Below are 41,814 nucleotides of genomic sequence, written 5' to 3'. Positions count from 1 at the left end.
GTGTGCTTTTAGAATTTGAATGCACAGTAACAGGAGAATGTTATTCTAAAAAAATAGATATAGAAAAAAATGTTATTGTACTAATTAACACAACGAATAATGAACAACAAAAAGTAAAAGAGCTTATAAAAGAATTCAATAAAGAAATTGAAAAACAAGCCATATTTTATATTCCAAGTTATATTTCTTTTATTGATATGATGTACGATTGTGAATGGGACTCGAAACTTAGTCTTGAAAAAATGCTTGAACAAGGACGACTTCTTTCAGAAGAAAGAAAAAAAACAGGAATCAGGCGTTTTGTACAAAGAAAAAAAGGTTTTTCAGATGGCTATTATGATGTAAAGTTTTGGGAAATACACAATACAGGGTTAGAAATAGAAACTCAATACGGAAGTATATATACAAGCTCACCAAGAAAGAATACAAAAATCCATATAAATAAACCAGCAGCAGAAAAAGACTTTGAGAAAAAAATAAAAGTAAAACTTAAAAATGGCTATGAAGAAGAAATTTAGAAAAATGTCAGAACATATTAGTCGCAGAAAGCCATTAATATCATAAAAAATCCAGAGAAACATAAGCTTCTCTGGATTAATTAGTATTTAAAAGTTATCAGGTTATATTTACCTTTACTTTTTTTAAGATTTATTATAAACCAGCTTCTCTCCAAGTCCAAGTTGAAATATCTAAAGGAGTAGCATCTTTACTTGAGTTAAGTGTATACTTTTTAGTTTCACCATCAATTAATGTAGCATCTGCATCAGCTCCTTCGATTTGAACATTAGATAAAGCTCCATTATCTTTCATATCTAAATCAACAGCATAACCATCTAAGTGAAGTCCTGTAATTTGACCTCCAGATGTTTTCTTAAACTGTAAAGCTGTTCCTCCAACTGTAGATATAGCTGTTATATTAGTGAAAGTAGGGTTTCCATTTTCTTTATCACCTTCAAAGACTGTTGAAAAACCTTCAACTGTATTAGATATATATGCATTTTCAACTGATCCATTCCATCCTTCAGTCCAATCGATAGAATCATCTTCGTTGTTTTCTAAGTAAATATTTTTAACATTAGCAGAACCTCCAAAGAATTCTATTCCATCATCAGCACCGTTAATTATAGCAATGTTTTCTAATTTAGTTCCAGAACCTACAGCATATAAAGATACTCCATTGTATTGAGATTCAGAATTAATAGAAGCTCCTGTACCTTTAATAACTAAATTTTTGATTGATCCAGAATTATCTGTATCTTCAGTACCTCCATAAATAAATCCACCAACTTCAGCTTTAGCGTTAATTCCTGCTGTAGTAGTAGCTTTACCACATATAGTTAATCCACCCCAATCACCAGATTTGTTTTGTTCAGAAGCAATAACAACAGGGTTTTCTACAGTACCTTGAATATCAATTTTACCCCCCATTAAAACAGCAATATAAACACCTGTTCCACCATCTCTAGCAGTAATCTTAGTTCCTGCAGGTATTACTAATTCTCCTCCATCTTGAATAAGGTATGAAGAATTTAATACATACTCTTTACTTGCATCTAAAGTTACTTTTGTAGTAACAACACCTTGTAATAAGTTTTCATTTGCATCGACAGATGAGTTAACCCAATCAAAATCATTAACATCAACTGTAGGGGCTATAGTATAATTTAAATTAGCATCAGCATCAGCTCCTTCGATTTGAACATTAGTTAATGCACCACCATCTTTCATATCAATAGAAGTATCAAAACCTGTTAAAGATAATCCTGTAATCGTAGCACCTGACTCTTTTTTAAATTGTAAAGCAGTACCACCAACAGTTGATATAGCAGTTACATTTTTAAAAGTAGGGTTTTTATTTTCTTTATCACCTTCAAAAACAGTTGAAAAATCAGGGACAGAATGAGTTATATATGCATTTTCAACAGTACCATTCCAACCTTCAGTCCAGTCAATTGAATCATCTTCATTGTTTTCTAAATATATATTTTTAACAGAAACTGTACCTCCAAAAAATTCAATTCCATCATCAGAACCGTTTACAATAGCAACGTTTTCTATAGTTGTACCAGAACCTACAGCATATAATGAAATACCATTGTATTGAGATTCAGAATTAATAGAAGCTCCTGTTCCTTTAATAATTAAGTATTTAATACTTCCTGAATTATCAGTATCAGTAGTTCCTCCATATTCAAATCCACCAACTTCAGCTTTAGCGTCAACTCCTGCTGTAGTAGTAGCTTCACCACATATAGTTAAACCACCCCAGTCTCCTGGTTTAGCATTTGGTGAAGTCATAACAACAGGATTACTTTCTGTTCCTTGAATGTCAATTTTCCCACCTTTTAATACAGCAATATAAGCTTCAGTACCACTTCCAGTAACTGTAATTTTAGTTCCTGCAGGAATAACTAACTCTCCACCGTCTTTTACAATGTATGAACTAGTTAATTTATATTCTTTTGATGCATCTAAAGTAACTTTTCCATCAACAACACCTTCTAAACCTGTTGATTTATCTTGAATAATTTCGATATCATCACTTCCACAACTAGTAAAAGTTACTGTTCCTAATGTTAAAGCTGCTAAAACAAAAGCTTTTAAGACTACTTTTTTCATTTTTATTTTTGTTTATTTTGTTCTACAAATTAACTGTATATTTAAGTAGTTCTATTTAATTAAAAGTTAACAGTTTAGGTTTAGTGTTAATAAATCTTTATGTGTTTATTTTTTTTCAAAAAAAAAAGTCTTTGTGAAATACTCACAAAGACTTTTTAAATATATATAATTTTTGTTAGAAACTAAGATTTAAACCTAAACTTAGCTGTAAACCTTTTGTATATAATTGAACAGTTTCATTTGTTTCAATTTGGGTATTTATATCTCTTACTAATTGAGTTTGTTTAATCTCTGGATTTAATAAGTTTTTACCGATTAATTTTACAGATAAGTAATTTGTTACTTTTTTACTTAAAATAGCATCTAATGTAAAAAAACCTTTCTGAATAATTTGGTCATTATAAAGTGTCGCTCTTTGTGCTTGACTACGAGGTGCTCCTAAAGCAAGTACTTTATCTGAAGAGTAATTACCTGTTAAAGTAGCTATTAAAGGTTTTTCTGTTTGTGAATTATAACTTACAGAACCATTAAAAATAAAATTAGATGCTCCTTGTAATTTTGTTTCTTTTACATCTTTATATCTAAATTCTTCACGTAAATCTTGATTTAAATACATAAATGTAGTATTAGCTGTAGCACTTAACAAGTTTTTATCATCTTCATTTTTAATTATACTAACTTTACCTTCAATCTCTAGTCCTAAAACATCTGCTTTATCTCCTGTGTTTTCATAAATGAAATTTCCAGAAGAACCACGTGTTACCGCTAAATTTATAGGGTTATTTATTTGTTTGTAAAATACAGTTGCTGAAACTAACTCTTCTCTACTAGGAAAGAATTCCCATTTTAAATCAATATTATAAGTATCTGATTTTTCTAAATTAGGATTACCTACTGTTACACGACCAGTTGGTGAAACATATTCAAAAGGAGCAAGTTCTTTAAATTCAGGTAAGGTTTGTGTTACACTTGAAGCAAAACGTACATAGTTTTTTTCATTTATCTCATATTTTAAATTAACACTAGGGTAAAGACTTTCATAAGTGTTTTTTAAGCTACCTTTTCTAGGTGTACCTGTTTCGTCAACGTAATTAGCTACATCAAAGTCAACATTTATTTCATCTCTTTCAAAACGTAAACCTAAATTACCAGAAAGTTTATTGTCAAATTTAAAATCAAAATTCACAAAACCTGCGTAAGCTAATAAATCAGCATTATAAGTATCATGAGGACGAGTTTTTAAATCTAAACCGTTGTTAAAATTATAATCATTAAAAGTACTAGTTAATTGATCAACAGAAGGAGCTATAAAGTCAGATCCTTTTGCTTTAACACCAACAAATAAAGATTTAAAGCTTCTTTCTTTTTTTCTTATGTTTATTCCATAATTTAATGAATAAGGTTTCTTTTCATATTCGTCAGTACTTTTACCTAATGCGAATTTATTTTGAATAAGTCCATTATAATCATAATCTTCAATTTTTTGACTCGATTTTCTTTGTTGATAATCTCCAACGTGAGAATATTGAATTTCAGAAGATGGCTCACTTGGGTTTAATATGTTAACTTCGTTTCTAATTCTGTTAGGCTCTTCAGCAAGTACAAAGTTGTAACCTCCAGCCCAATTTAATGTATTATTATCATCTAATTTGTGTTCACCCATTAATTGGTTAACAAAAAGAGTTGTTTGTTTAAAATTTTGATCTCTTACAAAAGCACCATATTCACTAGGATCTTGGTCGTAAACAAATCCTAAACCTTTTCTTCCTTGTTCATATAATATCTCTTTACCTTTGTTTATAACTAAAGTATTGTATTTTAATTTGTTGTTATCGTTTAGCTTTAAAGCTAAGCTAATATATCCTGTTGCATTTGTATTTGTGATATATTTTTCGGTATCATATTCTTTATTTGAAGAAAACCCTCTATCTAAAATGTTAGCTTTATAACTTCTAAACAATCCTTCTTGATAAGAATTAGATGAAGAATAAGATGCTGAAGCAACAAATTTTATTGCTTTACCTAGTACATTAAATTGATAACCACCACCAATTGAAGCTCCATAATTTAAAGGTACTCCAGTTTTTTTTGTGTCCCAACCTTGGTAAGTTAAAGCATCTTGTAGTGCATATTTCTTTTTATGAAAACCAAAATTAACATCATCACTAATGATAGTTTTTCTGAATTCATTTAATCCGATAACATTTGTATTACTACCTCCTGTAAGTCCTATTTTAATTTCTTTTTTACTATAATCTTTAGAAATTATATTTACATTACCAGATGCTTGATCTGAATAATTAGAAGTAGTATATGTTTTACTAATACCTACATTTTGAATTACACTAGTAGGAAATAACCCTAAACTAATATTTTTATTATCTACGTTATCAGATGGAATTGGTAAACCATTCATTGAAGTAGATAAATATCTATCACCTAAACCACGAATATAAATATCACCAGAACCTTCACTTTTAGTAACTCCAGCTATTTTTGTAGTTGCTGCTGCTGCATTACTAACTCCTTTTCTAGATAATTCTTGAGCTCCAATACTTTCAACAATTACAGTTGCTTTCTTTTGTTGTAAAAGTAAAGCACTTTCTTTTTCTCTACTAACACTTGCTTTAATTACAACTTCATCTAAAGAAAGACCTTGATTAGGACCTAATTCTTGGTTGATAATTAAAGGTTGACTTGCTTTTACTACAATAGCTTTTTCTACCGTCTGATATCCAACAAAACTAAATACGATTGTTTGGTTTCCTACAGGAACACTTAAGGTATATTTACCATCCATGTCGGTTGTTCCTCCGATAGTTGTTCCTTTTATAAAAACATTTGCAAAAGGTAATACTTCTCCATTCATCTCTTTATCAGTGATTTTACCTGATATTGTTCCTTTATCTTGTGAGTACACAAAGCTACAAAGGGTTAAAAGAGTAATTACAATTAATTTTTTCATTCTATCTTTACTTAGGTTCTTAAAATACACTGCAAATCTGATGTAATGTTGTAAAGCTAGTGTTACGTAAATATTATGGTTGCCTTATTAGAATGTTTCTTTAACATTAAGCACTACTTATTTATGTTACTGTAATGTTAAGTGTTTGCCGAAAAAACAGTAAACCTGACTATAGGTTTACTGTTTTAACACTAATGTTGTAAATTATTTAGTTAAATATTTTGAAACCTAAAGTATAGGTTCTTGGTGCTGCAGGACCATAAATGAAATTACTATCACGCTCTTTACCTATATCAAATGATGTTTGATAAGCATCAAAAATATTCTTAACACCTGCAGAAACTTCAATGTTTGTTTTTAGTTTTTCTAATTCAAAATTATAGCTTGTTTTAATTCCTACATTAAAAAATGTTGGAGATTTAAAATATTCATCATCATTTAAATTACCTGTAGAAGCTAAATGTAATACATCCATTTTACCAGTATAAACTAAATTTAAAGCTGTTTTAAATTTCTGATTAGGAGTATAAGTAGCGGTTGCATATCCGTAAGTAGTAGGCGTTCTTAAAAAATCTTTTTTAGTATCAAGTGTATCAGAGTTTTTTACGGCAGTATTATATTTGCTTGATTGATAGGTAACTCCTGTATCAAATTGAATAATTCCATCATAATTTAAACGACCTTCTAAAGTAATTCCGTTTACAACAGCACCGTCACCATTTCTTTTTTCAAAAACTTCTCCAAATTCTTCTTCTCCAATTCCTTCTAAATAAAAAGCATCGTTTAATTGGGTATAAAAACTTTCAACAGTAAATCCATAAATATAATGTTCGGTTGGATTATCATAGTTAAAAGAAACCGTATAACTATTAGAACGCTCTCTTTTTAAATCATCAGCAAGCTGAACTCTTGAAATTCCACCACCAGCAAAAGCCATGTGTAAATCAGTATCAAAAGCTTGAGGCGCTCTAAAACCTGTTCCCCAGGTTGCACGTAATTGTGTTTTTTCAAAAGGTTTAAATAATACAGAAACACGTGGACTTGCTACATTATTGATAATATATTTTCTTGTTCCGTCTTGTTTTAAGGCATCTAATTTATGATGATCATAACGGACACCTGCTAATAAATTCCATTTATTGTTGATTTCCCAATCACTTTGAAAAAAGAATCCGTAGTTTTGAGTAATTTGATCTACCACATATTTATAGGCTTTAATTTCATCAAAAACATCATCTTGTACAAATTCAGAACCAATAGTTAATACATTATTTCCTTTTAAGAAATCTTCTAGTTTATGATTAAATTGAAGCCCTCCTTGAAAAGTAGTCGTTTCAGAATTTCCGTATGGTGGATTTGCCAAATGTTTAGTATCTTCTATTGGGTTTTCAGTTCCAGGGCGGATTCCTGTATAATGATCTCTTCCTGTATATTGAGAAGCAAAATAGGTAATTAAAGAGCTTCTATCTTCATTAAAGTTAATTTGATAATCGATATTTCCGACATAAACATTGTGGGTTCTTTCTTCGGATTGTAAGGCAAAATGAGGAGCGTTTTCAATCATTTCACCACCATAACGATATTCGTTCATTTTACTGAAATTAATTTCAATTTTTTGATCATCCGTAGGTAAGAAAAATAAATTAGCACCAAATGAGTTATTTTTTAATTCAGGAAGTTCTGAATAATTATCACCATTATGATCGTAAATTTCACGAGTTCTATTATTGATAAAAAAAGAAATTCCTGCATTTTTATCTTCATTTACAACCGTTGCATTTCCTGCAATTATATGATCAGAAGCTCCTTTAAAATTTTGATAAGTATATCCAATATTATAATCATCTTTTTTAGGAATATTTGTAATCACATTTACAGTACCACCAATAGCACTTGAGCCATATAATGCCGAACCACCACCACGAACTACTTCAATTCTATCAATCATATTGGTTGGAATTTGCTCTAAACCATATAAACCAGTTAGCGGACTAAAAATTGGGCGACCATTTATTAATATTTGTGAGTATCCTCCAGATAAACCATTCATACGAAGTTGTGTATAATTACAAGTTTGACAATCGGTTTCTACACGTAAACCTGTTTGAAATTTTAATCCTTCAGATAAATTACAGGCTTGTACATCTGCTAAAGTTTGGCTATTAATTACGTTAACAATAACAGGGTTTTTTGTACTTCGTCTGTCGGTTCGTGTTCCTGTTACGGTAATTTGATCTAATAATTCAGCATGTTCGGTTAGCGTAAAATTAATAATATTTTCTTTCGTTTTTGATAGTGTTATTCGTTTTTGAGATGAAATAAACCCTGTAAAAGAAGCGACCAATGTTACTTTTTTATACTTAACATTTTCTAAAATAAAATTTCCATTTTCATCGGCATTTACACCAGTGCTATTATTTTTAATAGAAATATTGGCAAATGATAATATTTCACCCTTTGAAGTGGTTACTTTTCCTGTAATAGTTTGTGCTTTACTGAAAATGGTGATTAGTAAAAATGTAACTAAAATTATTTTTTTCATGATTTATTGATATTATTTTTAGTGTTGTCTTTTTTTTATTCACGCAAATGTAAAACAATTTTTTAGTCTTGTCTAAAAATTATTTTATATAAATGAAAATACATATATTTGTATCATCAAAAAAAGAATATGTTTAGTCAATCAGAAGAAAACTATATTAAAACAATTTATCATTTAGGATTATTATCTGATAAAGGAATTTCGACAAATGCTATTGCAAATATGTTAGCGACTAAAGCTTCTTCGGTAACAGATATGATTAAAAAATTATCAGATAAAGAAGTTGTTATCTATAAAAAATATCAAGGAGTTACTTTAACTGATTTTGGTAAAAAAACAGCAGTAAATATTATTAGAAAACATCGTTTATGGGAAGTTTTTTTAGTTGAAAAACTTAATTTTTCTTGGGATGAGGTACATGATGTTGCTGAACAATTGGAGCATATAAAATCGCCAAAATTAATTGATGAATTAGATTTGTTCTTAGGATATCCTAAAACAGACCCACACGGTGACCCTATTCCTGATAAAGAAGGGAATTTACCACAGATTCAAAAAAGTTTATTATCTACATTAGAAAAAAATCAAAAAGGAGTTTGTGTTGGTGTTAATGATACTTCTTCTGAGTTTTTACGCTTTTTAGATAAACAAGAAATTGCATTAGGACAACATATAGAAGTGTTAGATAAAGAACCTTTTGATGATTCTTTTTTAGTAAAGATAAATGACAAAGAAATCACTATTTCAAATAAAGTTGCCAATAATATTTATATCCAAAAAAATTAATATGAAAAAAATAATGATATTACTTGTTGTTTTAATTGCAGTAAGCTGTAAAACAACAGAAAAAAAACAAAATGGTAAATTAAACGTAGTTACAACAACAACTATGATTACTGATTTGGTTAAAAATATAGGTAGAGACAAAATTGAAATAAATGGATTAATGGGCGCAGGAGTTGACCCGCATTTGTATAAAGCAAGTGAAGGCGATGTGTCTAAATTATTTAATGCCGATGTTGTTATTTATAACGGTTTGCATTTAGAAGGGAAGTTAGAGGAAGTATTTGAAAAAATGGAACATCAAAATAAAAAAACAATTGTTGTTTCTGATGTTATTGATAAAAAAAATTTAATAGCTTCAGAATTATTTGCTTCAAATTACGACCCACATATTTGGTTTGATATTACTAATTGGACAAAAATGACTTCTTATGTTGCTGATAAATTAGCTCAAATAGATGTTAAAAATGCATCATTCTATAAAGAAAATGCAAAAATATATTTAGAAAAATTAGAAGTTTTAAACAAGCAAGTAGCAACTAAAATAAATGAATTACCTCAAGAAAAAAGAATTTTAGTAACCGCACACGATGCTTTTAATTACTTCGGAAGACAACACAAATTTAATGTTGTTGGTTTACAAGGTTTATCAACAGCTACGGAGGCAGGTGTTCAGGATGTTCAAAAATTAGCGAAATTTATTATTGATAATAAGGTAAAAGCGATTTTTGTAGAAAGTTCAGTTCCTAAACGAACTATTGAAGCTTTACAAGCTGCTGTAAAATCGAAAAATCAAGAAGTTGTTATTGGCGGAACTTTATATTCTGATGCTTTAGGAAGTACAGGAACTATCGAAGGAACATATATTGGAATGTACAACGCAAATGTAAATACGATTGTTAACGCATTAAAATAATCAACAGATAATACAAATGAGTGAAATAAAATACGCAGTAACTGTTGATGATTTAACAGTTGCTTATAATTACAAACCCGTACTTTGGGATATTGATTTAGCAATTCCTGAAGGTGTTTTAATGGCAATCGTTGGACCAAATGGAGCAGGGAAATCTACGTTGATAAAATCTATTCTAGGCATTATAAAACCGATTGCAGGAAGTGTTTCTATCTTTGGTAAATCGTATGAAAAACAACGAAAGTTAGTGGCTTATGTTCCGCAGAAAGGAAGCGTAGATTGGGATTTTCCTACAACTGCTTTAGATGTTGTGTTAATGGGAACTTACGGAAGTTTAGGCTGGATTAAAAGACCAGGAAGAGCTCAGAAAAAAACAGCTTTAGAAGCGCTTGAAAAAGTAGGGATGTTGGCTTTTAAAAGTCGTCAAATTTCTCAACTTTCAGGAGGACAACAACAGCGTGTTTTTTTGGCAAGAGCTTTGGCACAAGAAGCTGCCATTTATTTTATGGATGAACCTTTTCAAGGAGTTGATGCAACTACCGAAATTACCATTATCAATATTTTAAAAGAACTTCGAAAAGCAGGAAAAACTGTAATTGTAGTACATCACGATTTACAAACTGTTCCAGAATATTTTGACTGGGTAACTTTTTTAAATGTGAAAAAAATAGCGACTGGTCCTGTTAAAGAAATTTTTAATGACGATAATTTAACCAAAACTTACGGAATTAATTATAAAGTAAGTGTGCAACAATAATGGATTTACAAGAATATTTTAAACTCGTTTTTTCAGATTATACACTTCGAACAATTACTATTGGAACGGCTATTTTAGGTGCTATTTGTGGAATGTTAGGAAGTTTTGCCGTATTAAGAAAACAAAGTTTACTAGGCGATGCTATTTCACACGCTTCACTTCCAGGAATTGCAATTGCATTTTTAATTACAGGAACAAAAGATACTAATGTGTTATTATTAGGTGCTTTAATTAGCGGATTAATCGGTGCTTTTTGGATTCGTGGAATTGTAAAAAATACACGATTAAAAACCGATACCGCTTTAGGTTTAATTCTTTCTGTTTTCTTCGGATTTGGAATGTTACTTTTAACCTTTATTCAAAAGCAACCGAATGCAAATCAGTCAGGATTGGATAAGTTTTTATTTGGTCAAGCAGCAACATTATTAGTTGAAGATGTTTGGTTCATGGCAATTGTAACGGCTGTTTGTTTGTGTGTTTTATTACTTTTTTGGAAAGAATTTAAACTTTTATTATTTGATGCCGATTATGCTAAAACTTTAGGTTTCAATGTTAAATTTATTGATGCTTTAATTACTAGTTTTATTGTGTTGGCAATTGTTTTAGGATTACAAACTGTTGGAGTTGTTTTGATGAGTGCGATGTTATTAGCTCCTGCGGCAGCAGCTCGTCAATGGACAAATAGTTTAAGTACAATGGTTGTTTTAGCGGCAATTTTTGGATTGCTTTCTGGTGTTGTTGGAACAGGAATTAGCGCAAGTCAAGCAAACTTATCGACAGGACCTGTAATTGTATTAGTTGCAGGAGTATTTGTGGTGTTTTCTTTTATTTTTTCGCCATCAAGAGGTTTACTTTTTAGTCAGATACGTTTTTTAAAAAATCGTAGAGATTTACAATTACATAAAACGTTATCTTTTATGTTTGATTTGGTAAAAACACATGAAGATAAATCACATCCGCATGCGATAAAAATTTTAAATAATTTTCAAGGATATACAAAAGGAACTTTAAAAAAGTTAGAAGAAAAAAAATATATCAAATTACACGGTAGAATGTGGTCAATGACTGAAGAAGGATATCAATTTGCAGGTAATTTATACAATCAAAATATAGAAAAATAAAAAATAAAATGAGTAGTGCTCAAATTGAAATACAATTAATTGCAAGTTTAGTAGCCATAGCTTGTGCAATCCCTGGCGTGTTTTTGGTATTGCGAAAAATGGCGTTAATTAGTGATGCCATTAGTCATTCTATTTTACCAGGTTTGGTTATTGGTTTTTTTATCACTCACGATTTAAATTCGCCTTTATTAATTTTAATGGGTGCTTTATCAGGAATTTTAACCGTGGTTTTGGTTGAATATATTCAGAAAACAAAATTAGTAAAAGAAGATACTGCAATTGGGTTGGTATTTCCTGCTTTATTTAGTATCGGTGTGCTTTTAATTGCTAAAAATGCAAACGATGTTCATTTAGATGTAGACGCTGTTTTATTAGGTGAATTGGCTTTTGCTCCGTTTGATAGATTATTAATTAATGGAATTGATATTGGTCCTAAATCATTGTGGCTTATAGGAACTATTTTATTAATTACTTTAAGTCTTTTAATCGCCTTTTTTAAAGAATTAAAAGTAAGCACTTTTGACCCAGGTTTGGCAACTGCTTTAGGTTTTTCGCCAGTTGTAATTCATTATGGATTAATGAGTGTAGCATCTGTAACAACTGTTGGAGCTTTTGATGCAGTTGGCGCAATTTTAGTAGTTGCTTTAATGATTGCACCTGCGGCAACTTCTTATTTATTAACAAACGATTTGAAAAAAATGTTGTTTTTTTCAGTGTTTTTTGGTGTTTTTTCAGCAATTTCTGGTTATTGGTTAGCACATTATTTAGATGCTTCTATTTCTGGTTCAATGATAACAATGCTTGGTTTTGTGTTTTTTCTGGTTTATTTATTCGCTCCAAATAGTGGGTTAATTGCTGTTTTATATAGAAATAGACAACAACAAAAAGAAGTGCAATTACTTACTTTTTTATTGCACTTAAATAATCATAAAGAAAAAAGAGAACGTCATATTAATCATTTAAATGAACATATTAATTGGCATAAATTAAAAGCAAAATCTATTGTTGAATTGGCGGATAAAAATAATCTGATTTTTATTGATAATAATATTATATCGCTTACCGAAAAAGGAAAAACTTTTACTGAAAAAGCAATCGATTATATTATTACTAATGATGATTCTGAAATTGAATCCATGAAAAAAGATTTCTTTTTATTTAGAGGATAAATTATTTTTTAAAAAACATCTTAAATAATAAGAGCCTGTTTAGACCTCACAGGTTTTTAAAACCTGTGAGGTCTGAGTTTAACGAAATAATTTATGTGTTTAATTCTTAAATTATTTTATACGAAAAGAGCGTAATGTTGTCGATAATATTCGAAATTTATAATTGATTTATAAAATTATCAAAAATAGTACAAATGCCTAGCCCCGATTGTAGCAATTGTTTGAGCTCTTTTTTGTTTTTCTTTTTAAAAAACAAAAAAAGCGAGTGCGGAAAGCGGGAAATTGCTTCAAAATATTTTTATTACTCTTTTAATTATCTTGTTTAATGTGCTTTAAAAAGGTATTTTGCATTAAAAATTATTCTGTGCAAAATCTATCAAATTTTCAAGTATATAATGCCTCGGCAGGAAGTGGAAAAACGTTTACTTTAGTAAAAGAATATCTTAAAGTTTTATTGAATTCGGAAGATGTTTTTAGATTTCAGAAAATATTAGCCATCACATTTACCAACAAAGCTGCTGGTGAAATGAAAGAGCGTGTTTTAGAAAATTTACAAGAATTTTCGGAAGGAAAAGAAAATGATTTGTTTCAAATTATTATCAAAGAAATTTCGATTGATAAAGAAAAGATACAAGAACGAAGTCAGAAAATATTAGATGCCGTTTTACAAAATTATTCGGCTTTTTCAATTACTACGATTGATAGTTTTACACATCGAATTATTAAAAGTTTTGCCTACGATTTAGGATTACCACTAAATTTTGAGGTAGAAATGGATGCAATTTCATTATTAAATGAAGCGGTTGATGTATTAATTTCTAAAATTGGTACAGATACCGATTTAACAAAATTACTAATAGATTTTTCTTTAGAAAAAACAGATGATGATACTTCTTGGGATATTTCAGTTGAATTAAATGAGTTTTCTAGAATTTTATTAAATGAAGATGATACCGAACATTTTAGAAAACTTGCGGATAAAAAATTAAGCGATTTTACGAATTTAAAAAGTAAACTTTCCAAAGCACAATATCAAATTAAAACTCGATTTTTAGAAATTGGAAAGAAAGGTTTAGCAATAATAGAAACGGCACAATTAGAAGCTAAAGATTTTTACAGGTCAATGTTGCCAAATCATTTTTTAGCGTTGTCTGAAAATTTTACAAAAGCAAAGTTTTTTGAAGAATCGAAACTTCGAGAACGTATTGAAGAAAATAATTTTTATTCAAAATCGAAATCCAACGATATAAAAAGTGCTATTGAAGGAATTTTACCCGAACTTTTAACTTTATATATGGAATCTGAAAAATTGTATCAGCAGTTTTTAATGAACAGATTGGCGTTAAAAAGTGTAATTCCGTTAGCAGTTTTAAATTATATCAATGTAGAATTAACGAATATTAAGGAAGAAAACAATATTCGATTAAATGCTGAATTCAATCAATTAATTTCAGATAATATAAAAGATCAACCCGCACCATTTATTTATGAGCGCATCGGTGAACGATTTATGCATTATTTTATTGATGAAATGCAAGATACATCGGTGTTGCAATGGGAAAATATAATTCCATTGATAGATAATGCACTAGCACAAGAGAATAGTAATTTATTATTGGTGGGCGACGGAAAACAAGCAATTTATCGTTGGCGTGGAGGAAAGGCAGAGCAATTTATTTCGTTAGGTTCAGGTATTGAGAATCCGTTTCATATTGAAAAGGAAATAAAAACATTGGAAACAAATTTTAGAAGTTATACTGAAGTAATTGATTTTAATAATCAGTTTTTTCAGCACACATCTAATTTTTTGGAAAATGAACATTATAAAAAATTGTTTATCGATGGTAATAAACAATTAATAACAGCTAAAAGTGGTGGTTTTGTGTCTTTATCGTTTTTAGATAAGGAAGAAGAAAAGGCGGATAATCTTTTAAAATATCCGAAGAAAATTTTAGAAACTATTGAAAAAGCGTCAGCATCATTTTCTTTAAATGAAATATGTGTTTTGGTTCGTAAGAAAAAAGATGGTATTGCGGTGGCAAATTATTTGTCTGAAAATGGTGTTAATATTATTTCTTCTGAAACGTTATTGTTAGATAATAGTGCGAGTGTTCAATTTATGGTTAATTTATTGAAAGTTATTCAGCATCCTAACGATAAAGAAGCTTTATTAGAAGTTTTATATTTTTTATATAATCATTTGAAATTGGAAATAGCTAAAAATTTCTTTATTTCAGAAATGATTCAAAAACCTATTGATGTCGTTTTTGAAGAATTAAAAATATATCAAGTTTCTTTTGAATTATCAACTTTTCATCAATTGCCATTTTATGAAAAAGTTGAAGAAATTATCCGATGTTTTAAATTAATAGATTCTTCGGATGCTTATGTACAGTTTTTTTTAGATATTATTTTAGAACAACAACGAAAAGGAACAAGTATTCAAGAGTTTTTAGATTTTTGGGAAGAAAAAAAAGCAAATTTAAGTATTGTAGCTCCTGAAAGTGGAAATGCTGTACAAATAATGACGATTCATAAATCAAAAGGATTAGAGTTTCCTGTGGTTATTTTTCCGTATGATTTAGAAATTTATCGACAAATAAATCCTAAAATTTGGCTGGATGATTTGCCAACATATTTTGAAGGTTTTAAGGAATTATTAGTGCCATACACTAAAGAATTAAAATTAATAAATGAAACAGGTTTAGAAATACATAACGAACAACGTTCAGCATTGGAATTAGATAATTTCAATCTTTTATATGTTGCCTTGACACGTGCCGTAGAACAATTACATATTATTACGGAATATAAAATCAGTACAAAAGGTGAAGAAAACACTAGTTTTTATTCAGGTATTTTCATTAATTATTTAAAGGAAAAAAACTATTGGAATGATGGACAGTTAGATTATTATTTTGGAGATTCAGAAAGAGTAAGTGTACAGAAAGAAATTTCTTCGATTGCTGAGGTTCAAGAAGTATTTATTTCAACGCCTTGGCAAGAACATAATATTCATATGTTGGCGAGTGCTTCAAAATTATGGAATACTGAACAAGGGAAAGCAATTGAATTTGGAAATTTGATTCACGAAATGATGTCAAAAATTATGACTCAGCAAGATATTGCACGAGTTGTACGTCAATATGAGCAACAAGGAATTATTGATAAACCACAATCAATAGCTATTGAAGCCGATATTAATAAAATTGTAACTCATCCTGAATTACAAGAATATTACGCAAAAAATGCAACAGTATATAATGAGCGTGAAATTGTAGATGTTGATAATCAAATTTTAATTCCTGATAGATTGGTGCTTTCTGAAAATAATGAAGTTACAATTTTAGATTATAAAACAGGAAAACCATCTAAAAGTTATCATCAGCAATTATTAAAATATGAACGTGTTTTAAAATCTATTAATTATAAAGTAACTAAAAAACTACTTATATATATTAATGAAGAAATTTTGGTTGAAGAAGTTTAAGAATTAACTTTGACCTTTTAAATATAAATACCATCTCGTATAATCGAGATGTAAAATTAAATATAAGATGTACGGAAAAATAAAAGAGCAATTACAACAAGAAATTCAGGAAATTAAAGATGCTGGATTATACAAGGCAGAACGTATTATTACATCGTCTCAAGATGCAGTAATAAAAATTTCTACAGGAGAAGAGGTAATCAATTTTTGTGCAAATAATTATTTAGGATTATCAAATCATCCAGAAGTAATTCAAGCAGCTAAGGATGTAATGGATACTCATGGTTTTGGAATGTCATCGGTTCGTTTTATTTGTGGTACTCAGGATATTCATAAGCAATTAGAAGAGAAAATTGCTGAGTTTTATACTACAGAAGATACTATTTTATATGCAGCAGCATTTGATGCAAATGGAGGTGTTTTTGAGCCATTATTAACAAAAGAAGACGCAATTATTTCTGATAGTTTAAATCATGCTTCTATTATTGATGGAGTTCGTTTGTGTAAAGCAGCACGTTATCGTTATGATAATAATGATATGGAAGCTTTAGAAGCTCAGTTAATCGAGGCGAATAAACAAAATCATCGTTTTAAAATTATTGTAACCGACGGTGTTTTTTCTATGGATGGAATTGTTGCCAAACTAGATAAAATTTGTGATTTAGCAGATAAATATGATGCATTAGTAATGGTTGATGAATGTCATGCAGCTGGTTTTATTGGGGAAACAGGTCGTGGAACTGTTGAATTGAAAAATGTAATGGATCGTGTTGATATTGTAACAGGAACTTTAGGAAAAGCACTTGGAGGTGCGATGGGTGGTTATACAACAGGTAAAAAAGAAATTATTGAAATTTTACGTCAACGTTCTCGTCCGTATTTATTTTCAAATTCTTTAGCACCTGCAATTGTAGGAGCGTCTTTAAAAGTTTTTGATTTAATTTCTGAAGATACTTCGTTTCGTGATAAATTAGAATGGAATACAAACTATTTTAGAACAGAAATGGAAAAAGCAGGGTTCGATTTAGTAGGAGCTGATGCTGCGATTGTACCTGTAATGCTATATGATGCAAAACTTTCGCAAAACATGGCAAATAAATTATTAGAAGAAGGAATTTATGTTATCGGATTTTTCTTTCCAGTAGTGCCAAAAGAAAAAGCTAGAATCCGTGTGCAGTTATCAGCAGCACATAAAAAAGAACACTTAGATAAAGCTATTGAGGCATTTACAAAAGTAGGTAAAGAATTAAATGTGATTTAATAGGTTTTAATCAAAATATATATTTGTTGTAAGTTTTTATAGAATTGCTTTTGTAAATAAGTTTTTACAACTTACATTTGCCTTATATATAAAACGAAATTTTAATTTAAATTTATTTATAATGAAACAAATCAAATTAGCTGTGATAGCTTTGTTTACGTTTGCTACTGTAGCAACTACAAACGCACAGGATTCAGATAACCCTTGGGTTGTAGGTTTTGGGATTAATACTGTAGATGTAAGAGCTTATACAGATGATTTTGGAACTAATTTAAAAGATTATGTAGGAACAAGTGAATGGTCAGACAACACTTTACCTTCTATTTCTAGAATTACTGTTGATAAGTATTTAAAAGATGGTTTTTCTTTACAATTAGCTGGTTCTTTAAATAAACTTGAAACAATAGTTTCTAAAGGTGATGCTGATGATTTATACTATTCTATTGATGCAATCGTAAAATACGATTTAAATAACTTATTTGGAGAAACTTCATGGTTTGATCCTTATGTAGCTTTAGGTGGAGGTTACCAATCTGTAGATGGTGATGGAGACGGTGTTTTAATTGGAGGATTAGGTTTTAATACTTGGTTTAATGATAACTTAGGTTTAAACTTCCAGTCTGGTTATAAGCATGGTTTTAATGCTGAAGGTAGAGATGTATTTCAACATTCACTTGGTTTAGTTTTCAAATTTGGAGGTACTGATACTGATGGTGATGGTGTTTTTGATAAAGATGATGCATGTCCTGAAGTTGCTGGTTTAAAAGAATTTAACGGATGTCCTGATACTGACGGTGATGGAATTAAAGATGCTGATGATGCATGTCCTGAGGTTGCTGGTTTAGCTGCTTTAAATGGATGTCCTGATGCTGATGCTGATGGTATTGCTGATAAAAATGATGCTTGTCCTACTGTAAAAGGAACAAAAGCAAATAACGGATGTCCTGATACTGACGGAGATGGTGTAGTTGACGGTAAAGATAAGTGTCCTACTGTTGCTGGTCCTGTTGCAAATGCAGGTTGTCCTTACGTAGATACTGACGGAGATAGCGTTTTAGATAAAGATGATAAATGTCCTAAAGTTGCAGGTGTTGCTTCTAACAATGGATGTCCTGAAGTATTAATTACTAAAGCTGCTGAGAAAAAATTAAATGATTTCGCAAGAGCTATTTACTTTAACTCAGGAAGAACTACTTTTAAGCCTGGTGTTATTGCTAACTTAGATAGAATTGCTTCAATTATGAAAGAATACTCTAAAGCTAACTTTAGTGTACAAGGTCATACTGATAGCCAAGGTAAAGCTGCTAATAACTTAAGATTATCTGAAAAAAGAGCTAAGGCTGTTTTAGATTACTTAGCTGTTAAAGCTGGTATTTCAACTTCTAGATTAACTTCTGCTGGATTTGGTGAAGACTATCCAATTGCTGATAATAAAACTAGAGCTGGTAGAGCTGAAAACAGACGTGTTGAGATTAAATTAGCAAAATAATTTAACAAAACATAAATATTATTAAAAGCCTCACTTAACGTGAGGCTTTTTTTATACAGTTAATTTAGTAAAAATAGGGTGAAACGTTTTTTAAATTCCACTAAAAAAATTACCTTTGCACCTTGAAAAAAGGGCTAAAGCTCACATAGCAAATTAAATAACTTTAATTACATATAGTAATGTCTACAATAACAGGTAAAGTTTCTCAAATTATTGGTCCAGTTATCGATGTTGAGTTTAATACAGAAAATGCTGAATTACCAAAAATTTACGATTCATTAGAAATTAAAAAAGCTGATGGTTCAATTTTAGTATTAGAGGTTCAACAACATATAGGTGAAGATACAGTTCGTACTATTTCGATGGATGCGACAGATGGTTTAAGTAGAGGTACAGAAGTAATCGCTACAGGTAATCCTATTCAAATGCCAATAGGTAACGATATTTATGGACGTTTGTTTAACGTTACAGGTGAAGCTATTGATGGTTTAGGTGATTTACCTAAAACAGGAGATGCAGGTTTATCTATCCACCGTCAAGCTCCAAAATTTGAAGACTTATCAGTATCTACTGAAGTTTTATTTACTGGTATTAAAGTAATTGATTTAATTGAGCCGTATGCAAAAGGAGGTAAAATTGGATTATTTGGTGGTGCAGGAGTAGGTAAAACCGTATTAATTCAAGAGTTAATTAACAACATCGCAAAAGGACACGGAGGTTTATCTGTATTTGCAGGTGTAGGTGAAAGAACTCGTGAAGGGAACGATTTATTAAGAGAGATGTTAGAGTCTGGAATTATCAAGTATGGTGATGATTTCATGCATTCTATGGAAGAAGGAGGATGGGATTTATCTAAAGTAGATAAAAAAGGAATGAGAGGTTCTAAAGCTACTTTCGTATTCGGACAAATGAACGAACCACCTGGAGCACGTGCACGTGTTGCTTTATCTGGTTTAACAATTGCTGAATATTTCCGTGATGGAGCAGGAGAAGCACAAGGAAAAGATGTACTTTTCTTCGTTGATAATATCTTCCGTTTTACACAAGCAGGTTCTGAGGTATCGGCTTTATTAGGTCGTATGCCATCTGCAGTAGGATACCAACCAACATTAGCTACAGAAATGGGAGCAATGCAGGAACGTATTACTTCTACTAAAAAAGGTTCTATTACATCTGTACAAGCAGTTTATGTACCTGCAGATGATTTAACAGATCCAGCACCGGCAACAACATTTGCTCACTTAGATGCTACTACAGTATTATCTCGTAAAATTGCAGAATTAGGTATTTATCCTGCAGTAGATCCTTTAGATTCTACTTCAAGAATTTTATCTGCTGAAGTTTTAGGAGCTGAGCACTATGATACAGCAACAAAAGTAAAAGAGATTTTACAACGTTATAAAGAATTGCAAGATATTATTGCAATTTTAGGTATGGAAGAATTATCTGAAGAAGATAAATTAGTAGTTCACAGAGCACGTCGTGTACAACGTTTCTTATCTCAACCATTCCACGTAGCAGAGCAGTTTACTGGTTTAAAAGGATGTTTAGTAGATATTAAAGATACTATTAAAGGCTTTAACATGATTATGGATGGTGAATTAGATAAGTATCCGGAAGCTGCATTTAACTTAAAAGGATCAATTCAAGAAGCAATTGATGCTGGTGAAAAAATGTTAACTGAAGCATAATTCAATTAACAATTAATAATAATTAATTCTATTGAAATTATGTTTTTAGAAATTGTAACTCCAGAAGCGATCTTGTTTTCGTCAAAAGTAGATTCTGTTACTGTACCAGGTGTTAATGGTGAATTTCAAATGTTAACTAATCACGCAGCTGTTGTGTCTATTTTAACAAAAGGAACTATAAAAATACAAGTACATACACAAGATGATTTAATTTTTGATGATTTACATGAAAGTATTGTAAGTTTACCAGAAGATAATAAGGTTTTAACCTTAACTATTAAATCTGGAACTTTAGAAATGAAAGATAATAAGGCAATTATTCTAGCAGATTAATTACTTATAAAGTCATAAAATTAAAAAGCCAAACGTAATGTTTGGCTTTTTTTTATTTTATAAAATAGTTTTATTTTTATTTTAAGTATCTTTGTAATGATGAATGTAACGTTTTTATTTATAGGAGGTCCAGAGATTTTTGTAATCGTCTTAATAGTTGTAATGTTTTTTGGTGCAGATAAAATTCCTGAAATAGCCCGAGGCTTAGGAAAAGGTATCCGTCAGGTTAAAGATGCAACCAATGATATTAAAAAAGAAATTAATAATAGTACAAAAGATAGTGGTATAAATACCGATATTGTAGAAGACATCAATAAAGAAGTAACAAAAGTTAAAGACAATATTGATGACTTAACAGGTCCTATAAAACGTCAGTTTTAAAATTACTTTACACGACTGATAGTTAATCCATCACGGATTGGTAGTAAAACTGTTTCTACACGAGAATCTTCATTTAATTTTTTATTATACTCTAAAAGAATTTTTGTATCAATATCTTTTGGATTAAGTTCCTCTACAACTTTACCACTCCAAAGTACATTGTCAGATAAAATAATTCCACCAGAATTCATTTTATCAATAATTAAATCGAAATAGTTTAAGTAATTAGATTTATCAGCATCAATAAAAACTAAATCAAATTTAGTTTCCATTGTAGGAATAATATCAATAGCATTACCTACATATTGTTTAATTTGATTTTTGTAAACTGATTTTTCAAAATATTTAGATTGAAGTCCTTCTAACTCTTCATTTTTATCAATAGTATAAAGTATTCCATCATTACTTAATCCTTCTGCCAAAGAAAGTGCAGAATATCCTGTATAAGTACCAATTTCTAAAATTGATTTAGGTTGAATTAATTTAGAAATCATAGATAAAACTCTACCTTGAAAAGCGCCGCTTAACATTCTAGGATTTAATACTTTTTGCCAAGTTTCTTTGGTTAATTCCTGTAATATTTTAGGTTCTTTTTGTGAGTGATTAACAACATAAGTGTCAATTTTTTCTGGAAGAAAGTGCATGGTTATAATTTTACATCAAAGGTATAAAAAAACCAATTCCTATTATGTTATAAAATAAAATTAATGTAGTTGATGTAGTTGTTCTTTTATTTTATCTTTATCTTCTTTTGATAAACATTTAATTTCATTTTTACAATTACTAGCTTTCATTTTAAAAATAGCTGACATTTTACGGTTTTGTTTTGAATATAAAGAACAAAATTTACAATTTAATAAATGTAAGTTTAGTTGTATTTTTTCATAAAAAGAAGCTTCATTATATTGTGCTTTATCACATATATTAGTAGCTTGTTCACATGTTATTTTAGTTTTTTTAAACATTATATTTTACTTATTAAACCAATTTTTTTCTACACAAGCTCTTAATTGAGTTCTAGCTCTGTGGATAATTACCCATAGATTTGACGGAGTAATATCTAATTCCTTACAAATTTCTTCAGTTTCAAACTCTTGAATAGTTTTCATTTTAAAAACCATAGCATATTTTTCAGGAAGTTTACTGATACATTGCTCTAATTGAGTTTTTAATTCTTCGTTTTCAATATTTTTTTCTACTTCATTACCCCAAGATTGTGGAATTCGTTCTTCAATCCAATTTCCTTCTTGTTCTCCATTATCATAAAAACTCATTCTAATTTCAGCCTTTCCTTTATTAGAGTTTATTTTTCTATAATAATCAATTATTTTTCGTTTTAATATTGAAATTAACCAAGTTCTTTCAGTTGATTTTCCTTGAAAGTTTTTGGCAGATTTAAGACCTGCAAAAAATGTTTCTTGAACTAAGTCTTTAGCTATATTACTATCACTTACACGCACAGAGGCATAATTAAATAAATAATCAGCATAATCATCTACCCATTTATTGGGATCTAAAGTGTTCAATTTTTTAGTCTGGTTCATTAGATCAAATGTAAGTTTTTTTTTATTTATATAAAATTTAAATATATTGAATGAATTTAAGAATAAAAAAAATAGTTAAATAAAGATAATAATAACTGAATTGTAATTTTTATTTAACAGATTATTCAATAAAATAATTGCGTATTTTTACAGTCTAGAAAATTTAAAAAATGTCAGTAGCCAAAAAACAATATAAAAGAGTAACAACAAAATCATTAGTAGATATGAAGGCAAATGGAGAGAAAATCTCTATGCTTACTGCTTATGATTATACGATGGCAAAAATTGTAGATGGAGCAGGAATTGATGTAATTTTAGTGGGAGATTCTGCATCAAATGTAATGGCGGGTCATGAAACTACTTTGCCAATTACACTTGACCAAATGATTTATCATGCAAGTTCTGTAATACGTGCTATTGAACGTTGTCTAGTGGTAGTTGATTTACCTTTTGGTACTTATCAAGGAAATTCTAAAAATGCTTTAGATTCAGCAATTAGAATAATGAAAGAATCTGGTGGACATGCTGTGAAATTAGAAGGAGGAAGTGAAATAGCTGAGTCAATATCTAGAATATTAACAGCTGGTATTCCTGTAATGGGACATTTAGGATTAACACCACAATCTATCTATAAATTTGGAACATATACTGTTAGAGCTAAGGAAGAAGAAGAAGCTGAAAAGTTATTAGAAGATGCTAAATTATTACAAGAATTGGGCTGTTTTGCTTTGGTATTAGAAAAAGTTCCCGCAGCTTTAGCAACAAAAGTAGCCGAAAGTTTAACTATACCTGTTATCGGAATTGGAGCAGGTGGCGGTGTAGATGGGCAGGTTTTAGTAACTCATGATATGATTGGAATGACTCATGAATTTAATCCTCGTTTTTTACGTAGGTATTTAGATTTATATACAGAAATGACAGGAGCTTTTGAAAATTACATTGCTGATGTAAAATCAAAAGACTTTCCGAACGAAAAGGAACAATATTAATTACATAAGCCTTCTTTTTAGAAGGCTTTTTTTATTTAAAACAGCATGAAGATACTGCACTTAGATTCAAATCACGAATTACTTTTAAATCAATTAAATGATTTAGGTTTTGTTAACGAAGAAGATTATACAGCATCAAAAGAAATAATAGAAGCTAAAATTAATCAATATGACGGAATTATTATCCGAAGTAGATTTACTATTGATAAACAATTTTTAGACAAAGCAACGAATTTAAAATTTATTGGAAGAGTAGGAGCTGGTCTTGAAAATATAGATTGTGAATATGCGAATCAAAAAGGAATTCATTTAATTTCAGCTCCTGAAGGAAATAGAAATGCGGTTGGTGAACACGCTTTAGGAATGATATTATCACTTTTTAATAAATTTAGAAAAGCAGATAATGAAGTTAGAAATGGTAAATGGTTACGAGAAGATAACAGAGGAATTGAACTAGATGGAAGAACTGTTGGTTTAATTGGTTACGGAAATATGGGGAAATCATTTGCAAAAAAATTAAGAGGTTTTGATGTAAAAGTACTTTGTTATGATATTAAACCTAATGTAGGTGATGAAAATTGTACACAAGTTTCTTTAGAGGAATTACAACAAAAAGCAGATGTTTTAAGTTTACATACACCTCAAACAGCATTAACTACAAATATGATTGATGCCAATTTTATTAATACTTTTTCTAAACCATTTTGGTTAATTAATACGGCAAGAGGAAAATCAGTAGTTACTTCCGATTTAGTGGAAGCCTTAAAATCATCAAAAATTTTAGGAGCAGGTTTAGATGTGTTAGAATATGAAAAAAAATCTTTTGAAAACTTATTTGTAAATCAAGATATGCCCGAAGCTTTTCAATATTTAATAAAGGCAGATAATGTTTTATTATCTCCTCATGTTGCAGGTTGGACGGTAGAAAGTAAACAAAAATTAGCGCAAACTATTGTTGATAAAATAAAGACTATTTTTTGTTAGATGCTATTAATAATTATTAAAGTTAAATCTTTTTTAATATATTTATAAAAGATTAATTTTTGATAGATAAACAAGCTAAATAAAAATAAAATGGAAGAAAATAATAATATTTCAAAAGAAAATCTAAAAGAAAAAGCGTCAGAATTTGCAACTAAAGCAAGCGAGCAATTTGCAGATGCTATTGAAGATGTAACAACCAAAGTTAATGAAGTAATTTCTGATGAGTCTATTCAAAAGGCTAAAGAAAATGCGACTAAACTTGCTGATGAAGCCAAAGAAACTTTAGAAGAAGTATCTGAAAAAGCATCAGAATTTGCAACTAAAGCAAGTGAAGAGCTTGCCGATTTTGCAGAAGATGCTCAAGAAGAATTTAAAGAAGCAACTATAAAAGCTAAAAAATATATTAAAGATTTATTAGAATAGTAGTAAAAAATAATAAAAAAAGCATCGTTTATATAAACGATGCTTTTTTACTTAAAAAAAGTATATTTATTATTGTTTACGTAATTCTAAAGCTTCTTGCTTTTTTTCTTCGTTACGTTCAATTTTATGTTCAGGTCTTGTCCATTTAGGTTTTTCGCCTAAGTTTTCAAAAGCAGAATCTTTTGCTTCTACAGTTTGTGGTTGTACCTTTTTTGTAAAAGGTTTTTGAGGATTTAAACCTAACATTTTAAACATTTTCATGTCTTCATCTACATCAGGATTTGGTGTTGTTAATAATTTATCACCAGCAAAAATAGAATTCGCACCTGCAAAGAAACACATTGCTTGTCCTTCTCTACTCATTTGCGTTCTTCCTGCAGATAAACGAACCTGAGTTTCAGGTAAAACAATACGAGTAGTGGCTACCATACGTATCATATCCCAAATTTCAACAGGTTTTTGGTCTTCTAAAGGAGTTCCTTCAACAGCAACTAAAGCGTTAATTGGTGTAGATTCTGGTTGAGGACTTAAAGTAGATAAAGCCACTAACATTCCAGCTCTATCTTCTGCATTTTCACCCATTCCAATAATTCCACCCGAACAAACAGTTACATTTGTTTTTCGAACATTACTAATCGTATCTAGTCTATCTTGATATCCACGTGTAGAAATTACTTCTTTATAATATTCTTCCGATGAATCTAAATTATGATTATACGCATATAAACCAGCTTCAGCCAAACGTTGTGCCTGATTTTCGGTAACCATACCTAAAGTACAGCAAACCTCCATATCCAATTTATTAATGGTTCTAACCATGTCTAAAACTTGGTCAAATTCAGGACCATCTTTTACATTTCTCCAAGCAGCACCCATACAAACACGAGAACTTCCGCTCGATTTTGCTCTTAAAGCTTGTGCTTTTACTTGACGTACTGACATTAAATCATTTCCATCAACATTGGTATGATAACGTGCCGCTTGCGGACAATATCCACAATCTTCCGAACAGCCACCAGTTTTTATAGATAACAATGTAGAAACCTGAACTACATTAGGGTCATGACTTTTTCTATGAATCGTTGCAGCTTCATATAAAAGCTCCATTAAAGGTTTATTATATATTTCAAGAACTTCTTCTTTCGTCCAGTTATGTCTTACTTCACTCATAAAAATCAAGTTATTTGTAATGTCAAAAATAAAAAAACTAATTGTCTTTCTATTTATTTTTAGAAGCTATTTCCTGCTTTCACTACTCGCTTTTTTTATTTTTTCGAAAAGAAAAATAAAAAAGAGCTCAAACAAGCCGTTCAATCAGGGCTAAACTTCTTAATTAAATTTATAGTTTATTTTTTAATATTTTTTGCAGATATTAAAACAGAAACAGCATTTCCGCCAAAACCAACAGCATTTACTAAAATGTTTCTTATTTTCTTCGGATGATTTTGTTTTTCAGCAAACGGAACTTCAATTACTTTCTGATGTTGTAAAATTAGCATTGCTAACTCTAAACTCAGTAAACCAGAAGTACCAAAAGTATGTCCGACTTTCCATTTATTAGTGGTTAAAAAAGGTTTTTTATCACCAAAAACTTCCTGAATTGCATTAATTTCAGATAAGTCACCTTTAATAGTTCCAGGTGCGTGCATTACAATAGCATCAATATCATCCATAGAAATATCAGCTAAAGCCATTTTCATAGATTTTTGAAAACAGTCGGCATTTGTAGAAACAGATGTATTATGTTTTAAAACTTCCGTAGCAAAACCGATTCCTTTAATAAGTGCAATCGCATTTTCTTTGATATCTTTTTCTAAACAAAAAACAGCAGCAGCTTCACCTAAAACCATGGTGTTTTTCTGTTTATCTAAATCAAAAGCTTTACAAGGATATTCATCTGTTTCTTTCGAATAAACTTTTAACGCTTGCATTTGTGCGATGGTAAAATCAGTTAAAGAAGCTTCACTTGCGCCAATCATAAATTTTTCTGACATTCCAGATTGTAACCAAGCAATTCCATTTAATAAAGAATGTAAACCCGTAGAACAAGTAATAGAATGCGAAATTTCAGGACCATTAGATTGTAAATCGTGAGCAATCCACGACGAAATATTTCCTAAAGTGGTGGTTGGTGAACTTAAAGTTGCCGATTTTCCTGTTTCTAAAAACTCTTTATGATATTTTTCAAACAAAGAAGTCGCACCTCTTGACGAGCCAATATTAATTCCAAAGTTATCTTGCGGTGTCCAATTTGTTTTTTCAATTGCTTTTCTGGCAACGTAAATTGTATATAAAACCGAATCATCTAAACTTTTGTATTTATTATCAGAATTTCTGATAATATCAATTGCTTGTTTATCTTCATCAGTTAAGCTTCCTGTCCAAACAGTTTCTTTTAAAGTTAGAAAATGTTTTTGGTTTAGATAATTCTCCCAAATTTGATTAGCATTACTACCTAAAGCAGAAACTGAAGCAAAAGAGGTAATAGAAATAGGTTGTTTCAACACATAAAAATTTTGACAAAAATAAAGGTAAAATCAAGTATTACGAAATAAATAAATATTTATATTGTCAAAAAAAGCAAGGTAAAATGGAAGTGCAAAAAGAAAAAAGTTGGTTTAGTAAAAATTGGGGTTGGGTTGTGCCAGTAGGCGGTTGCGGATGTGGTTGTTTAGGTTTTATTTTATTCGCTTTTTTAGGAATTGGTGCGACTATTTTTAGTGTTTTTGATACAATAACAAATGCAACACCTGTAACATATGCAGTAGAACAGGCGGCGAATAATAAAAAAGTTATTCATTTATTAGGAGAACCAATCGAGGAAGTAGGTATTCCATCAGGAAATATATCATTAGAAAATGAAAATGGAGAAGTTGATTTTTCTATTGATATAAAAGGACCGAACGGAAAAGGAACTTTAGTTGTTCGAGGAATAAGAGCAAACGGAGAATGGATTTATGAAGATTTATATGTTCGTATTAAAGAATCATCCGAAGAAATAAACCTATTAAACAACCAAAAGGTTTTAGAAAATATCTAAAACCTTTTCAATAGTTGTATATACTTTTTGCAGTTGCTTTTCTGTAATTATATAAGGTGGCTGAATGTAAATAGTGTTTCCTAACGGACGTAAAAACACGCCATCATTCATAAAATGTTTTAATAATTGGTCACGTAAAGTTCCGTAACGATTGGCATTTGTTTTTAAATCGATAGCTAAAATAACGCCTTTCGAACGTGTTGAAGCTACTTTTGAATGTTGCTTAATTTTATCTTCAAAATCTTTGTGAGAATTTGAAATAAACTGAATACTATCTTGAATTTCTTTAGTTTGTAATAATTCGATAGTTGCTAAAGCAGCGCTACAAGCTATCGGATTTGCAGAATACGTATGACAATGAAAAAATCCTTTAGAAATATCATTACTTAAAAAAGTACTGTAAATTTCTTCGGTACAAGAAGTAATCGCCATAGGCACTAATCCGCCAGTTAAAGCTTTACTTAAACAGATAATATCGGGTTTTGTAGTGATTTCATCCGAAGCAAAATTGTTTCCTGTTTTACCAAAACCAGTCATTACTTCATCGGCAATAGTTAAGATATTATTTTGCTTACAGAATTTTAAAATTTCATTTAAATCGGTTGCTTCATGAATTTTCATTCCCGCAGCACCTTGCACCAAAGGTTCGTAAATGAAACCAGCAATATCATTTTCAGAAATTATTTCTTTTAATTGCGATAAAATTTCATCATTATTTGAGCCATCAGGAACAGGAATACGTTTAATATCCATTAGGAAATCTTCAAAAGGACCATTGTAAGCCGATAACCCAGAAACCGACATTGCGCCAAAAGTATCACCATGAAATCCGTTTTCAAAAGCAATAAAAGTGGTTCGTTTTTCTTCTTTATTAAAATAGTATTGCAACGCCATTTTAATAGCTGCTTCAACTGCTGTTGAACCGTTATCGTTAAAGAATATTCTATTTTGATTTTCAGGAAGAATTTTAATCAGTTCTTCCGATAATTTTACGGCAGGTTCGTGCGTAAAATCGCTAAACATTATTTGATCTAATGTTTGCATTTGTTTGTAAACATGACTCGTAATAAAATCATTACAATGCCCGAACATACACGTGTACCACGATGAAATTGCATCAATATATTCATTGCCTTTTTCATCAGTTAAAATACATCCTTTTGCTTTTACAATTCCTAAACTATCAGGGTGTGTTTGATGTTGTTTTAACGGATGCCATAAATGTTTTTTATCTCTTTCTTGTAAATTCATTCGTTTATAGGTTGATTAAATTCTCTCTAAAAAGTTCGGCATATTCTTTAATTACACTTTTATCAAAATACGGTTCTTCATCAATTCTACCAATAACAGCAACGTTTGTCATCTTTTTGATGATTTGTTCGGTAGTTTTATGTTCATCACCAGAAAAAATAATGGAAACGTCAAAACCTTTTTCTTTCAATAAATTTACCGTTAATAAGGTATGATTAATACTTCCTAAATAATGACGAGAAACCACAATTACTTTATAAGTTGGTTTGATAATATCTAAAATAGTATCGGTATTATTTAAAGGAACAAATATTCCGCCAGCACCTTCAATAACTAAGTTTTGGTTATCAGTTTTTGGTTCGATAATTTTAGCTAAATCAATAGTAATATTATCTATTTCGGCAGCAGCATGCGGACTCATAGGTGTTTTTAAAGCGTATGAGTTATCGTGTATGATCGTTTTTTTATTAGAAATAAATTTCTTTATTTTATGAGAATCGGAATCCTCTAATTCACCAGCTTGTATAGGTTTCCAATAATCAGCTTCTAAGGCTTCGGTAAATATTGCTGAAGCAATTGTTTTTCCTACTTCTGTAGAAATTCCTGTAATAAAATATGTAGTCATTTAAAAAATTGTTTTACAATCATTACAAATTAATTTTCTGCTTTCAAAAAAAGGAAATAACATGAAGAAAAAGTTTTTTCGTTGAGGTGGAGCAACTAATATTCTAGAAGAATTACATTCTTTACAATATATAGGATTACTATTCTCATCCTTTTCATATACTCTTATTTCATTATAAATATGTAGTGCTTTTTCTAAATCATGATTATGAACTAATAATTTTACACCACCTATTGCTTGACTCATCCACGGGTCAGTATCAATAGTTTTTTCATCCATTAATGAGGTTCTAATACTACTTGAATCTAATTTAGATTTTAAAAGATGAGCTTCTGTTGAATTTTCAAAAACGGTTAAAATAGTATAATTATCTTGCATTTTTTTTAAACAAAAGTAACAAGATGTTCTAAAACATTGGTAATTTCTTGTGTAGAATTATAAGAATGTAAACAAAAGCGTAATCTTTCTTCTCCTTTATTTACTGTTGGCGATAAAATTGCTTTTACATCAAAACCTTTTTCTTTAAGTTGTTTTGCGATTTTTTTTACGTTTTCATTTCCCGAAATAATGCAACAATGAATTGCGGAATTACTTGTTATAAAATCAAGTTGTAACCTGTTTATTTCTTTTTTGAAAAATAAAATATTTTTCTGAAGTTTTTCTGTTGCTTTACTTCTGATTAATTCGAAATATGCAAACTTTATGGTTGCTAATGCGTGAGGAGATAATCCTGTGGTATAAATAAAACTTCTCGAAAAATTTATTAAATATTGTTTCAATTCTTTACTTCCTAAAACAACAGCTCCGTGGCATCCTAATGCTTTTCCAAAAGTGATAATTCTAGCAAAAATCGCACTTTCTATATTTAATTCTTGTATTAATCCTTTATTGAAAACTCCTACAGCATGCGCTTCATCTACAATAAAATGGGCATTATTTTTTTTGATGATTTCTGTCATTCTTGTTAAATCAGGCGCATCACCATCCATAGAAAAAATAGATTCTGTTACTACATAAATTTCAGTATCATTTTTTGATTGATGTTTGCTGATTTTTTTCTCTAAATCATCTAAGTTATTATGTTTGAATTTAAAAGATTGCGCATTCGATAACTGAATTCCATCACGAATAGAAGCGTGAATAAATTCATCATATAAAATAATATCGCCTCGTTGAGGTATCGATGAAAAAAAACCAATATTAGCATCGTAACCCGAATTAAAAATTAAAGCTTCTTCGGAACTATGAAATTGAGCGAGTTCTTTTTCGATGCTATTATATAAATGATGATTTCCTGAAAGTAGGCGAGAACCAGTTGCACCATTTTGTAAGATGCTATTGTTAACTAAAAATTGATGTGTTTTATTAAAAATTACTTCTGATTTAGCAAAGCCTAAATAATCATTGGAAGAAAAATCAATTAAAATATTTTTTTGTCCAAGTGTTCTTAGAGAATTGTTTTCTATCCGATGAAGTAATTTTTGTGTTAGTTTTTTTGGAAATGACATAACATAGCATTTAAAATAAAAAAGACTTACAAGTAAATGTAAGTCTTTTTTTAAAGCTCCTCCTTTAGGACTCGAACCTAAGACCCTCTGATTAACAGTCAGATGCTCTAACCAACTGAGCTAAGGAGGAATGTTCATATAGAACAAATTTATGTGTTGTAGCTATTATGGTTGCTACGTTACCTTTGTGGCTCCTCCTTTAGGACTCGAACCTAAGACCCTCTGATTAACAGTCAGATGCTCTAACCAACTGAGCTAAGGAGGATTTTAAAACATTTGATAGTTTTAAAATGCGAGTGCAAATTTAAGACCTTTTTTCAATAAAAAAAAACTTTTTTGAATAAATTTTTAATAAAAAATTATTGATATTGATTTTCAGTTATTTAAAAATAATTATGTGTAAAATTTAAAATAGGAACGCTTATTTGTTCAAAAAAAATAAACGATATAAAATAAGCGTGAAATGAAAGTCTTTTTTTTAGTAAAAGTTGTATTTTTGTATCCATTATTCTTATTGACAGAAAAGCATAGTAAAATATATGGACAAGTTTTCGTTCTTAAACGCAGCACATACAGGTTTTATAGGTGATTTATATGAACAGTATCAAAAAAATCCTGATTCAGTAGAACCAAGTTGGAGGAGTTTTTTTCAAGGTTATGATTTAGCCAATGAAAATTATTCTTTAACCGATGAAGAAGCTTCAGTAGAAGTACCTGACGAAGTACGCAAAGAATTTTTAGTAATTGACTTAATAAATGGCTATCGTACTCGAGGACATTTGTTCACTAAAACAAATCCCGTTCGTGAACGTAGACAATATAGTCCTACATTAGACATAGAAACTTTTGGTTTAAATAAATCAGATTTATCTACTGTTTTTAATGCAGGAGGTATTTTAGGTATAGGTCCAAAAACCTTATCTCAAATAATTGAACATTTAAAAGCTATTTTTTGTGATAGTATAGGTGTTGAATATATGTATTTACGTAGCCCTGAGGAATTAAAATGGTGGCAAAATCGTTTGAGTAAAAATGATAATCATGCTAATTATGATGAAGAGGCTAAAAAATACATTCTTACCAAATTAAACCAAGCATCTACTTTTGAAAGTTTTTTACAAACAAAATACGTAGGTCAAAAACGTTTTTCTGTAGAAGGAGGAGAAACATTAATTCCTGGAGTTAGTGTGGCACTTCGTGATGCAGCCGAAAAATACGGCGTTGAAGAATGTGTATTAGGAATGGCACACCGTGGTCGTTTAAATACTTTGGTAAATATCTTTAAAAAACCAGTTCGTGATTTATTTAGCGAGTTTGAAGGTAAAGATTTTGAAGATCAAGATATTGATGGAGATGTTAAGTATCACTTAGGTTTAACTTTAAGTAAAGAATATAAGGGCGGACAAAAAATGAAGATGAATTTGGTTCCAAATCCATCTCACTTAGAAACTGTTGATGCAGTTGCTGAAGGTATTGTTCGTGCTAAAGTAGATTTAGATTATAATGGCGATAATGGTAAAATTTTACCAATATTAGTACATGGTGATGCTGCAATTGCAGGACAAGGTATTGTATATGAAATTGCACAAATGATGACCTTAAATGGTTATAAAACAGGAGGGACTATTCATGTTGTTGTAAATAATCAAGTAGGTTTTACAACGAATTATACTGATGCTCGTTCTAGTACTTATTGTACAGATGTTGCTAAAGTAACTTTATCGCCTGTATTACACGTAAATGCAGATGATGCAGAAGCGGTTTGTCATGCAATGGAAATGGCTGTTGAATATCGAATGAAATTCAAAAAAGACATTTATATTGATTTATTAGGATACCGTAAATATGGTCATAACGAAGGTGATGAACCTCGTTTTACACAACCAGATTTATATAAAGCAATTTCTAAGCATAAAAATGCTAAAGAAATATATGCTGAAAAATTAGTTAAAGAAGGTACAATTTCAGCTGATTACGTAAAGCAAATTACAGCTGACTTTAAAGCTCATTTAGAAACTGAATTTACAGAATCTAAAAAGAAAACTACTTCTAAAATACAAGATTTCATGCCAGAAGTATGGGATGGTTTTGTACGTAAGCAATTACAAGAAATGTTACAACCTGTAGATACTACGTATTCGGTTGAGGCATTAAAAGATATTGCAAAAGTAATTTCTACAACTCCTGAAGGACATAAATTTGTTCGTAAAGCAGAACGTATTTTACAAGGACGTCAAAAAATGGTGTTTGAAGAAAATGCTTTAGATTGGGGTACTGCTGAAAACTTAGCTTACGGAACTTTATTAGAAGAAGGATTTAATATTCGTATTTCAGGTGAAGATGTAGAAAGAGGTACATTCTCACACCGTCATGCAATTATGCGTGATGAAGAAACTTTAGAACGTGTTAATTTATTAAATACAAACACTAAGAATAAAGGAGAAATGACAATTTACAATTCTCATTTATCTGAATATGGTGTTTTAGGTTTTGATTATGGATATGCAATGGCAGCTCCTAATACATTAACTATTTGGGAAGCACAATTTGGTGATTTTGCCAATGGAGCACAAATTGTTTTTGATCAATATATTTCTTCAGCAGAAGCTAAGTGGAAATTACAAAACGGTTTAGTTATGTTATTACCTCACGGATATGAAGGGCAAGGACCTGAACATTCATCTGGTAGAATAGAACGTTTTTTACAGTCTTCATCAACTGATAACTGGACAATTGCAAATTGTTCAACTCCTGCAAATATGTATCACATATTGCGTCGTCAAATGAAGCGAGACTTTAGAAAACCTTTAGTTGTTTTTACTCCTAAAAGTTTATTACGTTTACCAAAAGCTGTAAATACTATTGAAGATTTAGCAAACGGAACTTTCCAAGAAGTTATTGATGATACTATTGATACAACTAATGTTACAAAAATGGTTTTTTGTACAGGTAAGTTTTATTATGACATGTTAGAAGAACGTGAAAAGTTAAACAGAAATGATGTTGCTTTAGTTAGAATAGAACAATTATTTCCATTACATAATGATAAAATTAAAGAGGTAATGGATAGGTATCCAAATGTAACTCGTTATGTTTGGGCACAAGAAGAACCTAAAAATATGGGGTCTTGGAGTTTTATGTTAGAGCGTTTTGACTTAGCTAAATTAGAATGTGCATCAAGAGGTTATCATTCAGCACCAGCAGCAGGTTCTAGTACACGTTATAAACAACGTCATCAAAAAGTATTAGATCAGGTTTTTGATTAGAAAACTCGATTAAACACAATACTTATAACGTTTAATATAATAAAATATTAAGCGGTTAATCTTAAGAAATTAAGATTAATATCAAAGAAAAGAAATAAAATAATTCAGATATAAAAAGTTAGAACTGATGGTTTTAGAAATGAAAGTTCCTTCTCCGGGGGAATCAATTACAGAAGTAGAAATAGCAACGTGGTTAGTTGAAGATGGTGATTATGTTGAAAAAGATCAGCCAATTGCCGAAGTAGACTCTGACAAAGCAACGTTAGAATTACCTGCGGAAGAAAGCGGAATTATCACTTTAAAAGCAGAAGAAGGAGATGCTGTAGAAGTTGGTGCAGTAGTATGTCTTATCGATATGAGTGCAGCAAAACCAGCAGGTGAATCTTCATCTGAAACAAAAACAGCCGAAGCTCCTAAAGTTGAAGCTCCTAAAGCAGTTGAAGCTAAGGCTACAACATATGCAACAGGAACTGCTTCTCCAGCAGCTAAAAAAGTTTTAGCTGAAAAAGGAATTGATGCAGATGCTGTAAAAGGAACAGGAAAAGACGGGCGTATAACTAAAGAAGACGCTGTAAAAGCAGTACCTTCTATGGGAACGCAACCTACAAACGGTTCTCGTGGAACTGAGCGTAAAAAAATGTCTATGTTACGTAGAAAAGTAGCACAACGTTTAGTAGCTGTAAAAAGTGAAACGGCAATGTTAACTACTTTTAACGAAGTAAACATGCAACCAATTTTCGATTTACGTAAGCAGTATAAAGAAGATTTTAAAGCAAAGCACGGTGTTGGATTAGGATTTATGTCTTTTTTCACTTTAGCTGTTGTTAGAGCTTTAGAATTATATCCTGATGTAAACTCTATGATTGATGGAGATTACCAAATTAAAAATGAATTTCAAGATATTTCTATTGCAGTTTCTGGTCCTAAAGGATTAATGGTTCCTGTAATTAGAAATGCTGAAGATTTATCTTTTAGAGGTGTTGAAAGCGAAGTAAAACGTTTAGCTTTACGTGCTAGAGATGGACAAATTACTGTTGATGAAATGACTGGTGGAACATTTACTATTACAAATGGTGGTGTTTTTGGTTCTATGTTATCAACGCCAATTTTAAACCCTCCACAAAGTGGAATTTTAGGAATGCACAACATTGTAAACAGACCAATGGCTGTTAATGGTGAGGTAGTAATTCAACCAATTATGTATGTTGCATTATCTTATGACCACAGAGTTATTGATGGTCGTGAGTCAGTAGGATTCTTAGTAGCTGTTAAAGAAGCTTTAGAAAATCCTGTTGAGTTATTAATGGGTAACAATCCTACGAAAGCTTTAGAAATGTAAACTAAACTTTAGTTTTATATATATTAAAATCCCAAGTATATTATATACTTGGGATTTTTTTATTAAAATTCATAACAATTTATAGTGTTATTTTCAAATCCATTTTCTTTTAAGATGTTATTCAATTCTTTATCATCTAATTTAGGAATACTTGTTCGTTTATAAATATTTTGAATAATACTATTTTGTTTATCAGTTAAATATTTTTTATGTGTTTTAAACAAGTTATTACAATTTTCGTTTAAATTACCTTCCATTATTAACGTATCTTTATCAAGTTCAATAACAGACATTAATAAAAACCTGAAAATAAATTCTTGAAATATATTAGCAAGTATTTCAGCATCATCATCATCATGTAGAAGTAAAACGATGTGTTTTATTTTATTGTCTTCATCAAGAAAAAAACAATATAAATCACCTCCTCCAGTTTTTCCGAAGGGTATAAATTTATAATAATATTCTTTTTTAATTTCTAAATAACATTCTTCATCTGAATAGAAATCAATATTATCAATAATTTCCTTACTTGATGAAATAATATCAAAATCCCAATAATATAGTAGAAGTGGAGGATTATTTTTTAATTTAGGATACTCATTTTCAAACCAACTGCTACAAACTTCTCCCCAATTAAGCATATTATCTTCGGATAGTTTTCTGTAAATTTCGGGATATTTGAAATTATATTTATTCTCAATTTCTTTTAGTGCTTCTAATTTCATGATTTTAAATTTATTAATTACCTTTTAATCTAGTCCATAAATCAGTTATTAATTTTTTTCCATCACGTTTATCTTTCGGTTCTTCAGTAAAAATTACATTTCCAGAATTATCAACAGTAATTTTATATTTAAAAACAAAATTTTTAGCATTTGGATTGATACTTAAAAGTCCGAACCTTAAATCATTAAAATAAAGTTCATCATCTTTTTTATTGATAGTATACCAACCTTCAGAGATAAAAATCATACGTTTAACAGCTTTATTTTTAGAAAGTTTTCCTAACAAATGATGATTTTTTAGATGTTTTGTAAAAGTGATTGGTTTTGTATCAAAAAAGGAATAATTAGCTAGTAAAAAAGCATTTTCTGTTTGTACGTTGGCACTCCAAAGTATGGTATTTAAAGGGGAAGGTCTTGTATCAATTTCTGAATATTTGATATTTTGATTTTCTAAAGCTTTTTCAAACTGATTAAAAGCTAACCATTTTAATAAAAAAGTTAAGACTAAATAAGAAGAACTGATAATTAATCCCATTTTATTATAAAAAGCACGTTTTTTATTAACTCGCTTTTGTGTCATCGCAAAAATTAAAAATACTAAAAAAGGAAGGGTATAAAGTGGATCAATAACAAAAATGGTTTTAAAAGCTAAGCGGATATCAAAAGGCCAAAATAATTGCGTTCCCCAAGTGGTATGTGCATCTAAAATAGGATGTGTTACAAATGCTAAAAAGAATAACCAAGTCCAATTTTTAAAATTTTTATACTCCTCGTAACGAGTTACAATCCACGTAAAAATAGGAGCAAAGAGCACCGAAAAGATAATGGAATGTGTAAATCCACGATGTATATATAATGCTGTAACTTTATCAGTAAAAAATGATGCGAGCACATCTAAATCAGGAATTGTACCTGCAATTGCTCCGTAAAATATGGCTCTGTTTCCAATCTTCTTTCCTAAAACTGCTTCGCCAACAGCAGCACCTAATATAATTTGAGTTAATGAATCCATATACTACAAAAATAAACGAAGTAGCTTAAATAGTGTAAATAACTTTGGTAAAGCTTTTTTTAAATATAAACTCCACAGTAACAAATGTTACTTATAAAAGTGTATTAAGATAGTAGTTTTGTGGTAACTTAATAGAATAGTACCATGAAAAATAAATTATTAATAGTATCATTTATATTTTTTTCGCTTTTGATAAGAGGGCAAGAGGTGATGATTATTACCAAAAGTGATGTTATTGCTAAAGTAAAAGAAAATAATAATACGCTTAAAATGTCGGAACAAGATATTCTAGCTGCAAAAGGAGATTATAACCAAACCAATGCGGTCTTTTTACCAGATATTACAGCTTCATATACAGGAATAGCAACGACAAATCCGTTAATGGCTTTTGGGTCTAAATTAAATCAAGGAATTTTAACACAAAATGATTTTAATCCTGATTTATTAAATAACCCTTCTCAAACTCAAAATTTTGCAACAAAAATTCAAGTACAACAACCGTTAATTAATCTTGATGGAATTTATCAACGAAAAGCAGCAAAATCAAAATTAAATGCTACTACTTTTCAACATGAAAGAACGAACGATTATATTCAGTTAGCAGTTGAAAAAGCTTATATGGAATTACAATTAGCTTACAAAACTGTTGAGGTTTTAGAAAAAGTACAGCAAACCGCCAACGAAAATAAGCGATTGGCAACTAATAGTTTTCAACAAGGATATTTGCAAAGAGCCGATGTATTAGCAGTTGAAGTTCGTGTAACTGAAATAGCGAATCAATTACAATATGCAAAAAGTGCTATTGAAAATGCGTCTAATTATGTATCATTATTAATGAACGATACTAGTAATCGTATTTTAAAACCATCAGATTTATTGACTGTAACACCTGAAGTTATGGATACTAAAAAATTGTCTGAAAATAGGGCAGATATTAAAGCAATGCGTTTTGCAAAAGATGCCTATCAACAATTATATAAAGCCGATAAAAAGACATTTTTACCTCGTTTAAATGCTTTTGGAAGTTATGAATTATATGATGCTAAAATTTTTAAAACTGGAGCAAACGGTTATTTAGTAGGAATGCAATTGACTTGGGATGTTTTTAAAGGATATAAACGCTTTGGAAAAACTCAAAAAACTAAAGCTACTTTTCAAAAAGCATCTATTGAATTAGAAGAGTATAAGGCTAAAAGTACTGTAGAACTTCATAAAGCAAAACGCTTATTACGTGATGTTAAAAATAACTTAATACTTACTCAATTAGCATTAGCACAATCAGAAGAATCTTTGAGAATTAGAAAAAATAGATTCGAACAAGGTTTAGAAAAAACTACTGATTTATTAGAAGCAGAAACAAAATATGCACAAAAACAATTACAATATTATAACACGATTTTTCAGCATAATTATGCCAACGCTTACGTACAATTTTTAACCAAAGAATAATTTTAAGATGAAAAAATATTTATATACAATCGCACTTGTTTCAGTATCCTTTTTAATAACAAGTTGTGGAAATGATACTAAAAAAATATCAGAAGATATTATAACGCCAATTACTGTAACGGTAAAAAAAGTGGAAGTAATAAATTCAAGTTTATTTGTAACCGCAAGCGGAAAAACTCAAGCTGTACAAAGTGCTGATTTAAGTACTCGAATGATGGGTTTTGTAAATGAAGTTTATGTAAATGTTGGCGATAAAGTAAAAAAAGGACAATTATTAGTCGCTATAAATAACGCCGATTTACAAGCAAAAAAAGCACAAATTAATGCAGGGATTACTCAAGCAAAAGTAGGATATAAAAATGCTGAAAAAGATTTTACACGTTTTAAAAATTTATTAGCTGAAAATAGTGTTTCTCAAAAAGAAATGGATGATATGACGGCCAGTTTTCAAATAGCAAAAGCTAATTTAGAAGCTGTAAATCAACAAAAGAATGAAGTGAATTCTCAGTTTAAATACACGAATATAACTGCTCCTTTTTCAGGTGTAATAACGAGTAAAAATATTGAAAAAGGTGCGATGGCAAACCCAGTAATGTCGTTGTTATCAATTGAAAAACCGAATGAATTTGAAGTAATTGCAATGGTTTCAGAAAGTGAAATTTTGAAAATCAAAAAAAACTCGGAAGCTACTGTTATTATAAAGTCAATCAATCAAAAAATAAAAGGAAAGGTTACCGAAATTAGTACATCAGCAAAAAATACAGGAGGACAGTTTTTAGTAAAAGTAGCACTTGATAAAACACCAATTAAAATTTTATCAGGAATGTTTACTACGGTTCAGTTTTCTACTTCAGAAACAACATCGAAAATTACTGAAAACACAAAAATAAACGCTACAAATAAAATATTAATTCCTAAAAATGTTATTGTTACTAAAGGTCAACTTTCGGGAATTTATACGCTAAGTCAAAGTAATACAGCTGTTTTACGTTGGTTGCGTTTAGGACGTTCTTTTGGTAAAAATATTGAAGTATTATCAGGCTTATCTGCTGATGAAACTTATATCGTTACCGCAAATGGAAAACTTTACAATGGCGTAAAAATTACAATTCAATAATTAAAAACTGCGTTAGGGATAGTAGTGGAAATCCTTTTTTTGCTGCCATATATGGCAAAAAAAGATTGTAACGGATAGCCCGTTTAAACGCCCAAAAATAATAAATAATATGAAAGAAGGTTTAGCTGGTAAAATTGCCAAAAGCTTTATAGGTTCTAAACTTACCGTGCTTTTAATGATCGTTTTTATGGTTGTTGGAGTGTATAGTTCGTTTTTAATTCCGAGAGAAGAAGAACCGCAAATTGATGTGCCAATGGCAGATATTTTTGTTGGATATCCTGGAGCGAGTCCAACAGAAGTAGAGTCGAGAGTGATAAAGCCTTTGGAGAAATTAATTTCGAATATCAAAGGAGTAGAGTATGTGTATGCTACGGCAATGAATGAGAAAGCAATGGTAATTGTTCAGTTTTATGTTGGCGAAGATATTGAACGTTCGTTTGTGAAATTATACAACGAAATTAATAAACATATGGATAAAATGCCGAAAGGTGTTACGTTTCCGTTGATAAAAACAAGAGCTATTGATGATGTGCCAATGTTGGGGTTAACGCTGTGGAGTGAAAATTATACAGGATATCAGTTAAGCCAAATGGCAGAAGAGCTTGAAGGAGAAATTAAGAAGATAAATGATGTAGCAATTACGCATAAAATTGGTGGTAGCGATAGGCAATTACGAGTTGTTTTAGATAAAGATAAATTAGCCTCATCAGGTTTAGATTTTTTAATGGTTTCTGAAATGATTAAGGCGAATAATAGTCAATTAAGTTCGGGAAGTTTTATTAAAAATGATACAGAATTTTTAGTGCAAACAGGTAATTTTTTAGCTTCTGTTACTGATGTTGAAAATTTAGTGGTTGGTATTCAGCAAAATAAACCGATTTATTTAAAGCAAATTGCAACGATTATTGATGGTGCTGAAATTCCTCAAAATTATGTGAGTTTAGGTTTTGGAAAAGCAAGTGAAAAAGTAACAAATTATAAATCTGAATATCCTGCGGTTACTATTTCGGTAGCAAAACGAAAAG

Annotated in this window: 35 protein-coding genes and 2 tRNA genes (2 of these 37 only partly in view); 21 read left to right on the top strand and 16 right to left on the bottom strand. The window is 30.0% G+C overall.

Features of this window, described 5'->3' with window-relative positions; all coding sequences use genetic code 11:
* Positions 1-518: the 3' portion of a hypothetical protein gene (locus AB0T67_RS06645; protein WP_369219661.1), read on the top strand. It extends 415 nt beyond the left edge of the window; 518 of the gene's 933 nt are visible here — the last part of the coding sequence; its start codon lies beyond the left edge, outside the window; the stop codon is at positions 516-518.
* A gap of 133 nt (positions 519-651) precedes the next feature.
* Here the strand turns inward: AB0T67_RS06645 and AB0T67_RS06640 are convergent, their stop codons facing one another.
* From AB0T67_RS06640 to AB0T67_RS06630, 3 genes are all read right to left on the bottom strand, one after another.
* Complete coding sequence (locus AB0T67_RS06640; RefSeq protein WP_369219660.1) at positions 652-2,619, bottom strand: hypothetical protein; 1,968 nt, start codon at positions 2,617-2,619, stop codon at positions 652-654.
* A gap of 175 nt (positions 2,620-2,794) precedes the next feature.
* Positions 2,795-5,584 (bottom strand): TonB-dependent receptor, encoded by a 2,790-nt coding sequence (locus AB0T67_RS06635; protein ID WP_369219659.1) that lies wholly within the window; start codon positions 5,582-5,584, stop codon positions 2,795-2,797.
* Between the two features lie 208 nt (positions 5,585-5,792).
* Positions 5,793-8,126: a TonB-dependent receptor gene (locus tag AB0T67_RS06630; protein ID WP_369219658.1), complete on the bottom strand. Its 2,334-nt coding sequence runs from the start codon at positions 8,124-8,126 to the stop codon at positions 5,793-5,795.
* A gap of 129 nt (positions 8,127-8,255) precedes the next feature.
* Between AB0T67_RS06630 and AB0T67_RS06625 the strand changes: the two genes are divergently transcribed.
* The 11 genes from AB0T67_RS06625 (at position 8,256) to AB0T67_RS06575 (ending at position 21,517) form a co-directional block, all read left to right on the top strand.
* Positions 8,256-8,912 carry a metal-dependent transcriptional regulator gene (locus tag AB0T67_RS06625; RefSeq protein ID WP_369219657.1) on the top strand — a complete coding sequence of 219 codons (657 nt, stop codon included), beginning with the start codon at positions 8,256-8,258 and terminating at the stop codon, positions 8,910-8,912.
* Between the two features lies 1 nt (position 8,913).
* Positions 8,914-9,825, top strand: coding sequence for a metal ABC transporter solute-binding protein, Zn/Mn family (locus AB0T67_RS06620; protein ID WP_369219656.1), 912 nt, complete (start codon positions 8,914-8,916; stop codon positions 9,823-9,825).
* 16 nt (positions 9,826-9,841) lie between these two features.
* The gene (locus AB0T67_RS06615) at positions 9,842-10,582 is read left to right on the top strand and encodes a metal ABC transporter ATP-binding protein (RefSeq protein WP_369219655.1); all 741 of its coding nucleotides are present in this window, start codon (positions 9,842-9,844) and stop codon (positions 10,580-10,582) included.
* Positions 10,582-11,703 carry a metal ABC transporter permease gene (locus AB0T67_RS06610; protein WP_369219654.1) on the top strand — a complete coding sequence of 374 codons (1,122 nt, stop codon included), beginning with the start codon at positions 10,582-10,584 and terminating at the stop codon, positions 11,701-11,703. The genes AB0T67_RS06615 and AB0T67_RS06610 overlap by 1 nt, the downstream gene beginning before the upstream one ends.
* Before the next feature lie 8 nt (positions 11,704-11,711).
* Entirely contained in the window at positions 11,712-12,872 is a 1,161-nt protein-coding gene (locus tag AB0T67_RS06605) for a metal ABC transporter permease (protein WP_369219653.1), read from the top strand.
* 364 nt (positions 12,873-13,236) lie between these two features.
* Positions 13,237-16,362 (top strand): UvrD-helicase domain-containing protein, encoded by a 3,126-nt coding sequence (locus tag AB0T67_RS06600; protein ID WP_369219652.1) that lies wholly within the window; start codon positions 13,237-13,239, stop codon positions 16,360-16,362.
* Positions 16,363-16,429: 67 nt separating this feature from the next.
* A complete protein-coding gene (kbl, locus tag AB0T67_RS06595; protein ID WP_369219651.1) occupies positions 16,430-17,623 on the top strand; it encodes a glycine C-acetyltransferase in 1,194 nt (397 codons plus the stop codon).
* Between the two features lie 121 nt (positions 17,624-17,744).
* On the top strand, positions 17,745-19,112 hold the full coding sequence (locus tag AB0T67_RS06590) for an OmpA family protein (RefSeq protein ID WP_369219650.1): 1,368 nt from the start codon (positions 17,745-17,747) through the stop codon (positions 19,110-19,112).
* 179 nt (positions 19,113-19,291) lie between these two features.
* Positions 19,292-20,803, top strand: coding sequence for a F0F1 ATP synthase subunit beta (gene atpD / locus AB0T67_RS06585; protein WP_271231255.1), 1,512 nt, complete (start codon positions 19,292-19,294; stop codon positions 20,801-20,803).
* 39 nt (positions 20,804-20,842) lie between these two features.
* On the top strand, positions 20,843-21,136 hold the full coding sequence (locus AB0T67_RS06580) for a FoF1 ATP synthase subunit delta/epsilon (protein WP_369219649.1): 294 nt from the start codon (positions 20,843-20,845) through the stop codon (positions 21,134-21,136).
* Between the two features lie 96 nt (positions 21,137-21,232).
* On the top strand, positions 21,233-21,517 hold the full coding sequence (locus AB0T67_RS06575) for a Sec-independent protein translocase subunit TatA/TatB (protein ID WP_408648494.1): 285 nt from the start codon (positions 21,233-21,235) through the stop codon (positions 21,515-21,517).
* Positions 21,518-21,519: 2 nt separating this feature from the next.
* Here the strand turns inward: AB0T67_RS06575 and AB0T67_RS06570 are convergent, their stop codons facing one another.
* The 3 genes from AB0T67_RS06570 to AB0T67_RS06560 are packed head-to-tail and all read right to left on the bottom strand — an operon-like array spanning position 21,520 to position 23,061.
* A complete protein-coding gene (locus AB0T67_RS06570) occupies positions 21,520-22,161 on the bottom strand; it encodes an O-methyltransferase (RefSeq protein WP_271231257.1) in 642 nt (213 codons plus the stop codon).
* A 60-nt stretch (positions 22,162-22,221) separates the two neighbouring features.
* Positions 22,222-22,482 carry a hypothetical protein gene (locus tag AB0T67_RS06565; protein WP_271231258.1) on the bottom strand — a complete coding sequence of 87 codons (261 nt, stop codon included), beginning with the start codon at positions 22,480-22,482 and terminating at the stop codon, positions 22,222-22,224.
* Between the two features lie 6 nt (positions 22,483-22,488).
* Complete coding sequence (locus AB0T67_RS06560; protein ID WP_271231259.1) at positions 22,489-23,061, bottom strand: sigma-70 family RNA polymerase sigma factor; 573 nt, start codon at positions 23,059-23,061, stop codon at positions 22,489-22,491.
* A gap of 170 nt (positions 23,062-23,231) precedes the next feature.
* Here AB0T67_RS06560 and panB point away from each other — a divergent pair, with 170 nt between their 5' ends.
* From panB to AB0T67_RS06545, 3 genes are all read left to right on the top strand, one after another.
* Positions 23,232-24,050, top strand: coding sequence for a 3-methyl-2-oxobutanoate hydroxymethyltransferase (gene panB, locus AB0T67_RS06555; protein ID WP_369219648.1), 819 nt, complete (start codon positions 23,232-23,234; stop codon positions 24,048-24,050).
* A 45-nt stretch (positions 24,051-24,095) separates the two neighbouring features.
* The gene (locus AB0T67_RS06550) at positions 24,096-25,034 is read left to right on the top strand and encodes a 2-hydroxyacid dehydrogenase (RefSeq protein ID WP_369219647.1); all 939 of its coding nucleotides are present in this window, start codon (positions 24,096-24,098) and stop codon (positions 25,032-25,034) included.
* Positions 25,035-25,124: 90 nt separating this feature from the next.
* Entirely contained in the window at positions 25,125-25,457 is a 333-nt protein-coding gene (locus AB0T67_RS06545; RefSeq protein ID WP_369219646.1) for a hypothetical protein, read from the top strand.
* Between the two features lie 69 nt (positions 25,458-25,526).
* Here AB0T67_RS06545 and bioB read toward each other — a convergent pair whose 3' ends face one another.
* Positions 25,527-26,627, bottom strand: a complete 1,101-nt coding sequence (gene bioB, locus AB0T67_RS06540) for a biotin synthase BioB (RefSeq protein WP_214983683.1) — start codon at positions 26,625-26,627, stop codon at positions 25,527-25,529.
* 176 nt (positions 26,628-26,803) lie between these two features.
* A complete protein-coding gene (locus tag AB0T67_RS06535; RefSeq protein WP_369219645.1) occupies positions 26,804-27,961 on the bottom strand; it encodes a beta-ketoacyl synthase N-terminal-like domain-containing protein in 1,158 nt (385 codons plus the stop codon).
* Between the two features lie 86 nt (positions 27,962-28,047).
* Between AB0T67_RS06535 and AB0T67_RS06530 the strand changes: the two genes are divergently transcribed.
* Complete coding sequence (locus AB0T67_RS06530; protein WP_369219644.1) at positions 28,048-28,497, top strand: cytochrome c oxidase assembly factor Coa1 family protein; 450 nt, start codon at positions 28,048-28,050, stop codon at positions 28,495-28,497.
* Here the strand turns inward: AB0T67_RS06530 and bioA are convergent.
* From bioA to AB0T67_RS06500, 6 genes are all read right to left on the bottom strand, one after another.
* A complete protein-coding gene (gene bioA, locus AB0T67_RS06525; protein ID WP_369219643.1) occupies positions 28,483-29,748 on the bottom strand; it encodes an adenosylmethionine--8-amino-7-oxononanoate transaminase in 1,266 nt (421 codons plus the stop codon). The genes AB0T67_RS06530 and bioA overlap by 15 nt on opposite strands.
* Positions 29,749-29,752: 4 nt before the next feature.
* Entirely contained in the window at positions 29,753-30,373 is a 621-nt protein-coding gene (gene bioD, locus AB0T67_RS06520) for a dethiobiotin synthase (protein WP_369219642.1), read from the bottom strand.
* A complete protein-coding gene (locus tag AB0T67_RS06515) occupies positions 30,374-30,751 on the bottom strand; it encodes a putative signal transducing protein (protein WP_369219641.1) in 378 nt (125 codons plus the stop codon).
* A 5-nt stretch (positions 30,752-30,756) separates the two neighbouring features.
* Positions 30,757-31,881: an aminotransferase class I/II-fold pyridoxal phosphate-dependent enzyme gene (locus tag AB0T67_RS06510; protein ID WP_369219640.1), complete on the bottom strand. Its 1,125-nt coding sequence runs from the start codon at positions 31,879-31,881 to the stop codon at positions 30,757-30,759.
* Positions 31,882-31,937: 56 nt separating this feature from the next.
* A tRNA-Asn gene (locus AB0T67_RS06505) sits at positions 31,938-32,011 on the bottom strand.
* A 58-nt stretch (positions 32,012-32,069) separates the two neighbouring features.
* Positions 32,070-32,146: transfer RNA gene (locus AB0T67_RS06500), tRNA-Asn, on the bottom strand.
* Between the two features lie 274 nt (positions 32,147-32,420).
* Here AB0T67_RS06500 and AB0T67_RS06495 point away from each other — a divergent pair.
* Positions 32,421-35,147: a 2-oxoglutarate dehydrogenase E1 component gene (locus tag AB0T67_RS06495; RefSeq protein ID WP_369219639.1), complete on the top strand. Its 2,727-nt coding sequence runs from the start codon at positions 32,421-32,423 to the stop codon at positions 35,145-35,147.
* A gap of 127 nt (positions 35,148-35,274) precedes the next feature.
* The gene (odhB, locus tag AB0T67_RS06490) at positions 35,275-36,486 is read left to right on the top strand and encodes a 2-oxoglutarate dehydrogenase complex dihydrolipoyllysine-residue succinyltransferase (protein ID WP_369219638.1); all 1,212 of its coding nucleotides are present in this window, start codon (positions 35,275-35,277) and stop codon (positions 36,484-36,486) included.
* Positions 36,487-36,548: 62 nt separating this feature from the next.
* Here odhB and AB0T67_RS06485 read toward each other — a convergent pair whose 3' ends face one another.
* Together AB0T67_RS06485 and AB0T67_RS06480 are read right to left on the bottom strand one after the other, a co-directional pair.
* Complete coding sequence (locus tag AB0T67_RS06485) at positions 36,549-37,211, bottom strand: SMI1/KNR4 family protein (protein WP_369219637.1); 663 nt, start codon at positions 37,209-37,211, stop codon at positions 36,549-36,551.
* A 13-nt stretch (positions 37,212-37,224) separates the two neighbouring features.
* On the bottom strand, positions 37,225-38,223 hold the full coding sequence (locus tag AB0T67_RS06480; protein ID WP_369219636.1) for a metal-dependent hydrolase: 999 nt from the start codon (positions 38,221-38,223) through the stop codon (positions 37,225-37,227).
* A 144-nt stretch (positions 38,224-38,367) separates the two neighbouring features.
* On the opposite strand from AB0T67_RS06480, the gene AB0T67_RS06475 reads away from it, so the two are divergent.
* From AB0T67_RS06475 to AB0T67_RS06465, 3 genes are all read left to right on the top strand, one after another.
* A complete protein-coding gene (locus AB0T67_RS06475) occupies positions 38,368-39,672 on the top strand; it encodes a TolC family protein (RefSeq protein ID WP_369219635.1) in 1,305 nt (434 codons plus the stop codon).
* A 7-nt stretch (positions 39,673-39,679) separates the two neighbouring features.
* Entirely contained in the window at positions 39,680-40,789 is a 1,110-nt protein-coding gene (locus tag AB0T67_RS06470) for an efflux RND transporter periplasmic adaptor subunit (RefSeq protein ID WP_369219634.1), read from the top strand.
* Positions 40,790-40,898: 109 nt separating this feature from the next.
* On the top strand, positions 40,899-41,814 hold the start of the coding sequence (locus AB0T67_RS06465) for an efflux RND transporter permease subunit (protein WP_369219633.1). Its footprint extends 2,279 nt past the window's final position; only the first 916 of its 3,195 coding nucleotides appear in the window; it begins with the start codon at positions 40,899-40,901; its stop codon lies off the right edge, out of view.

Origin of the sequence: Tenacibaculum salmonis (assembly GCF_041053065.1) — a bacterium.
GTDB classification, from domain to species: domain Bacteria; phylum Bacteroidota; class Bacteroidia; order Flavobacteriales; family Flavobacteriaceae; genus Polaribacter; species Polaribacter pacificus_A.
The sequence above is the reverse complement of the archived record's forward strand: the minus strand, read 5'-3'. Positions and strand labels throughout refer to the sequence as shown.

Bases quoted from the DNA above. Each gene is read 5' to 3' on its own strand.
- AB0T67_RS06640 (WP_369219660.1), bottom strand. From the start codon at position 2,619: ATGAAAAAAGTAGTCTTAAAAGCTTTTGTTTTAGCAGCTTTAACATTA.
- AB0T67_RS06635 (WP_369219659.1), bottom strand. From the start codon at position 5,584: ATGAAAAAATTAATTGTAATTACTCTTTTAACCCTTTGTAGCTTTGTG.
- AB0T67_RS06630 (WP_369219658.1), bottom strand. From the start codon at position 8,126: ATGAAAAAAATAATTTTAGTTACATTTTTACTAATCACCATTTTCAGT.
- AB0T67_RS06625 (WP_369219657.1), top strand. From the start codon at position 8,256: ATGTTTAGTCAATCAGAAGAAAACTATATTAAAACAATTTATCATTTA.
- AB0T67_RS06620 (WP_369219656.1), top strand. From the start codon at position 8,914: ATGAAAAAAATAATGATATTACTTGTTGTTTTAATTGCAGTAAGCTGT.
- AB0T67_RS06615 (WP_369219655.1), top strand. From the start codon at position 9,842: ATGAGTGAAATAAAATACGCAGTAACTGTTGATGATTTAACAGTTGCT.
- AB0T67_RS06610 (WP_369219654.1), top strand. From the start codon at position 10,582: ATGGATTTACAAGAATATTTTAAACTCGTTTTTTCAGATTATACACTT.
- AB0T67_RS06605 (WP_369219653.1), top strand. From the start codon at position 11,712: ATGAGTAGTGCTCAAATTGAAATACAATTAATTGCAAGTTTAGTAGCC.
- kbl (WP_369219651.1), top strand. From the start codon at position 16,430: ATGTACGGAAAAATAAAAGAGCAATTACAACAAGAAATTCAGGAAATT.
- AB0T67_RS06590 (WP_369219650.1), top strand. From the start codon at position 17,745: ATGAAACAAATCAAATTAGCTGTGATAGCTTTGTTTACGTTTGCTACT.
- atpD (WP_271231255.1), top strand. From the start codon at position 19,292: ATGTCTACAATAACAGGTAAAGTTTCTCAAATTATTGGTCCAGTTATC.
- AB0T67_RS06580 (WP_369219649.1), top strand. From the start codon at position 20,843: ATGTTTTTAGAAATTGTAACTCCAGAAGCGATCTTGTTTTCGTCAAAA.
- AB0T67_RS06575 (WP_408648494.1), top strand. From the start codon at position 21,233: ATGATGAATGTAACGTTTTTATTTATAGGAGGTCCAGAGATTTTTGTA.
- AB0T67_RS06570 (WP_271231257.1), bottom strand. From the start codon at position 22,161: ATGCACTTTCTTCCAGAAAAAATTGACACTTATGTTGTTAATCACTCA.
- AB0T67_RS06565 (WP_271231258.1), bottom strand. From the start codon at position 22,482: ATGTTTAAAAAAACTAAAATAACATGTGAACAAGCTACTAATATATGT.
- AB0T67_RS06560 (WP_271231259.1), bottom strand. From the start codon at position 23,061: ATGAACCAGACTAAAAAATTGAACACTTTAGATCCCAATAAATGGGTA.
- panB (WP_369219648.1), top strand. From the start codon at position 23,232: ATGTCAGTAGCCAAAAAACAATATAAAAGAGTAACAACAAAATCATTA.
- AB0T67_RS06550 (WP_369219647.1), top strand. From the start codon at position 24,096: ATGAAGATACTGCACTTAGATTCAAATCACGAATTACTTTTAAATCAA.
- AB0T67_RS06545 (WP_369219646.1), top strand. From the start codon at position 25,125: ATGGAAGAAAATAATAATATTTCAAAAGAAAATCTAAAAGAAAAAGCG.
- bioB (WP_214983683.1), bottom strand. From the start codon at position 26,627: ATGAGTGAAGTAAGACATAACTGGACGAAAGAAGAAGTTCTTGAAATA.
- AB0T67_RS06530 (WP_369219644.1), top strand. From the start codon at position 28,048: ATGGAAGTGCAAAAAGAAAAAAGTTGGTTTAGTAAAAATTGGGGTTGG.
- bioA (WP_369219643.1), bottom strand. From the start codon at position 29,748: ATGAATTTACAAGAAAGAGATAAAAAACATTTATGGCATCCGTTAAAA.
- bioD (WP_369219642.1), bottom strand. From the start codon at position 30,373: ATGACTACATATTTTATTACAGGAATTTCTACAGAAGTAGGAAAAACA.
- AB0T67_RS06515 (WP_369219641.1), bottom strand. From the start codon at position 30,751: ATGCAAGATAATTATACTATTTTAACCGTTTTTGAAAATTCAACAGAA.
- AB0T67_RS06510 (WP_369219640.1), bottom strand. From the start codon at position 31,881: ATGTCATTTCCAAAAAAACTAACACAAAAATTACTTCATCGGATAGAA.
- AB0T67_RS06495 (WP_369219639.1), top strand. From the start codon at position 32,421: ATGGACAAGTTTTCGTTCTTAAACGCAGCACATACAGGTTTTATAGGT.
- odhB (WP_369219638.1), top strand. From the start codon at position 35,275: ATGGTTTTAGAAATGAAAGTTCCTTCTCCGGGGGAATCAATTACAGAA.
- AB0T67_RS06485 (WP_369219637.1), bottom strand. From the start codon at position 37,211: ATGAAATTAGAAGCACTAAAAGAAATTGAGAATAAATATAATTTCAAA.
- AB0T67_RS06480 (WP_369219636.1), bottom strand. From the start codon at position 38,223: ATGGATTCATTAACTCAAATTATATTAGGTGCTGCTGTTGGCGAAGCA.
- AB0T67_RS06475 (WP_369219635.1), top strand. From the start codon at position 38,368: ATGAAAAATAAATTATTAATAGTATCATTTATATTTTTTTCGCTTTTG.
- AB0T67_RS06470 (WP_369219634.1), top strand. From the start codon at position 39,680: ATGAAAAAATATTTATATACAATCGCACTTGTTTCAGTATCCTTTTTA.